50 protein-coding genes, 3 tRNA genes and 6 pseudogenes (2 of these 59 only partly in view) are annotated in these 57,671 nt (G+C 43.6%); 41 read left to right on the top strand and 18 right to left on the bottom strand.

What is annotated here, in order from left to right:
• Nucleotides 1–400: pseudogene (locus GKR74_RS07260) on the top strand (class I adenylate cyclase); it begins 2,222 nt to the left of the window's first position.
• Between the two features lie 36 nt (nucleotides 401–436).
• Here GKR74_RS07260 and cyaY read toward each other — a convergent pair.
• Nucleotides 437–754: an iron donor protein CyaY gene (gene cyaY, locus GKR74_RS07255; RefSeq protein WP_006658190.1), complete on the bottom strand. Its 318-nt coding sequence runs from the start codon at nucleotides 752–754 to the stop codon at nucleotides 437–439.
• Nucleotides 755–971: 217 nt separating this feature from the next.
• Between cyaY and lptM the strand changes: the two genes are divergently transcribed.
• From lptM to GKR74_RS07210, 9 genes are all read left to right on the top strand, one after another.
• Nucleotides 972–1,151: an LPS translocon maturation chaperone LptM gene (gene lptM, locus GKR74_RS07250; RefSeq protein WP_036948849.1), complete on the top strand. Its 180-nt coding sequence runs from the start codon at nucleotides 972–974 to the stop codon at nucleotides 1,149–1,151.
• Between the two features lie 21 nt (nucleotides 1,152–1,172).
• The gene (dapF, locus tag GKR74_RS07245; RefSeq protein WP_181478845.1) at nucleotides 1,173–1,997 is read left to right on the top strand and encodes a diaminopimelate epimerase; all 825 of its coding nucleotides are present in this window, start codon (nucleotides 1,173–1,175) and stop codon (nucleotides 1,995–1,997) included.
• Between the two features lie 27 nt (nucleotides 1,998–2,024).
• Nucleotides 2,025–2,729, top strand: coding sequence for a DUF484 family protein (locus GKR74_RS07240; RefSeq protein WP_154603078.1), 705 nt, complete (start codon nucleotides 2,025–2,027; stop codon nucleotides 2,727–2,729).
• Nucleotides 2,711–3,640, top strand: coding sequence for a tyrosine recombinase XerC (gene xerC, locus GKR74_RS07235; RefSeq protein WP_154603077.1), 930 nt, complete (start codon nucleotides 2,711–2,713; stop codon nucleotides 3,638–3,640). The genes GKR74_RS07240 and xerC overlap by 19 nt, the downstream gene beginning before the upstream one ends.
• Nucleotides 3,640–4,356, top strand: a complete 717-nt coding sequence (gene yigB / locus GKR74_RS07230; RefSeq protein WP_154603076.1) for a 5-amino-6-(5-phospho-D-ribitylamino)uracil phosphatase YigB — start codon at nucleotides 3,640–3,642, stop codon at nucleotides 4,354–4,356. Before xerC ends, yigB begins: the two co-directional genes overlap by 1 nt.
• Nucleotides 4,357–4,420: 64 nt before the next feature.
• Entirely contained in the window at nucleotides 4,421–6,583 is a 2,163-nt protein-coding gene (gene uvrD, locus GKR74_RS07225) for a DNA helicase II (RefSeq protein WP_154603075.1), read from the top strand.
• A 193-nt stretch (nucleotides 6,584–6,776) separates the two neighbouring features.
• On the top strand, nucleotides 6,777–7,541 hold the full coding sequence (locus GKR74_RS07220; RefSeq protein ID WP_230089132.1) for a hypothetical protein: 765 nt from the start codon (nucleotides 6,777–6,779) through the stop codon (nucleotides 7,539–7,541).
• A 254-nt stretch (nucleotides 7,542–7,795) separates the two neighbouring features.
• Nucleotides 7,796–8,380, top strand: coding sequence for a 2OG-Fe(II) oxygenase (locus tag GKR74_RS07215; RefSeq protein WP_154603073.1), 585 nt, complete (start codon nucleotides 7,796–7,798; stop codon nucleotides 8,378–8,380).
• A gap of 192 nt (nucleotides 8,381–8,572) precedes the next feature.
• Entirely contained in the window at nucleotides 8,573–8,827 is a 255-nt protein-coding gene (locus GKR74_RS07210; protein WP_154603072.1) for a hypothetical protein, read from the top strand.
• A 44-nt stretch (nucleotides 8,828–8,871) separates the two neighbouring features.
• Here GKR74_RS07210 and prfH read toward each other — a convergent pair whose 3' ends face one another.
• The 6 genes and pseudogenes from prfH to GKR74_RS07180 all read right to left on the bottom strand — a co-directional run bounded on the left by prfH (nucleotide 8,872) and on the right by GKR74_RS07180 (nucleotide 16,836).
• Nucleotides 8,872–9,483 (bottom strand): peptide chain release factor H, encoded by a 612-nt coding sequence (gene prfH, locus GKR74_RS07205; protein WP_154603071.1) that lies wholly within the window; start codon nucleotides 9,481–9,483, stop codon nucleotides 8,872–8,874.
• Nucleotides 9,483–10,616: an RNA ligase RtcB family protein gene (locus GKR74_RS07200; RefSeq protein WP_154603070.1), complete on the bottom strand. Its 1,134-nt coding sequence runs from the start codon at nucleotides 10,614–10,616 to the stop codon at nucleotides 9,483–9,485. Before GKR74_RS07200 ends, prfH begins: the two co-directional genes overlap by 1 nt.
• 815 nt (nucleotides 10,617–11,431) lie before the next feature.
• Nucleotides 11,432–13,153 carry an amidohydrolase gene (locus GKR74_RS07195; protein WP_154603069.1) on the bottom strand — a complete coding sequence of 574 codons (1,722 nt, stop codon included), beginning with the start codon at nucleotides 13,151–13,153 and terminating at the stop codon, nucleotides 11,432–11,434.
• A gap of 95 nt (nucleotides 13,154–13,248) precedes the next feature.
• On the bottom strand, nucleotides 13,249–14,622 hold the full coding sequence (locus tag GKR74_RS07190) for an APC family permease (protein ID WP_154603068.1): 1,374 nt from the start codon (nucleotides 14,620–14,622) through the stop codon (nucleotides 13,249–13,251).
• Nucleotides 14,623–15,304: 682 nt separating this feature from the next.
• Nucleotides 15,305–16,198 carry an EamA family transporter RarD gene (rarD, locus tag GKR74_RS07185; RefSeq protein WP_154603067.1) on the bottom strand — a complete coding sequence of 298 codons (894 nt, stop codon included), beginning with the start codon at nucleotides 16,196–16,198 and terminating at the stop codon, nucleotides 15,305–15,307.
• 167 nt (nucleotides 16,199–16,365) lie between these two features.
• A pseudogene (locus tag GKR74_RS07180) lies at nucleotides 16,366–16,836 on the bottom strand (thioesterase family protein).
• 150 nt (nucleotides 16,837–16,986) lie between these two features.
• On the opposite strand from GKR74_RS07180, the pseudogene pldA reads away from it, so the two are divergent.
• The 5 genes and pseudogenes from pldA to GKR74_RS07155 all read left to right on the top strand — a co-directional run.
• Nucleotides 16,987–17,877: pseudogene (gene pldA, locus GKR74_RS07175) on the top strand (phospholipase A); the annotation flags it as partial.
• Between the two features lie 95 nt (nucleotides 17,878–17,972).
• A pseudogene (recQ, locus tag GKR74_RS07170) lies at nucleotides 17,973–19,787 on the top strand (ATP-dependent DNA helicase RecQ); the annotation flags it as partial.
• Between the two features lie 21 nt (nucleotides 19,788–19,808).
• Entirely contained in the window at nucleotides 19,809–20,804 is a 996-nt protein-coding gene (gene pldB / locus GKR74_RS07165) for a lysophospholipase L2 (protein WP_154603065.1), read from the top strand.
• 19 nt (nucleotides 20,805–20,823) lie between these two features.
• Nucleotides 20,824–21,636: a sugar/pyridoxal phosphate phosphatase YigL gene (yigL, locus tag GKR74_RS07160; RefSeq protein ID WP_154603064.1), complete on the top strand. Its 813-nt coding sequence runs from the start codon at nucleotides 20,824–20,826 to the stop codon at nucleotides 21,634–21,636.
• Nucleotides 21,637–21,898: 262 nt separating this feature from the next.
• A complete protein-coding gene (locus tag GKR74_RS07155) occupies nucleotides 21,899–22,696 on the top strand; it encodes a tetratricopeptide repeat protein (RefSeq protein WP_154603063.1) in 798 nt (265 codons plus the stop codon).
• A gap of 16 nt (nucleotides 22,697–22,712) precedes the next feature.
• Here GKR74_RS07155 and GKR74_RS07150 read toward each other — a convergent pair whose 3' ends face one another.
• The 4 genes from GKR74_RS07150 to rsgA form a co-directional block, all read right to left on the bottom strand.
• Nucleotides 22,713–23,042, bottom strand: a complete 330-nt coding sequence (locus GKR74_RS07150; RefSeq protein ID WP_154603062.1) for a hypothetical protein — start codon at nucleotides 23,040–23,042, stop codon at nucleotides 22,713–22,715.
• Nucleotides 23,043–23,096: 54 nt separating this feature from the next.
• Nucleotides 23,097–26,438 carry a miniconductance mechanosensitive channel MscM gene (mscM, locus tag GKR74_RS07145; RefSeq protein ID WP_336431313.1) on the bottom strand — a complete coding sequence of 1,114 codons (3,342 nt, stop codon included), beginning with the start codon at nucleotides 26,436–26,438 and terminating at the stop codon, nucleotides 23,097–23,099.
• A 49-nt stretch (nucleotides 26,439–26,487) separates the two neighbouring features.
• Nucleotides 26,488–27,381, bottom strand: a complete 894-nt coding sequence (gene asd / locus GKR74_RS07140; RefSeq protein ID WP_181477681.1) for an archaetidylserine decarboxylase — start codon at nucleotides 27,379–27,381, stop codon at nucleotides 26,488–26,490.
• Between the two features lie 144 nt (nucleotides 27,382–27,525).
• Nucleotides 27,526–28,578 carry a small ribosomal subunit biogenesis GTPase RsgA gene (gene rsgA / locus GKR74_RS07135; RefSeq protein ID WP_181477680.1) on the bottom strand — a complete coding sequence of 351 codons (1,053 nt, stop codon included), beginning with the start codon at nucleotides 28,576–28,578 and terminating at the stop codon, nucleotides 27,526–27,528.
• A gap of 137 nt (nucleotides 28,579–28,715) precedes the next feature.
• On the opposite strand from rsgA, the gene orn reads away from it, so the two are divergent.
• The 6 genes from orn to GKR74_RS07105 all read left to right on the top strand — a co-directional run bounded on the left by orn (nucleotide 28,716) and on the right by GKR74_RS07105 (nucleotide 30,513).
• Nucleotides 28,716–29,258, top strand: a complete 543-nt coding sequence (orn, locus tag GKR74_RS07130) for an oligoribonuclease (RefSeq protein WP_036948917.1) — start codon at nucleotides 28,716–28,718, stop codon at nucleotides 29,256–29,258.
• An 83-nt stretch (nucleotides 29,259–29,341) separates the two neighbouring features.
• Nucleotides 29,342–29,584 (top strand): type II toxin-antitoxin system VapB family antitoxin, encoded by a 243-nt coding sequence (gene vapB / locus GKR74_RS07125; RefSeq protein WP_036948919.1) that lies wholly within the window; start codon nucleotides 29,342–29,344, stop codon nucleotides 29,582–29,584.
• Nucleotides 29,577–29,984, top strand: coding sequence for a type II toxin-antitoxin system tRNA(fMet)-specific endonuclease VapC (gene vapC / locus GKR74_RS07120; RefSeq protein ID WP_154603060.1), 408 nt, complete (start codon nucleotides 29,577–29,579; stop codon nucleotides 29,982–29,984). Before vapB ends, vapC begins: the two co-directional genes overlap by 8 nt.
• Before the next feature lie 221 nt (nucleotides 29,985–30,205).
• A tRNA-Gly gene (locus tag GKR74_RS07115) sits at nucleotides 30,206–30,281 on the top strand.
• 40 nt (nucleotides 30,282–30,321) lie between these two features.
• Nucleotides 30,322–30,397 (top strand) — tRNA-Gly (locus GKR74_RS07110).
• 40 nt (nucleotides 30,398–30,437) lie between these two features.
• Nucleotides 30,438–30,513, top strand: a tRNA-Gly gene (locus tag GKR74_RS07105).
• Nucleotides 30,514–31,213: 700 nt separating this feature from the next.
• Here GKR74_RS07105 and queG read toward each other — a convergent pair.
• Nucleotides 31,214–32,371, bottom strand: a complete 1,158-nt coding sequence (queG, locus tag GKR74_RS07100) for a tRNA epoxyqueuosine(34) reductase QueG (RefSeq protein ID WP_154603059.1) — start codon at nucleotides 32,369–32,371, stop codon at nucleotides 31,214–31,216.
• A gap of 214 nt (nucleotides 32,372–32,585) precedes the next feature.
• Between queG and tsaE the strand changes: the two genes are divergently transcribed.
• The 16 genes and pseudogenes from tsaE to rplI all read left to right on the top strand — a co-directional run bounded on the left by tsaE (nucleotide 32,586) and on the right by rplI (nucleotide 48,719).
• The gene (gene tsaE / locus GKR74_RS07095) at nucleotides 32,586–33,050 is read left to right on the top strand and encodes a tRNA (adenosine(37)-N6)-threonylcarbamoyltransferase complex ATPase subunit type 1 TsaE (RefSeq protein WP_036948926.1); all 465 of its coding nucleotides are present in this window, start codon (nucleotides 32,586–32,588) and stop codon (nucleotides 33,048–33,050) included.
• A gap of 14 nt (nucleotides 33,051–33,064) precedes the next feature.
• A complete protein-coding gene (gene amiB, locus GKR74_RS07090) occupies nucleotides 33,065–34,393 on the top strand; it encodes an N-acetylmuramoyl-L-alanine amidase AmiB (RefSeq protein ID WP_154603058.1) in 1,329 nt (442 codons plus the stop codon).
• A gap of 12 nt (nucleotides 34,394–34,405) precedes the next feature.
• Nucleotides 34,406–36,367: pseudogene (gene mutL / locus GKR74_RS07085) on the top strand (DNA mismatch repair endonuclease MutL); the annotation flags it as partial.
• Complete coding sequence (miaA, locus tag GKR74_RS07080; RefSeq protein WP_154603056.1) at nucleotides 36,363–37,304, top strand: tRNA (adenosine(37)-N6)-dimethylallyltransferase MiaA; 942 nt, start codon at nucleotides 36,363–36,365, stop codon at nucleotides 37,302–37,304. The pseudogene mutL and the gene miaA, both read left to right, overlap by 5 nt.
• A gap of 107 nt (nucleotides 37,305–37,411) precedes the next feature.
• On the top strand, nucleotides 37,412–37,708 hold the full coding sequence (gene hfq, locus GKR74_RS07075; protein WP_006662385.1) for an RNA chaperone Hfq: 297 nt from the start codon (nucleotides 37,412–37,414) through the stop codon (nucleotides 37,706–37,708).
• Between the two features lie 91 nt (nucleotides 37,709–37,799).
• Complete coding sequence (hflX, locus tag GKR74_RS07070) at nucleotides 37,800–39,080, top strand: ribosome rescue GTPase HflX (protein ID WP_154603055.1); 1,281 nt, start codon at nucleotides 37,800–37,802, stop codon at nucleotides 39,078–39,080.
• A gap of 173 nt (nucleotides 39,081–39,253) precedes the next feature.
• Nucleotides 39,254–40,462, top strand: a complete 1,209-nt coding sequence (gene hflK, locus GKR74_RS07065) for an FtsH protease activity modulator HflK (RefSeq protein WP_154603054.1) — start codon at nucleotides 39,254–39,256, stop codon at nucleotides 40,460–40,462.
• A gap of 2 nt (nucleotides 40,463–40,464) precedes the next feature.
• On the top strand, nucleotides 40,465–41,466 hold the full coding sequence (gene hflC, locus GKR74_RS07060) for a protease modulator HflC (RefSeq protein WP_154603053.1): 1,002 nt from the start codon (nucleotides 40,465–40,467) through the stop codon (nucleotides 41,464–41,466).
• Nucleotides 41,467–41,751: 285 nt separating this feature from the next.
• Entirely contained in the window at nucleotides 41,752–43,053 is a 1,302-nt protein-coding gene (locus GKR74_RS07055; protein WP_154603052.1) for an adenylosuccinate synthase, read from the top strand.
• 293 nt (nucleotides 43,054–43,346) lie between these two features.
• Nucleotides 43,347–43,769, top strand: coding sequence for a nitric oxide-sensing transcriptional repressor NsrR (gene nsrR, locus GKR74_RS07050; protein ID WP_181477675.1), 423 nt, complete (start codon nucleotides 43,347–43,349; stop codon nucleotides 43,767–43,769).
• Between the two features lie 41 nt (nucleotides 43,770–43,810).
• The gene (gene rnr / locus GKR74_RS07045; protein ID WP_154603051.1) at nucleotides 43,811–46,291 is read left to right on the top strand and encodes a ribonuclease R; all 2,481 of its coding nucleotides are present in this window, start codon (nucleotides 43,811–43,813) and stop codon (nucleotides 46,289–46,291) included.
• Nucleotides 46,292–46,374: 83 nt separating this feature from the next.
• The gene (gene rlmB / locus GKR74_RS07040) at nucleotides 46,375–47,112 is read left to right on the top strand and encodes a 23S rRNA (guanosine(2251)-2'-O)-methyltransferase RlmB (RefSeq protein ID WP_154603050.1); all 738 of its coding nucleotides are present in this window, start codon (nucleotides 46,375–46,377) and stop codon (nucleotides 47,110–47,112) included.
• A 165-nt stretch (nucleotides 47,113–47,277) separates the two neighbouring features.
• Nucleotides 47,278–47,673: a 30S ribosomal protein S6 gene (gene rpsF, locus GKR74_RS07035; protein ID WP_154603049.1), complete on the top strand. Its 396-nt coding sequence runs from the start codon at nucleotides 47,278–47,280 to the stop codon at nucleotides 47,671–47,673.
• Nucleotides 47,674–47,681: 8 nt separating this feature from the next.
• Nucleotides 47,682–47,999 carry a primosomal replication protein N gene (priB, locus tag GKR74_RS07030; RefSeq protein ID WP_036948958.1) on the top strand — a complete coding sequence of 106 codons (318 nt, stop codon included), beginning with the start codon at nucleotides 47,682–47,684 and terminating at the stop codon, nucleotides 47,997–47,999.
• A gap of 4 nt (nucleotides 48,000–48,003) precedes the next feature.
• Complete coding sequence (rpsR, locus tag GKR74_RS07025; RefSeq protein ID WP_000135199.1) at nucleotides 48,004–48,231, top strand: 30S ribosomal protein S18; 228 nt, start codon at nucleotides 48,004–48,006, stop codon at nucleotides 48,229–48,231.
• A gap of 38 nt (nucleotides 48,232–48,269) precedes the next feature.
• Complete coding sequence (gene rplI, locus GKR74_RS07020) at nucleotides 48,270–48,719, top strand: 50S ribosomal protein L9 (RefSeq protein WP_036948960.1); 450 nt, start codon at nucleotides 48,270–48,272, stop codon at nucleotides 48,717–48,719.
• Between the two features lie 93 nt (nucleotides 48,720–48,812).
• On the opposite strand, the gene GKR74_RS07015 is transcribed toward rplI, so the two are convergent.
• Both GKR74_RS07015 and GKR74_RS07010 read right to left on the bottom strand, forming a co-directional pair.
• Entirely contained in the window at nucleotides 48,813–49,577 is a 765-nt protein-coding gene (locus tag GKR74_RS07015; protein WP_154603048.1) for a CDP-diacylglycerol diphosphatase, read from the bottom strand.
• A 169-nt stretch (nucleotides 49,578–49,746) separates the two neighbouring features.
• Nucleotides 49,747–50,349: a LysM-like peptidoglycan-binding domain-containing protein gene (locus GKR74_RS07010; protein ID WP_154603047.1), complete on the bottom strand. Its 603-nt coding sequence runs from the start codon at nucleotides 50,347–50,349 to the stop codon at nucleotides 49,747–49,749.
• A gap of 208 nt (nucleotides 50,350–50,557) precedes the next feature.
• On the opposite strand from GKR74_RS07010, the gene GKR74_RS07005 reads away from it, so the two are divergent.
• Together GKR74_RS07005 and cysQ are read left to right on the top strand one after the other, a co-directional pair.
• Nucleotides 50,558–51,178, top strand: coding sequence for a peptidylprolyl isomerase (locus GKR74_RS07005; protein ID WP_036949262.1), 621 nt, complete (start codon nucleotides 50,558–50,560; stop codon nucleotides 51,176–51,178).
• A gap of 151 nt (nucleotides 51,179–51,329) precedes the next feature.
• The gene (gene cysQ, locus GKR74_RS07000; protein ID WP_154603046.1) at nucleotides 51,330–52,064 is read left to right on the top strand and encodes a 3'(2'),5'-bisphosphate nucleotidase CysQ; all 735 of its coding nucleotides are present in this window, start codon (nucleotides 51,330–51,332) and stop codon (nucleotides 52,062–52,064) included.
• A gap of 79 nt (nucleotides 52,065–52,143) precedes the next feature.
• On the opposite strand, the gene mqo is transcribed toward cysQ, so the two are convergent.
• The 4 genes from mqo to GKR74_RS06980 form a co-directional block, all read right to left on the bottom strand.
• Nucleotides 52,144–53,637 (bottom strand): malate dehydrogenase (quinone), encoded by a 1,494-nt coding sequence (gene mqo / locus GKR74_RS06995; protein ID WP_154603045.1) that lies wholly within the window; start codon nucleotides 53,635–53,637, stop codon nucleotides 52,144–52,146.
• Nucleotides 53,638–53,645: 8 nt separating this feature from the next.
• Entirely contained in the window at nucleotides 53,646–54,035 is a 390-nt protein-coding gene (locus GKR74_RS06990; protein WP_036948974.1) for a cupin domain-containing protein, read from the bottom strand.
• 490 nt (nucleotides 54,036–54,525) lie between these two features.
• Complete coding sequence (locus tag GKR74_RS06985) at nucleotides 54,526–55,119, bottom strand: NUDIX domain-containing protein (RefSeq protein ID WP_154603044.1); 594 nt, start codon at nucleotides 55,117–55,119, stop codon at nucleotides 54,526–54,528.
• 133 nt (nucleotides 55,120–55,252) lie between these two features.
• Entirely contained in the window at nucleotides 55,253–55,666 is a 414-nt protein-coding gene (locus tag GKR74_RS06980) for a YgiW/YdeI family stress tolerance OB fold protein (RefSeq protein WP_036948980.1), read from the bottom strand.
• Between the two features lie 177 nt (nucleotides 55,667–55,843).
• Between GKR74_RS06980 and qseB the strand changes: the two are divergent.
• Both qseB and qseC read left to right on the top strand, forming a co-directional pair.
• Nucleotides 55,844–56,521 (top strand): annotated as a pseudogene (gene qseB, locus GKR74_RS06975) (quorum sensing response regulator transcription factor QseB).
• Nucleotides 56,503–57,671, top strand: the 5' portion of a protein-coding gene (gene qseC / locus GKR74_RS06970; protein WP_154603043.1) for a quorum sensing histidine kinase QseC. Its footprint extends 184 nt past the window's final position; 1,169 of the gene's 1,353 nt are visible here — the first part of the coding sequence; it begins with the start codon at nucleotides 56,503–56,505; its stop codon lies off the right edge, out of view. Before qseB ends, qseC begins: the two are co-directional and overlap by 19 nt.

Raw genomic sequence — 57,671 nt, 5'->3', positions numbered from 1 at the left:
AGGGATTGTGCAGTTTTTCTTTGAGAATACGTCCGATAATACAGGGTTTAATATCTACGTATTGGATGAAGCGAATCGCGTGGAAATTTACTCTCATTGTGAAGGTTCCAAAGAAGAGCTGGTGCGCGATGTCAGTAAATTCTACTCTTCCTCCCATGACCGTTTTACCTACGGCGCTAACTTTATCAATTTCAATTTGCCGCAGTTTTATCAAATTGTGGAAGAAGACGGTAAAAAACAAGTTATTGTCTTCTCTGATGCGACTTGGCCATTTACTGAAGATGAAGAGGATGACGAATATCCCTCGGCACCACAATTAAACCAGTCTGAACAGCTAGACCATTCTAAACAGCACGCTCAATACTATTGATTTTATTATGATAAAAAACAGACAGAGTAAGTTATAGACTCTGCCTGTGATTTTTGATGCGCGTGTTTAGAACGAGAATGGGAAGTGGCTTTGGAAGGTAATCGCATTGCCCAGCATGGACAAAAATTCTTGACCGGAGCGGTCACAGATCCACTTTCCATCTTTATAATCATAATGATAGCCACCTTGTTTGGTTGCTAACCAGATTTGGTGGAAGGCTTCTTGTTTGTTGATGATGATTTTGCTGCCATCTTCAAAGCTTAAGGTCATGACGCCGCCATTAATTTCACTATCAATATCCGCATCGCCATCGTAATTATCTAAATGCTCTTCAATCGAGCTGAGCAATTGCTCTGCTAACTGATGAAATTCGCTATCGTTCATGATGTATTTCCTGTTTATACTTTTATTTAGGCGAAATTATAGGGTTGAATGTGTTCAAGGGTCAAACGGCGCACATCTTACTTGTGAGATGCCATTTGAATTATTTAACGTATATAATATTAATATGTTTGATAAACAGGCGTGATTTGAAAAGCGACACCTGTTACTGTGTGAAATATCAAATTGCAAAATTTAGTCTTACAGGCGAAACATCATAATGAAAAAAAGTTTATTTGGACTTAGCGCACTTCTCGTTTTATTCACCCTTTCTGGCTGTGGCTTAAAAGGGCCGTTGTATTTTCCGCCTGAAGACAACGCAGCAGCGCCTGCTAAATCTGATGTGCAACCTAAAGCTCCAAGCAGCTCGAACCAAGAGCCTGCAGCGACCAAACAGTAAGCCTCTGTTATGGAACGTGAATTGCAGTTCTCAAAAATGCATGGCTTAGGCAATGATTTTATGGTGGTGGATGGTGTCACTCAGAACGTCTATTTTTCACCTGAACTGATTTGCCGTTTAGCGGATAGGCATACTGGCGTCGGTTTTGACCAGCTTTTACTGGTCGAAGCCCCTTATGATCCTGATCTCGATTTCCATTACCGTATTTTTAACGCAGATGGCAGTGAAGTTGCACAGTGTGGCAATGGAGCACGCTGTTTTGCACGTTTTGTCCGTTTAAAAGGTCTGACAAACAAGCAGAAAATTAAAGTGAGCACCCAATCTGGGCGTATGACTCTCACAATTAATGAAAATGATGATGTTTGTGTGAATATGGGCGAGCCTGATTTTGAACCGCAAAACGTCCCGTTTCGTGCCGTGAAAGCGGAAAAGACCTATATTATTCGAGCACAAGAACGTACAGTGTTTGCGGGTGTTGTTTCCATGGGTAACCCGCATTGTGTGGTACAAGTGGACAGCGTGCAAACCGCTGAAGTGGAGGTTTTAGGCCCTGCGTTAGAAAGCCACGAACGCTTCCCTGAACGTGCCAACATTGGTTTTATGGAAATTGTTAGCGCGGACTATATTCGCTTACGTGTTTATGAACGTGGTGCGGGGGAAACTCAAGCGTGCGGGAGTGGTGCATGTGCCGCGGTTGCCGTGGGAGTAGGACAGGGCTTATTAGCTAACCGTGTTCGTGTTGATTTACCGGGCGGTTCCCTCGATATTAGTTGGGAAGGCCCCGGATCACCGTTGTATATGACAGGGCCCGCGACCCATGTTTATGATGGAGTGATCCAAATTTAATCTTGATTGAGTGTAAAGAGGGGAATAATGGATAAGCGTGAACAAGTGCCAGAGATTGCTCAGTTAATTGATGAGCAAGATGTGGTGCAATATTTAAAACAGAACCCTTATTTCTTTATTCGCAATGTGTCTCTTGCTGAACATATCAAGGTTCCTCATGCCGTGCAGGAGGCTATCTCGCTTCCTGAATTGGTGATGAGTCGTCAACGTCAAAAAATCAAAAATCTCGAACAGGACATCCGCTTTATGGTGGAACAAGCCCACGAAAATGGGCAACTGTTCGATGAGCTTCTTTATCTCGTCATTGAAATGTCTTCCGCAAATAGTTTGCGGGAGATGCTGTTTGTGTTGAATCGCTGGGCTAAAAAGCTCGGGCTATCGGGGGCTTCTGTACGCCTGTTTAGTGATAGCTGGCGATTATCTGCACCATTGGATGCCTACGAATTGGTGCTCCCACGCCGCGTTTTTGAACCCGTACGTATTCAGCGTTTTGGGGATAACCTCAATTATCTTGGTCGACTAAATGGCCCTGAGCTCCAGCTTTTACTTCCAGATGCCCAAAATGTGGGCTCAGTGGCGATTTCGCTGTTTGGGCATCATGGGGAATCCGGTATGGTGATATTTACCAGCCGTGACCGTGAACACTATCAACATGGCATGGGCACAGTAATGCTGGAAAAAGTGGCTCAAATTCTACCGAGGTTATTATGTCAATGGATAGAACGCCTGTAGACATTCAGCCCGAAGGGCTGATGATTCAAGTGGAAGCCTTCTTACGTTATCTCCGCGTTGAGCGCCGGTTAAGTCCGGTCACGATAACGAATTATCGCCGCCAATTAGGTTCGGTTTGCCAAATTTTAGGTGAACTGAAAGTGAGCCAATGGCAGCAGCTGGATATGGCGGTGGGGCGCAATATTGCCGCAAAAAGTCGCCGAACCGGCTTGCAAGCAGCGAGCATGGCATTAAGACTTTCCGCGCTACGTAGTTTCTGCGATTGGATGGTGCAGCAAGGGGAATTACCAGCAAACCCAGTTAAAACTATTCATGCTCCTAAAGCAAAAAAACGTCTGCCTAAAAATATGGATGTGGACGAAGTTTCCCAATTGTTGAATATGGACAGTGGCGACCCGCTCGTGGTGCGAGATAGAACCATGCTGGAAGTGATGTATGGCGCGGGATTACGTCTTTCTGAGCTGGTTGGTTTGGATGTGAAGCACCTTGACCTCAATTTAGGTGAGGTTTGGGTGATGGGGAAAGGCAGCAAAGAACGCAAAATTCCCCTAGGAAAAACGGCAGTGAGCTGGCTAAAACGCTGGCTTGAAATGCGTGAATTGTACGAGCCTGTCGATGGCGCGGTATTTATTTCCACGAAAAGTGGTAAGCGTATCTCGAATCGCAATGTGCAAAAGCGGTTTGAACAGTGGGGCATCAAGCAAGCGGTGAATAGCCATATAAATCCCCATAAATTACGTCACTCTTTTGCAACTCATATTCTCGAATCAAGTGGTAATTTACGTGGGGTTCAAGAGTTATTAGGTCATGCTAATCTCTCTACCACCCAAATCTATACCCATCTTGATTTCCAACATCTCGCTAATGTTTATGATGTGGCACATCCGCGAGCGAAGAGGGAGAAATCTTAATGCACTTTTACCGTCCGTTATCACCCATCAAAGCGATGACGTTTGATTTGGATGATACGTTGTACGACAACCATCCCGTGATTGATAAAACGGAAGAAGAAGTTTTACGGTTTATTCGTGAATATGACCCGCGTTTTCATCATTTTACGAACGATGATATTTATGCATTTCGCTATCTTGTGGAAGAACAAGAGCCGGATATTCGCCATGATATTACCCGCTGGCGCTGGTTATCGTCGAAAATGATGCTGTGCCACTATGGTTATAGTAAAGAGGATGCCCTCAAAGGTGCAGACGATATTATGGCGCACTTTACCTACTGGCGTAATCAAATTCATGTCCCGCAATCCACCCATGAAACGCTAGCAAAATTAGCCGAAAAATTACCGCTGGTGGCGATTACGAATGGAAACGCAGAGCCGCAAGCCTGTGGGTTGGGGCAATATTTTCAGTTTGTATTAAAAGCTGGGCCTGATGGGCGTTCTAAGCCATGCTGCGATATGTACCATCTTGCCTCTACACGCTTGAATATCGAGCCGAGTGCCATTTTACATGTTGGGGATAATCTGCTGACAGACGTAGAAGGGGCGATTAATAGCGGTATGCAAGCTTGCTGGTTCAACGTGGATCATATGACGTTAATGGATGAGAAAGAGGGGCGCATATTGCCTCATGTGGAAATTTGTCGGTTGGATTCTCTCTTGTCATTGGTATAATCCTTTCTCTGTATAAAAATACAGTGGTGGTAATAGCCGCTACTGTCTTGCTTTGATGGTAACTATGGACGTCTCATATCTGCTCGAAGGTCTTAATGACAAACAGCGCGAAGCGGTTGCCGCCCCGCGTACTAATTTACTGGTGCTCGCAGGGGCGGGTAGTGGTAAAACACGCGTATTGGTACATCGCATTGCGTGGCTGATGTCAGTGGAGAATGCTTCTCCGTTTTCAATTATGGCCGTGACGTTTACCAACAAAGCTGCCGCAGAAATGCGTCATCGTATCAATCAGTTGGTGGGTACTAGCGAAGGCGGTATGTGGATCGGTACTTTCCATGGTCTCGCGCACCGTTTACTTCGCCAGCATTATTTGGATGCGAATCTGCCGCAAGATTTCCAAATTCTAGACAGTGATGACCAATACCGCTTGATTCGTCGTCTGCTTAAAGCCATGAATCTTGATGAGAAGCAGTGGCCGCCTCGTCAGGGAATGTGGTACATCAACGGCAAAAAAGATGAAGGGCTACGTCCCCAGCATGTTGAAAGCTATGGTAATCCAGTCGAAGCGACATGGCTGAAAGTCTATCAAGCTTATCAAGAAGCCTGTGATCGCGCTGGGCTGGTGGATTTTGCCGAATTACTGCTACGTGCTCATGAGCTATGGCTGAATAAGCCTCATGTTCTTCAACATTATCGCGAGCGTTTTACCAATATTTTGGTAGATGAGTTCCAAGATACCAACAGCATTCAATATGCGTGGATCCGCGTGTTAGCGGGTGACACTGGCAAAGTGATGATCGTGGGTGATGATGACCAGTCAATCTATGGTTGGCGTGGCGCTCAAGTTGAAAATATTCAGCGTTTCTTGAATGACTTTCCCGGCGCACAAACTATCCGTCTTGAGCAAAACTACCGCTCTACCAATAATATTTTGAAAGCAGCAAATACCCTGATCGCCAATAACAGCGACCGTCTTGGTAAGAATTTATGGACAGAAGGCGGTGATGGTGAGCCTATTTCCCTTTACTGTGCCTTCAATGAGCTTGATGAAGCTCGCTATGTGGTTGGACGAATTAAACAGTGGCATGAAAATGGCGGTGCGCTGCAAGATTGCGCCATCCTTTACCGTAGCAACGCCCAATCCCGTGTGATGGAAGAAGCGTTAATTCAAGGCGCGATGGCATACCGTATTTACGGTGGTCAACGCTTCTTTGAACGCCAAGAAATTAAAGACGCCTTATCCTATTTAAGATTAATTGCTAACCGTAACGACGACGCCTCTTTTGAACGTGTGGTGAATACGCCGACTCGTGGGATTGGTGAGCGCACGTTGGATACCGTTCGCCAGACTGCTCGAGATCAGCAACTGACATTATGGGAAAGTTGTGAGTACTTACTTCGCGAGCAAGTTCTTGGTGGACGTGCGGCAAGCTCTATCGAGCGTTTCCTCGAGTTAATCGATGCGCTAGCTAAAGAAACTCAAGAGATGCCACTGCATGTACAGGCTGACCGAGTGATCAATGATTCTGGTTTGCGTGCCATGTATGAACAAGAAAAAGGCGAAAAAGCTCAAGCGCGAATTGAAAACTTGGAAGAGTTGGTCAACGCAACCCGCGATTTTAGCTATCAAGATGAAGACCAAGATTTGATGCCATTGCAGGCATTTTTATCCCATGCGGCATTGGAATCTGGAGATAGTCAAGCGGATGCCAGCCAAGATGCGGTGCAATTAATGACGCTGCACTCAGCAAAAGGTCTGGAATTTCCTGTCGTATTTATGGTGGGCGTGGAAGAAGGTATGTTCCCAAGCCAAATGTCGATGGATGAAAGTGGGCGCTTAGAAGAGGAGCGCCGTCTTGCCTACGTGGGGATCACCCGCGCTATGGTGAAATTGACAATTACTTATGCAGAAAGCCGCCGTTTATATGGTAAGGAAGTTTACCATCGTCCTTCACGTTTTATTGGAGAACTGCCGACGGAGTGTGTGGAGGAAGTTCGATTAAGAGCCACGGTTTCACGTCCTGTTAGCCATCAACGTCTTGGCACACCGATTAGCCAAAATGATTCTGGTTATGCGCTAGGGCAGCGAGTGATGCACCCTAAATTCGGTGAAGGCACGATTATTAATCTCGAAGGTAGTGGAGAACATTGCCGTCTACAAATTGCCTTCCAAGGGCAAGGGATTAAGTGGCTGGTAGCGTCTTATGCGCGGTTAGAAATGCTGTAGATCTCGATAAAATATAGCACCGCAAAGGATTGTGGTGCTAGTCAAAAATAAATCCTAAAAACATTATATTATATTAAATAATTATTCTTTATATTTATATTCTAAATATATAATTTAAATATTTGTTTTTTATTTTAACCTACTATAATCTCTAATTTCATTTTAATTAAATTAATTAATGGAGATTTATCATATGGAAAATGAAAAATTTACTCGTTTAAATGAAAAGTTATATTTGGCTAAATTAAAGATGGAAAGGGTTAATCATCTATTAGATGAAGCAAATAATAATGCGTATAAAGCAATAGAAAATATGAATTCTACGGGTGATAAATTGTCCATGTCTCGCCGACGTGATGCTGGTTCAATGAAAAAAACCATGAATAAGGTTGGGCATGAAATAAATAAGCGCTCGATTGAGCAAATGGAAAAAGTAAGAATAATTTCGAATATGTTATTAAAGCAAGAATCTATGCTTACTGATTTGAAGGAAGATAATGGCTCTTATAATCAAGTTGAAATTGATTTTTATATTAAAGAAGTCAATCAAGATTTAAAGAATAGTCAAACTTGGAATAAACCAGAATATTCTTTCAAAAAAATAGACTTCACTAATCATGGTGGATTAAGGGGCATGATTTTCACACCTATTGCTAATTTTAATAGAAAAAGCGATGAATTAGCCAAAGAAATTTATGAGCTTAACGTTTTGATAAATGAAATGAATCAGGAACGTTTAAATATTGAATTAGATTTCTTTGAGGGCATGAAGAAATCGATGCCATCAAATACCCAATTTCAGCCAGCAGGTGCACTCACTGAGCAAATTGCAGGATTTAAACCCGCTTATGAGAGTAATGCTTCGTCGAGTATTGATACACCAATATTAGACCAAAAACCTATCAGTCATATTAAAGGTTGCATCGGCAGAACGGCAATGTGTGGAATAACACACTAACGATATCGTCTTGTCGATTGGTTGAGGATGCTCGATGGTTATGTTGAGCATCCTTAATGAATTTCATATAGTGATCTTCATTTTCTTTAGTATCAATACGATAGATTTTACTTGAACTCCTATATTTAGAAACTTCTCCTTTTAGGATTAATCATCGATACGGTTGTTGAATCATCAAGATTTACGTTTTTTATTTTAATTTTTTCCGATAATCAAGTATAAAATCTTACCTAATAACCATTCATAGATTCATCATGTCTATCAATCAACTTATTGATTCACTTTCCACACAGGGCTGGTATGTGTGGGACGATTTTCTGAACCTATCAGAAACTCAGGCTATTAAAAGTTGTATCCCCGATACGCTGCAAGACGCGCGTATTGGCTATCAAAACACGTTACAAGACAACAAAACCATCCGCGGCGATCAAACGGTGTGGCTTGAACCAGAAATGGGGGCGCCTGTCCTTTATTATCTGGATAAGATGGAAAGCTTGCGTCAGGAACTTAACTGTCAGTTATTCCTTGGATTACGAGACTTTGAAACCCATTTTTGTCGTTATCCTAATGGTGGATTCTATAAAAAGCATGTGGATAACTTCCGTGGGCAAGGGCGCCGTCGAGTCACCACTGTGCTGTATATGAATGAGTCATGGCAGCAGGGGGATGGTGGTGAAATTGTGATGTATGACATGCAGGATAACGCGCTATTTACCTTGGAGCCATTAGCGGGCCGCATGGTCTTTTTTATGTCTGAAGATTTTCCCCATGAAGTTCTACCTACCCAAAAAAAGCGTGAAAGTATTGCCGGTTGGTTCCTGACTGAAAAAATACTGTAACCCTTTCTCGTCTATGCCGCCTCTGCAAAGGGGCGGGCTGTGAATTAATCATCTTAATAATAAAACTAAAATTTACATATAAATAATAAGTTTGTTTTTTAAATTATCTGCCTTTATTTTAAATCTATTATCTTGGTTGGCATAAAGATAATGAATTTTTATTAATTTAAATATAAATAAAGGATGAATTATATGATTAATTTAAAATCTGTATTATTAGATCTATTTATTCAGCAAGAAGAAAAGTCACTCCATAATAAACAAGAAATAGATGAACCGCTAATTTCTGACTGTTTTAATGGCTATGAAAATGAATCGATGATGATTGAGCAAATAGCTGTATTAGATTCAACAGATGGTAGCTCGGTTGATAACAATCTGTTGAGTGCATTTGAGACAAAAACTATTAATTGTGAAATTATCCTTGGTGACCTGTATTGCTACTAGGTAGCAAATTGGGGAGCCACAGATTTATTGTGGCTTCCCATAACTTAGTTAACCCGCTTAAATTCTTTCCCAGCAAAAACTAATGCGGCATTTCCTCGTTCAATTTGATAGTGAGAAAGATGGCGCTGCTTATCTAGAGAGCTCAGTTGTTGAGATTGAAATTCACTGAGCTTCCAATGAATTAGCTCTTTTGCCAGCTTCTTATTCGCATGTTGGCTACGTTCCGATTGGACTTTCACGCTAATCCCTGTAGCGACATGTTTGGCACGCACCGCGGAACAGGTTTTATTCACATGTTGGCCACCAGCACCTTGAGATTTTGTGAATTCATATTCGATTTCACTCTCTTCTAAAGGGCGGATAGGTGAAAACGCTATCACGCTAATAAACCAATTTTTGCGTTTATGTCGTGGTCGCAGAGGGCTTTGGCATTGCCACTGAACGGTTCCACTCCACGCCTTGACCAGTTGCTCGCTCTGTTTCCCCTCTAAGGAGACTAATACGGACTTTAGCCCCTGTTTTGAGGGAAAAGATTCTAACACATCCACTTGAACATTCTGCAAAGCTGCCTCTTTTAAAAAACAGGAAAACGCTTTTTCGACAGCAATGCAGCATTCATCAGGCCCTTGAGCTGAGGAAAATTGTAATAATGCCATTAGCAATCTCCGCTCGTTTTATAAGTGATCACTGGCGCTAAGCGAGCAATAACCTGAATGATGCCGACATTTACCATGCTTTCGATAACGGTCTCAATGGATTTATAGGATTGCGGTGCTTCTTCATAAATCAATTGTTTGTTTGCACAAATAACGCGACTGCCCAATGCGGTTCGGGATAGCTGTAATGGCGTATATTTATGTGATAAACGACCTTTGCATTCCGTTCGCATCCATTTTCGCCCAGCGCCATGAGCAAGGGAATTCAAACTCAAATCACTGGCAACCGGTGCCACCAAATAACTGTAATCACCGCGAGAGCCGGGAATAACCACAAAACCTCTATCTGAAGGTGTTGCTCCTTTACGATGTAACCAGCCATCTATCCCGTCGATACGGCATGGCTCAACAAGATTATGGTTGAGGTCTAAACGTTGCTCCCCTGAAGCCTTAGCTTGCTGCATCATCCGCAGTCCAATCAACTGGCGATTGATCTGCGCGAACTGTAGCGCATCTTGGTGTGCATTGAGGTAAATCTCAGCCTCAACAGATTGCTCATCCAGACCATTATGGCTATGTTGCTCAACATGTTGGCGAAGAATGGATTGCCCCAACCCGCGTGAGCCACTGTGCACAAGCAACAACAATTTTTGTTTATCAAGACCGCTTTGCTCAAACAGTTCTTGGTTTATGATTTTATCGACGGATTGAAACTCTGCGAAATGGTTACCACCACCGATGGAGCTGAGTGATGCCATAAAATCATGGGATTTCATGGATTCAGGAACGTGCTCATCTAGCCACTCTTGCGGGGCATGGTCCGTCATTTCAGACAGCTGTTTTTCCAGCTTATCCAAGTTGACTTTGGCGCGCTTAATATCCGTCTGGAACAGGCTCATGCCACAGCCGATATCGTTACCCACCAACGCTGGGTAGAAGCGTTTAGCCGAGAAAAATGCTGCGCCAATTGGATAGCCACGCCCTGGGTGTAAGTCAGGCATGCCGACCACAGACACCATGTCGGGTAAATTAGCGGTTGTTTGTAATTGTTGGATTGCTTTACTTTCAATCCATGTAGATTCTGTCGCGATATAACGAATATGTTCGCCCACAGAATGAAGGGTATTGCCCATAAGCTATTAACTCATTTTTAATGTGAAAAATAAGGTGATTAGCAGGCAAGTTTGAGAGGATAGCTGAACTAACGTTTAAAACGATTTTTAACGTCTAAGACTATTTCTGAGGCTGCCCGCAAAGAGTTTGATTAATTGTTGTCATGATGAACCTCCTTGCAGTGAATTGATTGAATTAATGAAAACGCGGCGGATATTAACGGGAACTTTTTTGTTTTGCAAGAGGGAAAATAAAAAAAGGTGTGAAATTAATCTTTATCCTAAAGGAATTAATAAATGAGGAATTAATTATTTTCATCATAAATAAAAATGAAAAACTCAAATTTATATTTAATTCTAGATTTGAATGTTATAAAAATATTTCATTAAGATAAGCGCAAACAGGTATATTTTCGCTATTTTAACTTTGCTACTCTTTTCCTGGGTGCTTGATCTTACTCAGTTTAAGAATTTATTTTTGGTCTGGGAAAGAAAAAGCCCCGTTAGTGACAATTTGTGATTAAAATCAATGGAATCATGTGTGTGTCGAACAGAGAAATAAGAGGTCAATGAGGGATGGTAAAATATATAACGATGGCAGTCATACTTACTTGCATAGTCATATTGGGAACCACTTTATTCATAAGAGGTAGCTTAATTTCTTTAGAAGGCGGTGGTGGCTGTAAAATTGTTGATGTGAAAGTAATTGAAAAATTGAATTAAACATATCTGTTATTTATTTTGATATTTTTTACAATCAGATGATTTTTTTATTTTAAATAAAAAGTGCCAAAATATAATTGTGGCACTTTTTACTATTTTAACTTATTAAAAAACTACGACGCGATATGAACCGTTTTTCCGCCCACAATGGTACGGAGCACTTTCACATTTTCAATATCATCAGCTGGGATGGTAAATACGTTGCGATCTAGCACGATCATATCCGCGAATTTGCCTGCTTCGAGTGATCCTAAAACCTCTTCACGATGTTGTGCATAAGCAGAATCAATCGTTGCCGAACGTAAAACCTCGATCACGGTCATATCACGGTCGTTATCCAGTCTTGGGGCTGGCTGACCATTAATGTCGCGGCCACGGCGAGTTGCGGCGACTTTCAAGTCATACCACTCGTCAAAGTCGTCGATTGGCCAGTCACTACCAAAGGCCACTACTGCACCTGCATCAATAAACTTAGCGATCGGCTCTAGCTGTTGGAAACGGGTTTCGCCCAGCATATTTTTTTCGAAAGCTGCCAGTTCAGGGGTTGGTGCTGCCCACTGGAATGATAAGCACGCAATGGTTTTTAGGCGTGCAAAGCGAGCATAATCTTTGGCGTCAACCAGCTCATTATGGGCAAGGCCTGGGCGGATATCTTTCTCTGGGTGAGCTGCACGCATTTTTTCAATGGCATCCAGCACGATAGAGACGGCACCTTCACCGACGGTATGCAAGTGAGGATCGTAACCCGCTGCGGCGATTTTTTCGAGCAGCTCATCCAGAATTTCAGCTGTGAAATAGAGGTCGCCGTAATTATCGGTTTCGACCCAATTTGGCGCTGAATCAGTACCTCTGTTCACGCGGTATGGCTGCAATAATGATGCAGTCATGGTTGGGTATTGCAGCACGCCATCCACAAACATTTTGATGTTACGCAGACCGATACCCGGTGTCGGAGTCCACTTCGCTTGGTGCCATTTTTTGGCGAACGCCACGGCTTTATCGACAGCAGCAGCCACGGCAGCCACATTCGGGGTATCATCAGGCGTGATTTCGCGTGCAGCTTGGAAACGCAAAGTGAGTTCGCCACGTTGCTGGAGCTGGTGAAAAGCCTCTAATTGTTGCTCAGAAACGCGGGCATCCATCACCATGGTAACGCCTTGCTGATTCAATACTTTTTGAACTAATTCAGCGACTTCAACTGCTTGTTCATCGCGAATAGACGGGATGCTATCCGCAGCACGCATGGCTGGCGCATCTTCTAAAATGCCATTAAGTTCGCCATTTTCGTATTTACCGATTTTGCCATCGGGTGGTTCAGGGGTTTCTTTGGTGATCCCGAATAATTCAAGGGCGCGGCTATTGGCTAAGAGGGTATGGCAGTCATTAGAAAACAGGACGACTGGGCGCTTCGTATTGAGCTTGTCCATATCTTCACGGTACATATCAATACCTGCTGGTAACATGCCTTGGCGTAACCATGCAGTGACTTTTAGCCAGTCATTTTCACCCGTGCGAGGATCTTTATCGAGGTGATCTTGCACGCGCTGTAAAATTTGGTCGATAGTCAGGGATTCGTAATTAAGATGGCAGCCGAACAGCTGAATGCCGCCCCAAAATGGGTGCATATGTCCATCAATGATCCCTGGCATCATCATCTTGCCTTCAAGGTCGATGCTCTCGGTTTCTGGGCCAACATATTGGTGTAATTCATCTGAAGTCCCTGTTGCAAGAATATAACCTTCTTTCAAGGCGATAGCGTCGACAACACTATCTTGACTGTCTGCGGTATAGATATAACCGTTGAAATAAATCACATCAGCAATTTTATTATTCATCGTAAACCGTCTGTATCAGGGGCTCCTACGGAGCCAGAACCAAAAAACAATGGGGAAGATAAGCTTCCCCATAATCAACGAAAGGTACTGGAGGATTAATTGATAATCATCTCAGTCTCGGCATCAGAGATAGCAGGTGGACGACGAGTAAAACCATGAGTCAGAAGCGTGAGGTAGCCTGCCCCTGCCGCTAGCCAGCATAAGCCGACTGTGAAGGCTTCTGCATCTAAGCTTGTCCATAACCACAAGGTTAAAACAACCCCAATGGATGGCATGATCAGGCAAGTGAGCAACTTGGTATTATCCAAGGAAGCTTTGCGGTCAATGTAGAAATGTTTGATGACTGATAAGTTCACAAAGGTAAAGGCTATCAGCGCACCAAAGCTAATCATCGACGCAACCATGCTGAGTGATAACACCAGCGACATTAATGAAGCCACGGCCACAAAGATAATGGAATATACAGGTGTATTCAGGCGCGGGTGCAAATACGCAAAGATAGAGCGAGGCAGCACACCTTCACGACCCATTGCATAGAAAATACGCACAATACTGGCTTGCGAGGTCATCGCAGAGGCAAATACACCGATAACATAAGCGGTAATAAAGCTCGATGCCATTAAGGAGGCGCCGATCCACTTCATTTTATCGCCTACTTGCTGCATTACCGCGATACTGGCGACATCCGTATTAGGGAGAAAATCTTGCCATACTGGGTACATTAAATGTGCGCCGTAAGAGATGGTAATAAACAAGGCTCCCGCAATAAATACGGTATATAAAATCGCTTTCGGTAAAGCACGACGTGCGTCTTTTGTCTCTTCGGCCATGGTCGAAATAGCATCAAAGCCCAAGAAGGCTAAGCACAGTACCGCAGCACCCGCAAACAGCCCTGACACTTGTGATGACATCACGGTGAGCGGTGCCATCAGCGCTTCAACATCAAGTACCATCGCGTTTTGCAAGCAGATGTACAAGAATATGGCGATGAAGACAAATTGCATCAAAATAATCAGCATATTCATCCAAGATACCAATTTGATACCTAAAATGTTCATGATGCTGACAACAGCGATGGTTGAGCAGATTATCACTGGCATTGGGATGTTCGGGAAAGCTTCGTGGACAAAGATCCCAATCGCAATGTAGTTAATAATCGGCAGAAATAGATAATCCAGCAGTTGTGCCCAACCAACAAGAAATCCAAGAGTGCCACCAAAGGTTTTTTGCACATACGAATAAGCAGACCCAGAAAGTGGGAGTGCACTGGTCATACGGCAATAGCTCATGGCAGTGAAGAAGACAGCAGCGAGCGTAATTAAATAAGCGATAGGCAGATGCCCTTCACTTAATACAGTCACTTGTCCATAGGTGGTAAAAATTCCGAGTGGCACCATATAGGCCAGCCCGAAAAATACTAACGCAGGGGTGGTCAGTACACGTTTCATTTGAACGGTATTCTGTTGCATTTTGAAGCCCTTCCCAAAAGCCCTTAACAACGTTAACTCTTTCTGAATACACAGGCCGAGTGAACCTAAAATGCAGCCATATAACTTGAGCTATAGCACTACATGTTTTGTTTTTTACATACACAAATCATTTAATTAGGTATGTGGATAGACGCCTTGTATTCAATTTCAGAAAACCTCGCACCAGGACAGAATATAAATCACTGTCATCGTGCGCACTTTAATGAAACGTCAGTAATGAATCGGACCATTACCATCCGCTGGGGTGAATACAAGCGGCGTACAATATAATTATCAAGTTCCTATTAAGCAATCATTTATTTCAACAAATAAATATACTGTTTTATTTCAATGGGTTGATATTTGAAAGGTGTATTAATAAGGTGGAATTTAACGTAAGTTAAATATGAATCAAATTTACGATAAAATCAAGGAATAAAACGTATTGTAATGCATTGAAATTTAACAATAAAATGTTTTATTTTGAAATTAACTAAAACAAGAAGAAAATACCCAAAAGGTAAATTATTTTAATAAAAATAAGCTAATTATATTAAATAATTTAACCTTTTTAGTTCCATTAAATGAAACGTGCATTAAATGGGTAATATAATATGCAGGTTAATATTAATTTAAGTCAGATATTATGGGCACGAATGCCCATAATAGGGAAAATTAAATTCTATTTTCTTCTGAGTTTCTGCTGTGTATATAAAGCATCTAAAGTAAATAAAATTAATGCAACCCAGATAAAACCAAATGTAATTAACAATTCTTGGGTCATCACTTCACCATACACAAAGACGGCAAGTAAGAACATGATGCTTGGGCCTAAATACTGGAAGAAACCTAATGTTGATAGCCTTAAATGGTTAGCGGCTTCAGTAAACAGTAACAATGGCACCGTAGTAATAATCCCCGCTGCAATCAGGAGAATGTTTAAATGCCAGCTGTTCATGGTCATGTTGCTTGTCGGGCTATCTGCAAAGAATAGCAGGAAGATAATACCAACAGGGAGTAACCATAAGGTTTCAAATGTCATACCAATTTGTGCATCGACACCCAATTTTTTACGTAATAAACCGTAGGTGGCAAACGTCACAGCAAGGCTTAATCCAATGATTGGCACGGAGCCAAATTGCCAGAGTTGAATTAATACGCCAGTGAGTGCTAATCCGACCGCAACCCATTGCATTCGGCGGAAGCGCTCATGTAAAAATATCATGCCAAACAAGACGTTAACCAGAGGGTTGATAAAATACCCTAAGCTGGCTTGCAGCATATGCCCATTATTCACCGCCCAGATATAAATCAGCCAGTTAGACGCAATTGTCACGGCGGTCACACCTAAAATTAAGATCTTTTTAGGCTGCTTTAATATTTGGCGGAAATAATTCCAATGGCGCGTAACTGTCAGTAATAACAGCATAAAGAAGAATGACCAAATAATACGGTGAGTCAAAATTTCTTCAGCTGGCACTTCTTTGATGGATTTAAAATAAATGGGAGCGACACCCCAAATAAAATAAGCGCCTAAGGCACACAGTACGCCTTTGGTAGTATTTTGTTGGCTCATGAATAGCTCTGAAAGTGATATAAAGTCAAACTGAGAGATCGAAACCAAGAATGTAAGAGGCTCGATTTGTGATGTCGTTAATGTGACATTGCTCAGGTTTTTTTACAAGCTATTAGTTAATGAGGTTATTAATTATTTACCAAATTGTTTCATGCAATTTGTTCACATTATCCAATCAAATAGGTCGCTGTCGCAGTAGCAATATGCTGATTTTTCTCATTATGTAATTCACAGCGGGTCACTGCGATTTTATTACCATCGCGTAGCTAGCTGGCGCTAGCGATAAACATCTCTCCGCGGCCAGGGCGCAAATAGTCAACGCGCAAGTCAATGGTGCCCATTTTTGACATCTTTTCGGCAATGTCTTGATGCACGAGAGGCTCAATGCGTTGCAGGATCCGGTTAATACACACCATGCCGCCCGCCACATCTAATAAGGATGCAATCACGCCGCCATGCAGAATATTTTGGGTGAAATTACCGATCAGCTCAGGGCGATTTTTCACAGATAGCTGGACTAAGTCATCCGTCATTTGTAAAAGCTCAATTCCAAGTAATTGATTAAAAGGCATTCTATAGATAAATGCATCACTCATAAATTTGCTGGCTTCTTCGAAGGTATAGATGCGGTCATTCATTTTAGGATCCTTGTCTATGATGTTAATGATAAGTTAACATTATGTATGTGCTAATATCTAGAAAACAAATGAATAATCTTTCAACGGTTGATCGTTTTTCGGTGTAAAATGAGACAAATTTTTTCACCGCAGTTGAAATAGGAATGGCAAATGCGCGCTTTACAAATGTTGTTGAGTTCTGTGCTCTGTTTCTGGTCTGTTTCACTTTTTGCATCTGACAATACCAACGAACCGGCACAGCAGGATACTGAAAATCATACACCCGTTCGCGGAAGTATTATTTCGGGGTTACTGCAAAATTATGATAACCCATTCGTTCTGTATCCTTATGAACCCAATTACATCATTTATACCTATACGTCTTCGATAAATAAGAAAGCCATCGCGAGTTATGATTGGGGTAATGATGCACTGAAAGATGAAGTGAAATTCCAATTGAGCTTGGCATTTCCTATTTGGCGCGGTATCGCGGGGGAAAACTCCGTTCTCGCGGCATCTTATACTCAGCGTTCTTGGTGGCAATTAAGTAACAAGAAAGAATCTTCGCCATTTCGTGAAACCAACTATGAGCCACAGATTTTTGTTGGTTGGGCGCTAGATAACCAATTTGCGGGCTGGACGTTACGTGAATTCGAAACTGGCTTTAACCATGAATCAAATGGTCGATCCGATCCGACATCCCGTAGTTGGAACCGTGTTTATGCCCGAGCAATGGCGCAAAAGGGTGACTGGCAAGTTGAATTAAAACCGTGGTACCGCATTCCTGAAAGTGAAAGCAGCGATGACAACCCAGATATTAATAAATATCTCGGTTATTACCGCGTAAAAGTGGGGTATGCACTTGGGGATAGCGTTATTTCAGCTGCCGGACACTATAACTGGAATTCAGGGTATGGTAATGCCGAATTGGGTTGGAGCTACCCAATGACAAAGCACGTGCGCTTGTATACCCAACTTTTTAGCGGTTATGGTGAGTCGATGATAGACTATGACTATCGCCAAACGCGTTTTGGTATCGGTGTGATGCTTAACGATATCATGTGATCTGGGCAGACATCCCAGTCATTTCAGGGTAATATCTTGCCAATAGCTGCTCTTTTCGGGCAGCTATTTGTTTCAACCTCTAGAGGGAATTCGTGTCTACCGCTTGCGTTATCAATCAACTTTCACTGGCTGAAAATGTGCTCAATAGCACGTTCGGTTACCAATCCTTTCGTCCGGGGCAAGATGCTGTCATTGGCGGTATTCTCGATGGTCGTGACTGCTTAGTATTGATGCCAACAGGGGGCGGAAAATCGCTCTGCTACCAAGTGCCTGCGCTGGTTAAACAAGGCATTACGCTGGTGGTGTCACCTTTAATCTCCTTAATGAAGGATCAAGTTGATCAACTCAAGTTACACGGTGTTGAAGCGGCTTGTTTGAATTCCTCACAAACCCCTCTAGAGCAGCGCCAAATTATGGAATTATGCGCTCAAGGGAAAATCAAACTTCTGTATGTGGCACCAGAGCGTTTACTGACTGACTATTTCATTCAGCAAATTGGTAGCTGGGATATCGCCTTATTAGCGGTAGATGAAGCGCACTGTATTTCCCAATGGGGCCATGATTTCCGTCCTGAATATCGTTCATTAGGTCAATTACGCCATTCCTTACCGAATGTGCCCGTGATGGCGCTGACTGCTACAGCAGATGAAACCACGCGCGCTGATATTATTCGCTTACTCGAGCTTAATGACCCATTAGTTCATGTGAGCAGCTTTGACCGCCCAAACATCCGCTATACCTTAGTCGAGAAATATAAACCGTTAGATCAATTATGGTTTTTTATTAAGGCTCAGAAAGGTAAGTCAGGGATTGTTTACTGTAATAGCCGTAGTAAAGTTGAAGAAACCGCGGAAAGATTACAAAAACGTGGCTTGAGTGTCGCTGCTTACCATGCTGGTTTGGAGAGTGCCCAGCGCGACTGGGTGCAAGATGCATTCCAGAAAGATAACCTGCAAATTGTGGTTGCGACCGTGGCATTTGGAATGGGAATTAACAAGTCCAACGTCCGTTTTGTGGCGCACTTTGATATTCCTCGTAACATTGAAGCGTATTACCAAGAAACGGGACGAGCAGGGCGTGATGGCGTCGAAGCCGAAGCCATTCTATTTTACGATCCTGCTGATATGGCGTGGCTCCGTCGATGTTTAGAAGAAAAACCAGCGGGAATGCAGCAGGATATTGAACGTCATAAATTAAATGCCATTGCTGCCTTTGCCGAAGCGCAAACCTGTCGTCGCCTGGTTTTACTGAACTATTTCGGCGAAAATCGCCAAAAACCTTGTGGTAACTGTGATATCTGCCTTGATCCGCCAAAACGTTATGATGGGCTGATGGATGCGCAAAAAGCACTCTCTTGTATTTATCGCGTTGGGCAGCGGTTTGGTATTGGCTATATTGTTGAGGTGCTACGAGGCGCTAACAATCAGCGAATTCGCGACTTAGGGCACGATAAACTACCGGTGTATGGTATTGGTAAAGAGCAGACTAATGAACATTGGGTGAGCGTTTTACGTCAATTAATTCATTTAGGCATGATCACTCAAAATATCGCGCATTTCTCCGCATTACAGTTAACGGAAGCGGCTAGGCCCATTCTGCGTGGTGAAATGCCATTACAGTTAGCGGTTCCACGTGTTTTAGTCACCAAAAGCCGGAATCAACAAAACAAAATTTATCATGGCAATTATGATAAGAAGCTGTTTGCCAAATTGCGTAAATTACGTAAATCCATTGCGGATGAAGAAAATATCCCGCCTTTTGTGGTTTTCAACGATGCAACGTTGATTGAAATGGCTGAACATTGCCCGACTAAACCCGTTGAATTATTACTGATAAATGGGGTTGGTGAGAAAAAATTAGAGCGTTTTGGTGAGGCGTTTATGACACTCATCCAAGATCATCTAGAAGGTTATGAATGAGGAAACCCCATGTCGCCAGATAGTCTAAAAGCCAGTTGGTTAAATCGAGAAACTGAGTTTTCGGCCTTTACCAACGGTCCGCTTTTAGATTTTTGGCAATTACGTGAAGAAGCTGAGTTTCTTGGCGTTGATGACATTCCTATTCGTTATGTGCGTTTTATTCATGCAAAGCACCATAAAGCCGTGGTTATATCACCGGGTCGCAGTGAAAGTTACGTTAAATACCCTGAAGTCGCCTACGATTTTTATCATTTAGGGTTCGATGTTTTTATTATTGATCATCGTGGGCAAGGGAGATCTGGCCGTATGCTGGCGGATCCCCAAAAAGGGCATGTTGAAAAATTCACAGATTACATCGATGATTTTGAAAAATTCATTGATTTAGAAGTGAGAGATCGTCACTATCCTAAATGCTATGCGCTGGCTCATTCGATGGGGGGCGCGATCCTCGCAGGGTATTTACTCCGAGATAGCGTGACATTTGACGCTGCCGCATTGTGTGCTCCCATGATTGGCGTTAATTTACCGATGCCTCATTGGCTCGCGAGCTTTATTGTTGAGCGTGCAGAACCGCGCCGCAGTGTGCGAAATGATTATGCAGTTTCTACGGGGAAATGGCAGCCATTACCTTATTTAATCAATGTGTTAACCCATAGCCAAGAGCGTTATCGACGCTACTTACGCTACTATGCGGATTATCCTGAATTACGTCTCGGTGGTCCAACTTACCACTGGTTACGAGAAAGTTTTGCGATTGGCAAAGAGCTGGTTGCGAAAGCGGGAGAGATTGAAACCCCTCTGATGCTCCTTGAAGCGAGCGAAGAGAAGGTAGTCAGTAATCGAGAGCTACAAGCTTTTTGTCAAAGTCGGCAAAAAGCGCAAACAGGACGAGAAGAAAAATTACCCCTCATTATCGAAGGGGCTCACCACGAAATCCTGTTTGAAATAGATGCATTGAGAGCCATGGCCCTCAATGCAATTTGTGATTTTTTTGAGCAGCATTAGCCATAATTAGGGATCTTGTATGAAATATCCGGTTGTTGCTTCCGATTTGGACGGAACACTTTTATCTCCCAATCATGATTTAACCCTGTATACCAAAGACACTCTTAAGCAGCTTGTAGCGACCGAAGAAGTACGATTTGTATTCGCGACGGGACGCCATCATATTGATGTTGCACAGATCCGTGATGGTCTGGGTATTGATGCTTATATGATCACCTCGAATGGGGCGCGTATTCATAACACCAATGGCGACCTTATTTTTGCGAACAACGTTGACTCGCAGATAGCGAAAGAACTGTGCTTAATGGAGTTTGATCACCCAGAAATTCTCACCAATTACTACCATGGCGATGATTGGTTTATTAACCGTGAAAGCCCTGAGCAGAAAGAGTTTTTCAAAGAGTCTGTGTTTAATTACCAACTGTTTGATCCCCGTAATTTCCCAACATCGGAAGTCTGTAAAGTGTATTACACCAGTGAAGATCACGATTTACTGGTAGATCTGCAACAGCGTATTCAACGTCGTTGGCAGGACAAGGTTCATGTTACTTTCTCCTTGCATAGTTGCCTTGAAGTGATGGCTGGCTCCGTTTCTAAAGGGGAAGCATTGAAACAAGTCACAGCATTGCATGGTTATGGAACCCATGATTGCATCGCGTTTGGTGATGGCATGAATGACAAAGAGATGCTGAAGTTAGCAGGCAAGGGCTGCATTATGCAAAATGCTCATCAGCTGCTGAAAGATGCTTTACCTCAGATGGAAGTTATCGGGTCTAACCAAGATGATGCGGTTGCTCGTTATTTGAGAAGTAAATATTTAGACAACAAATAACCATTTTTTCTATGTGTATAAACAGAAAGCCAGATAGAATAAAAAACTATCTGGCTTTTTATTTGCCTTTTGCCATGAATGATAACGAAAAGTGCTATTCATCAAAATTAAGGTGTTTATCCTATTTTGTCTTCTGACGAGTAAATTTAAACTAGTTCAGATGAAAAGCGAGTTTAGGCTGTATAATCTGCCAAATCAGCCGATAATAACGGGTATTACTGTGTCGCCAGTTGCCATACTGCACTGTTGAGGGTTACTTAGGATGAAAAAAATTGCGTTAGCGCTGTTGTTAGGATCTGTTTGTTATAGTTCATTATTATTGGCTACACCGGCGAAACCAACGACCGCCAGTGAACAGACGACGATAGAGCAAATTACGCAGTTAGCTGAAAAAGGTGATCCCGCGTCTCAATTCCTGTTAGGTGAGCGTTATTTTAAAGGTCAGGGCGTTTCCCAAGACTCCAAAGTGGCTGCAGAATGGTTTATCAAAGCCGGGGATCAAGGTAATTCAGATGCCCAGTTCCGCCTTGGTACTATGTATGTCAATGGTTTTGGTGTTCGCCGAGATTATGATAAAGCGATGCTGTGGTACGAAGAAGCCGCTAAAAATGGTGATACTCGCGCAGAAACCAACATGGCCACCATGTATGCACAGGGCTTAGGGGTTAAACAGGATCTGGAAAAAGCCGCATACTGGTTTAGAAAGGCAGCGCAAGGTGGCAATGTGATTGCACAGTTCAAAATCGGGCAAATGTATTCGATTGGTAGTGGCGTCGCATTAGATAATGAAAAAGCCGTGTTTTGGTTCAGAAAAGCCGCAAAACAGCGTGATGCAAATTCCCAAGACCGTTTAGGGGTGATGTACTCTGAAGGGAAAGGGGTGAAAAAGAACCTACAGCAAGCGTATGCATGGCTGTCTACCGCGGTTTATAGTGGCAATAAAGAGAGCCAACGTTTACAGAAAAAAATCGCAGAGCAGTTGAACGCAGAAGAGCTGAAACAAGCGCAAAAACTGGCTGATAACTACATTAAAACCTACGGTAATAGCGAAGAAAGCTAATTCGTCCAATATTAATTTAGCGGGATATCAGCAGGTATCCCGTTAATCCAATCACAGACAGAATCAAATATCCCCAGCAAAAGCGGTAAAATCGATTATATCCCCATCCTCGGCGTACACTCAGTTGCAGCGTTTTTGTCGACAATTGATGAACTTTCAAACGGTAAACCACCAAATACAGCAGGCTGAATCCTTGCCACAGATAGAGCGTATTAAAGGCAAAATCCTTTCCGACAATCAGCAAAATCACCAACGGGATCAGAAAAAACAGAATGGAGCCTATTCGCTCATACTGTGCAATTTTCAATTTGATAGATTCGTCTTGGATTTCTACTGCTTGGGTCATTATTCTGCCTTTTCTATGATGAAAAACGAGGGAGCAAAAGCTCCCTCGATAAACTTATAGCTCACCAGTACCACGAGGTGGATTGCGACCAGAAAGGTTATTTGTGGCGCTTTGAATCGAATTACTGCGCACATCTACACGGGCTTGGAACGGTGGGAATGGCAATGTAATTCCTTGTTCTGCAAAGGCTTCTAAAATATGCTGATGGATTTCGTGGCGAGCCGGTAAACGATGCCCCATTTCACCTGCATACACCCGCAGCTCGAAAATTTGGATCCCTTGCTGTAAGTCCACGAGATAAACTTCTGGATTCGGGTTATCCAAAATCATGGACGAGCGTTTTGCCGCCCGCAGGATAATCTCTGTCACTTTTTCGCTATCGGCATCCGCTGGAGCAGGGATGGTCATCACGATACGGGTAATGGTGTCGGTCAGAGACCAGTTAATAAACTGTTCAGTAATAAATGCCTTGTTCGGCACAATAATCTCTTTTCTGTCCCAGTCCGTTAAGGTAGTGGCGCGGGTATTAATCTTAGTGATGCTACCGGTTAAGTTACGGATAGTGACCGTATCGCCGATACGGATCGGTTTTTCAAATAGGATCATTAAACCAGAGATAATATTGGCGAAAATTTCTTGTAAACCAAACCCTAGCCCGACCCCCATTGCCGCGATAAGCCACTGCAGTTTTGACCAGTCGATCCCCAGCATGGAGAACCCGACAATGGTTCCGATGATGGTGATGCTGTACTTGGTCAAGGTACTGATGGCATAGCCGGTGCCCGGTGTTAAGTCGAGATGCTGAAGGACGGCGAGTTCTAATAGTGCAGGTAAGTTTCTAACGAGCTGCGCAGTCACGATAATCACCAGTATGGCGATAAAAATCGAGCCCATAGTGATGGCTTGCACGGTTTCCACACCATTGATGGATGAGGTCACATCCCACAGGCGAATATTTTCAAGGAATGAAAATGCGGTATGCAATTCAGACCACAGCCAAATTAACGAGACCAGCGCTATCATCGTCAGAATGGAGCGCACCAATCCAACCGATTGGGTACTGATAGTATCAAGGTCAAGAACCTGCTCTTCAATATCAATATTCCCTTCACCGCTGGCATTGGGGAGTTGAGAATCTTCTTCCCCTTTAGCTCGCTGGGCTAAGATTTCCGCACGGCGCTGTTTTGCTCGCTCGAAGGCAAGTTTTCGACGCTGCATTGACATCCAGCGCTGGATAGTGTGATAAATAATTAAAATCACAAACCAAATCGCCACTGAGGTCTCGAGTCGCGCCAACAGTGCCTGAGAAGTGGAGAAATAACCCAATACCGAGAAAAATGCGGCAATCACCGGCGCAATGAAAATGAGCCACCATAATGCGGTGTTCACTAAGTTTTCACCGGAGCCATGTCTGTCCAAATATAATGGGATTTTAGAACGGCGTAAGTTATTGGTAATTAAGCTTAGTGCGACACATAGCACTAAGAAGCAGAGGCGGCCTAAGGTCGCAGAGAACTCTCTCTCGCTGTAATGTTCAAAAGTGATGATCGCCATCACTAACGGCACAATCACAAAAATGGCTAATCGGTAATGGCGCATTGCGCGTTTTACCGCGTCTTTATCCCAACCAAAGTGGGAAATGAACAACCCGGTAGGTCGTGAGAATGTTTCACTGATCATAAACAGCCAGAGCAGCGGGGTCGTTGCGCTAACGCCGTAGCCGATGGCTGCTGCCATCGGATATTGCCATGCACTTTGTAAGCCATAGCCAATGGCAGACCACATCATCGGCAGAGGAAGCGCCACGATAATCGACCAGAAAATAGTGCGGATGGTTAAATAGAAACGGTCTTGTGTCACTTTACCAATGCGCAGGCTTGAACGGTCTAAGAACGCTTGATAATGGCGGCGTGTGCTGACACTGAAAATGACTAAGATAATGGAACCCAGCAGGTATAAGAACGTGTCTTGGCTAGTGACCATCACTTGCAGGGCACCTGCGAGCTGGGAGAGAGTATCCAGTGAAAGCAACTGGGTCATGTCAGTAACCACAAGCACCGGATAATTAATGCTAATCGGCGGGACATCAGCGACCCAGAACAGATAACGGTTTGAGGCGTCTTTTACCTCTTTCAGCGCATCCGTTAATTGCCCCGTTGCAACATTGAGCTTAGTCAGTTCTAACATTTCGCCATCAAATCCCGAAATGAGCGAAGTTAATAGCTCTTTGCGGGTCTTCATCAGTGACTGATAAACCTGTGACTGCGAAGGGTTTAAATCATTGGCGCTTTCTTGTACTGATACGTCAAGCTTGGACAAGCGCTCAAGCATATCTTCATAATTTAAGCGCTGAACACGTAAATCCGCCATTTCACGGTCAAGTTGCTGGCTTTTAGGGATATCTGGAAGGCGAGAAAGCTGGGTACGAAGCGCTTCTCCTAAAGTACTTGAACTGCTGATCCACTGGGCTTGTTCACGAATAGTCGAGAGTGCTTGTCGTGCATTTCGAATGCTGGTGGAGATTTCGGCTTGGTTGGTGGTGATTTCGCTCATACGCTGAGCTTGCTCGGTCAACTCTTGGGACATTTTGCGGTTGATATCAAGCTGCTCTTTTAAGAACGGGGTCAATTCACCCTGTTCTGCCAACATTTCGGTATGCTCTAACGCCAATATTGCTTTTTGTTGGCGCTGGGTATTTTGGAAATCACGGAGCTGTTGAAGCTCTAATTCTAGGCGCTGATAACGCTTTTTCTCAAGCTCCAGCGCCATTCGGGAAATTTCTTGACGGTTATTGGCCGATAATTGCGCCATTTCTAGCTCGTTCACAATGGACTTGCGAGCACTTACTTCGGCTTGAGCTAAGGTGTATTGGGCTTCAGCTAACGGAGTCGTTGGCGTATTGAGCGATTGGAATCGCGTTGAGGCATCCGTTAATTGACGTCGTGCCTCAGATAACTGCTGTGGCAAGAGATTCAGGGATTCGCTGATTTCGCGCCCTTTGTCTTGCTCTTGCTGCATCAAGCGCCCTTGATCAAGTAGCTGGCTGCTGACTTGGGTAATACGCTGCTCTAGTTCACTTAAGCTAATGCTGGTAGGGATCGCGGGCGGTGTATCGGTTTCATTGAGTAAGGCTTGACGTATTGTTTTGATAATTCTAGGGAAATTATCGATAGCATCTTGGTAAGACTTTGCCTTATTGTCTGAATCACGGGCTTCGTTAATCCAGCTTAATGCCCCTTGCAACGCTTGAGCGGTCTCTGCGTCCTTGGGGTTTTTGCTTGGATCAAGCTGTTTGAGCTCCTGTGTAATCTGTGCTTCATCTTGTGCGGAAGCTGGCGCCGCGTGGGATGAAAAAACGATTAACAGGCTAAGTAAAAAACTGATAATCAAACGCACAGTGAGGAGCTCCTTCAGAGATAGAATAATTTAATTATAGTTTAAATGATTAGCTAACAGTTTCAGTGCGTTGCTGCTCATCGATTGATTCTGCTAATAGCTCACCCATGCGGGTTGCATAGCCGGGGATCAATGAGGCATTAAAGCGAATTTTGTTAGGTTCAAACAGGTTAATGACAGTGGAACCGAGTTTGAATAGACCCATTTCTTCCCCTTTTTGTAGGAAGATAGCGCCTTCTTCACCTTGTGCAGGATATGTCCACCGTTTAATCACGCCTTCACGCTGTGGGTTAACACAACCGCTCCAAACGGTATCAATGCTGCCGACAATGGTTGCACCAACTAAAATCTGCACCATTGTGCCAAATGGTGTATCAAACACGCAGATTAAACGTTCATTACGTGCAAATAAATTCGGTACATTTGCTGCGGTTAATGGATTAACGGAGAACAGATCGCCAGGGACGTAAATCATCTCTGTTAATAAGCCGTCACATGGCATATGTACACGATGGTAGTCACTTGGGGATAAATAGGTTGTGATAAAATCACCATCACGAAATTTATCGGCTAACTGATATTGCCCAGCAAGTAGGGCTTCAACGGTATAATTATGGCCTTTTGCCTGAAAAATCAGGTCATTATCGATAGGGCCTAATTGGCTAACGGCACCGTCTGCAGGCTGTGCAAGTTGATGTTCGGCTTCAACAATTGGGCGCGCGCCATCTTTTAATGTACGGATGAAAAAGTCGTTAAAAGTTGAATACGCGGTAAGCTCACTTTTTTGAGCTTCATTCATATTCACTTTGTAGGCTTTTGCGAACAGCTTTATTGCCCATTGGGTTACAAAACCTACATTGCGACTAGCAAACCATCCTGCAAGTTGAGTAAGCCCTTGTTTAGGAAGCATAAATTGCAGGCGAATTTTGATTTTATCTAGCACGTTAACCTCTGAATTTTAAAGGTAAGTTAGTGAAAGGGCGCTATTGTAACTGAAACTCATCCGCTTTCGAATTATTTCAGAAAGCGGATAAAATGAACGATAAACGTGAGCGCTCACTAACTTATTTTAGACTGATTTCGGGGATTATTTATCTTTAGCGGTAAAGTTACCACGCAGTTTAACTTGTTCCATACTTTCTAAAATACGGTGATAGTTTTCAAAGCGTGATTCGGCAATTTTGCCGTCTTCCATTGCGTCTCGCAGTAAACAACCGGGGTCATCTAAGTGTTTACAATCGCGGAATTTACAGCCACCAAGGTAATCTTTAAATTCGACAAATCCTTTGGTCACTTGTTCCTTTGTCAGATGCCAAAGACCAAATTCACGTACGCCCGGTGAATCGATGACATCACCACCCTGTGGGAAGTGGTACAGTCTGGATGCGGTCGTCGTGTGTTGCCCTAAGCCCGAGGTATCAGAAACATCATTGACTAAGATCGCGGCCTCATTTTGAGGTAACAGCGTATTCAACAAACTGGATTTACCGACACCAGATTGGCCAACAAAGACTGACACTTTGCCTGATAGCGTGTTAGTGAGCGCTTCCATTCCTTCACCGGTATGACTGGAAACTTCGAGCACTTGGTAGCCAATGTCGCTATAAATTGTCATTAAATCACTGACCCACTCGCGATTTTCTTCATCGAGTAGGTCAACTTTGTTTAAGACAATAATCGGCTGGATCCCTGTCGTTTCACAGGCGACTAAGTAGCGGTCGATAATATTGAGCGATAATTCAGGTAAAATCGCAGAAACCACGACGATTTGGTCGATATTGGCGGCGATAGGTTTTAACCCATCATAATAATCAGGACGAGTTAAGACGGAGTGGCGCTCATGAACGGCTTCGACAATGCCGTTCACTTTGATATCACTCTGTGTGTTTAGTGCAGGGCGCCAGACAACTTTGTCCCCGGTCACTAAAGATGAGATGGTTCGACGCAGGTTACAACGCTGTATAGTGCCGTCTGCGGCTTCAATATCCGCATGTTGACCAAAGCGGCTAATCACTAAGCCCTCTTGAGCCTCACCTAATTGGCTATCATCAATCTCAATGGTTTTCTGTTTTTTGAGTCTTTTTTGATGATTTTCTTGCACGCGGCGCTGTTGGCCTTTCGAAAGTTTCTGCTTAGCCACCTGACCTCTCTCACTTAAATAATTTAGTGTCTATATTATAACCGATAGGGATATTATTGAAAAACTACATACCTATAACGGATAGCACGAAGGGTGTTATCATACCTTAACTCCACCGTATTCAGTTAGGGCATATCATGCAAAAGAATGAGAATAATTTAATTTGGATCGATTTAGAAATGACCGGACTCGATCCTATTCGTGATCGTATTATTGAAATCGCTACGATTGTGACTGACAGTAACCTGAATATCTTGGCCGAAGGCCCTGTTATCGCGGTACACCAAACCGAAGAGCAGTTGGCATTAATGGATGAGTGGAATGTAAACACCCATACTAATAGCGGCTTAGTCGAGCGTATTCGTAAAAGTTCTATTGGTGAGCGTGAAGCAGAGCTGGCGACCATTGAATTTTTAGAAAAATGGGTACCAAAAGGTGCATCGCCTATCTGTGGAAATAGCGTAGGACAAGACCGCCGCTTCTTATTTAATTATATGCCAGAGTTAGAAAGCTATTTTCATTACCGCTATCTTGATGTGAGTACATTAAAAGAGTTAGCTCGCCGCTGGAAGCCTGAGATCCTCGCTGGATTCTCAAAGAAAAACACCCACCAAGCGCTGGATGATATCCGCGAATCAATTGCTGAGCTGGTATATTACCGAGAAACGTTTATTAAATAACTTGCTCTAAAGTGCTCAATATTGCAGCAACTCTAATGGTGCTATATACTCAAGCTATATGGCACTATTTGGGAGGAATCATCATGATCCTACACAGTAAGGTTTTTATGAGTAATCGGACTCAAAATGTTCGTTTACCCGCAGAGTTACGGTTTCCTGATGATGTGAAAGAAGTCACCGTTAGAATGAAAGGTAAAGAGCGTATTATTACACCACTGCAAAATACGTGGGATAGCTTCTTTTTAACGGAAACTTCGGCCACGGATGATTTTTTAGTTTCGAGAGCAGAGCAAGTTCCTACCCCAAGAGAATCTTTCGATGATTAAATACTTGCTTGATACTAATATTATTATTTTCACCATCAAACGACGACCTGCAGCATTATTACCAAAGTTTAACCAGCATGCTGACCAATTGGCAATTTCAACAATTACGTTAGCAGAGCTGGTTTTTGGCGCAGAAAAAAGCATGAATCCAGAACGAAATTTAGCTGTTGTTAATGATTTCGTTTCTCGGCTTTGCGTGTTGCCTTATGATGAAGCGGCCGCTTGTCATTACGGTGATATTCGAGCAAATCTCGAAAAACAAGGTAAAAAAATCGGGGAAAATGATCTACACATAGCGGCTCACGCTAGAAGCAAAGGGCTTATCGTCGTTACAAATAATACTCGCGAGTTTGAAAGGGTTGATGGTTTAAGATTAGAGGATTGGGTCACTTCATCATAAAAAGGGCTAAGGTTAACAAACTTAACACCTTGAAATGCTTATTTAACAAACGGCGACGACAAAATCATCACTATGATTGTTTTATCATCAAACGAACAAAAAAATAAAAAATTTGAGTTCAAACGCTTGCTAGTATCTTAATTTCTCGTATAATGCGCTCCCCGTACCGATGAAGTTTTTATGATTTTATTGGCACGATTAAGGCACCAAGAATTGGTTATGCGGGAATAGCTCAGTTGGTAGAGCACGACCTTGCCAAGGTCGGGGTCGCGAGTTCGAGTCTCGTTTCCCGCTCCAAACTTTCTTAGTGTTTTAGCAGAAGCAGTACCCACCAAATGCGGGAATAGCTCAGTTGGTAGAGCACGACCTTGCCAAGGTCGGGGTCGCGAGTTCGAGTCTCGTTTCCCGCTCCAAACTTTCTTAGTGTTTTAGCAGAAGCAGTACCCACCAAATGCGGGAATAGCTCAGTTGGTAGAGCACGACCTTGCCAAGGTCGGGGTCGCGAGTTCGAGTCTCGTTTCCCGCTCCAAATTTTACCTCTCAATTTTCTCTATTTTTCTTTCTGTATGACCCCTTAATAAACATTCTATTAAATGCTAGTTCTATGCTTATGCATTAATACTTATTAGCCGTTTAATGTTCATTATTTACACAAAAGCAATTTTTATCTTCCTTGTTCACGATCCTTTTATTATTTATGATCTTTTTAGGATCTAAGTGAGTTTTTTGCTTGCATTCATAGGCGGAGAGCCATAGAATAGCCACCCCTTAGCAATAGGGCATCCTATAAGAACTTCAGCCAAAATGGCGAACGTTCGAGTGAAAGGTAAAAAATCCTATTTTTACCGGTTCAGTTAAAATTTCTTATTAACCTGACTTTTTGATAACTTTACTTTAGTTAGTTAACTAAAATTCAGCGTTTTTTTATTACTTCTCTCCATGAGAAAGTTATCCACAACCTGAGTGGGTCTAGGTTCATTTTATCCTAGATAGAAATACTTTGCTGCACAGAGTTATCCACAGGTTAGTTATTGGTTAATTTTTGATTATCACAAAATGAATATTATTAATTTTAATTTTAATTCATTGAAATTAAAGTAAAAAACTATTTATTCAAAATGTGCTTAGCACAACTTGCAAATCCTTTACCTATTGTCGGGTAAGCACTTTTTTATTTTATTCACATCAGTTTGACAATTGATAGGTTAGGATATAAGGCTGGACTTTTTTTAGGCGTCTCTAGGTAAACCTTTAGTAATTGCCCGAACAAGACGTTTTTGTTGCGAAGTTTGAATTGTGACTTGGTTTTCTTCTCGACGCTTGAGTTGTTGGCCAATCGACCATTGGAAGTGCTCGTCTAACATAGAGTTGATCCCAAGACGGCTCTGTAATGCGAGAACAATATTATCTTGATAGGGCGCATTACCCAAAGCAACGCTGATATTACGTAGCCATTTTATATAGCCGATACGGCGAATCGCCGAGCCTTCCGTAATACGGAGAAATTTCTCTTCGTCCCATGAAAAAAGATCCAATAGTTCCGGCGTATGCAATGCGGCTCTAGGGCTAAAATCTTCTTCATCCGTCAATTGAGAAAAGCGATTCCACGGGCAGATAAGTTGGCAGTCATCACAGCCATAAATCCGGTTACCCATTAGAGGGCGAAACTCTTCGGGGATCGCGCTATCGAGTTCAATGGTTAGATAGGAAATACAGCGCCTTGCATCAACAGTATAAGGCTCGACAATTGCGCCTGTTGGGCAAGTTGTCATACAAGCAACGCAGCGCCCGCACTGCTCTTCAACGGGTTGATCAACGGGTAGAGGAAGATTGACAAGCAATTCGCCAAGGAAAAACCATGAGCCTGAATGTTGGTTGAGCACCAGTGAGTGCTTACCCGTCCAGCCTAAACCCGCTTTGACAGCAAGTGGGCGTTCTAGGATAGGTGCCGAGTCAACAAAAGGGCGAAAATTCAAATCATCGGAACATTCAAACTGACGGCAATACTCGAGGATCCGATCACTAAGCACTTTTAAGCGTTTTTTTAATAGCTTATGATAATCGCGGCCAAGGGCGTAGCGGCTGACATAGCCTAGTTCTGGATTATTTAGCGTGCTGGCAAAAGCGGCCTTAGCAGGAAGATAGTTCATTCGAACACTAATGACGCGCAGTGTGCCGGGGTGTAATTCATGGGGTCTCGCCCGCATCATGCCGTGGCGCTTCATCCACTCCATTTCGCCATGATATTGTTTATCCAACCATGCTTGGAGCTTGGGTTCTTCAAGGGTAAGATCCGTATCGCAAATACCGACTTGTTGAAAGCCAGCATCGATGCCCCATTGTTTAATATTTTGGGCAAGAAGGTCGAGGTCGAGGCGTGTGGACATGGGAAATATCTAGGTAAAAGTGGATTCGCAGGCACTCTAACACGATCATTGGATTTCTCAAAATCCACAGATCGCGTTGGCACGATCTTGCTCGGAAATTTCCGATCTCGATGTTCCAACAATGTTAAATAACACAAATAGATCTGCTTGAGTTAAAATAGGCGTTAATATCATTATTGAATAAATTTTATCATTATAATTGGCTTCGCTAACTATGAAAGAACGCACAGTACAACTTGCTAATGAAGAGCAAACAGTCGCGCTTGGGCGCACGATCGCTATGGCCTGTAAACAAGGCGCGGTCATTAACCTGTATGGCGATTTAGGTGCAGGGAAAACGACATTTAGTCGTGGATTTTTACAAGCATTGGGCCATCAAGGCCATGTAAAAAGCCCAACCTATACACTTGTTGAGCCTTATGAATTAGCAGATAGACACGTTTTTCACTTTGATCTGTATCGTTTAGCCGATCCTGAAGAACTTGAGTTTATGGGGATCCGCGACTATTTTTCAGACAACTCAGTCTGTTTAGTGGAATGGCCACAGCAGGGCAAAGGCTTCTTACCTGAAGCGGATCTGGAGATCCATTTAACCTATCAAGATGAAGGGCGTCAGGCTCGGGTTGTCGCTTTTTCGACAACCGGAGAGTCGTTATTGGAAGCGTTAACGGTATTCTAAGGAACATATAGCTCATGATGAATGCATCGATGAACAGAATAACTACCAAGGGTATTTTTTCTCTTTTCTTATTATTGATGATGTTTGCTCTGGCTCTGGTGACATCAACCGCCAAAGCGGCATCTCTCTCTAATATTCAAGTTAGTAATAGCCCTTCACAGGCGCAAGTGACATTAACATTTGTTGATGGAAAGCCTGATTATTCCTACTTCCCGCTGCACTCACCAGAACGCTTAGTGATTGATGTTCAGCAACGTGGTGAAATTATTGGCTTGCCACTTAAGCTTCCGAAAGGGGACTTGGTGAAGCAAGTTCGCGCTAGCCAAGCGCCTGATAGCCAGCACAAGCGTATTGTGTTGGAGCTTTCTCAAGCTGCGAAGACTAAAGCGGTTGTTCAGCAGGTTTCTGGTCAATACCAAGTTGTCTTTACGGTATCAACAGGCAAAGGACAGACATCAAATTCATATAATAATACCGTGATGCCAGCCCAGCCAACGGCAACGCCATCCACACGTAATTCGCAGCCTGTTCAGCCGGTACAAGAAAAACCATTAAAAATGAATGCACCAGCGGTGGCTTCATCGACTACGCCATCAACCCCAGCAACGCCAACCAAAACCTTGCCAAAAGGCACCAAGCAGGTGGTGATTGCGATTGATGCGGGTCATGGTGGAAAAGACCCAGGGGCGATTGGTAAAAACGGTTATAAAGAAAAAGACGTGACACTTAGTGTGGCGCGTAAACTGTATCAAAAATTGGATGCCGATCCGATGTTTAAGCCTGTAATGACAAGGGACGGAGACTATTTTATTTCTGTCAGTGGTCGTTCAGACGTTGCGCGTAAGAAAGGCGCCAACATGCTGGTTTCTATTCATGCTGACTCAGCACCAAACAGTAGCGCTCGTGGGGCATCCGTTTGGGTGCTATCTAACCGCCGAGCAAACAGCGAATTAGGTAGCTGGTTGGAACAGCGTGAAAAGCAATCTGAACTTCTTGGTGGGGCGGGTGACGCGCTCAGTGGTGCAGACCCATATTTAAGCCAAGCGGTATTGGATTTACAGTTTGGGCATTCACAACGTGTGGGTTACGATGTTGCGGTTCATGTCATTCAGCAGCTTAGAAAAATTGGTAATATTCATAAGAAAACCCCAGAACACGCGAGCCTTGGCGTACTGCGTTCTCCCGATATTCCATCTATTTTAGTGGAAACTGGGTTTATCAGTAATACATCCGAAGAACAGCTATTGAAATCCAATGATTATCAAGAAAAAGTGGCTGATGGTATTCACCAAGGGTTACGTCAGTACTTTTTAGCGAATCCGCTGCAAGCAGCGCCAAAATAAGTGAATTAGGTTATGGCAATCCAGATCCTTTCTCCTCAATTAGCGAACCAAATAGCGGCGGGTGAAGTGGTCGAAAGACCCGCCTCCGTGGTTAAAGAGTTAGTCGAAAATAGCCTTGACTCAGGGGCAACTCGCATCGATATCGAGATTGAGCGAGGGGGAGAAAAGCTGATCCGTATTCGGGATAATGGCTGTGGGATCAACAAAGATGAGTTGATCCTCGCTCTAGCGCGCCATGCCACCAGTAAAATTGCCACATTAGATGACCTTGAAGCGATTATGAGCATGGGTTTCCGCGGTGAAGCCCTTGCCAGTATTAGCTCTGTTTCCCGCCTGACATTAACCTCCAAACCCGCTGAGCAAACTGAAGCATGGCAATCCTATGCAGAAGGTCGTGACATGCAGGTGACGGTAAAACCTGCAGCACATCCCAATGGCACAACGGTCGAAGTGCTGGATCTCTTTTACAATACGCCCGCTCGTCGCAAATTTATGCGTACAGAAAAAACCGAGTTTGGACATATTGATGAAATCGTGCGCCGAATTGCGCTTTCTCGCCCTGATGTGGCGATTAATTTGTCGCACAATGGCAAATTAGTTAAGCAGTATCGTGCCGCGCAGGATGCCAATCAGCAAGAGCGCCGTTTAGGTACAATTTGCGGAACAGGTTTTATGCAAGGCGCGTTAGCGCTTTCATGGGAGCACAGTGATTTAGGGATCAAAGGCTGGGTGGTTGCACCATCAACGACATCGAGCGGAGTCAGTGATATTCAGTATTGCTATGTGAATGGTCGTATGATGCGCGATAAGCTGATCAACCATGCGATCCGCCAAGCGTATGAAGGCCATCTGGATGAGAATCAACAACCCGCTTATGTGCTGTATTTGACCATCGACCCTAAGCAAGTGGATGTGAACGTCCATCCCGCCAAACATGAAGTGCGTTTTCATCAAGCCAGATTAGTGCATGATTTTATCTATCAAGCGGTACGCACTGTATTGCTTAATGCGCTAACTGAAAGTGAACTTCCGGGAATAGAACCGGTATCCAACGAAGTTGAAAATCGGGCATCCGCAGGGGATAACTACTTTGCTTCTCTTACTGTACAGGAAACAGGGAAACCACAAGGCACTCAACGGAGTCATGCTCAAGAGCCTCCTCTTTCGTATGGTGAGCCACGAAATGCGTCAGTAGCAGGTAAAAACAACACTTTTACTTCAGACCACGCAGGCAAGTCTAGTCCAATATCAAGCTATAACCGCTCAGAGCCAAGCTATGAGCGCAAAGCGGGAGAGCTGTATCAACGTTTGATGTCGATTCCCGTTGCGCCTGAAGATAAAAAACCGTTATTCCCAGAAAGAAAGCCGTTGAGTGTCAATCCTGTAGATAGCCAATCTGTAGCGAAAAGTGCGGATAACTACCAATTCGGTAAAGTATTGACAATTTACGCAAAAAACTTTGCATTAATTGAGTCTTCATTAGGGATAATCCTGTTATCCTTGAATGAAGCGAATTACTTACTCAAGCTGGCTCAATTAACGCCAGAAAATGGTGGATTAAAACCTCAACCGTTGTTAATTCCCTTAAAATTGTCACTAAAAAGTGACGAAATAGAGGTTTTGCAACGTTATAAGGAACAATTGACACTATTTGGTATCGATGCCTCGATATTTCATGGAAAAGTAACAATTCATACGGTATCGTTACCGCTAAGAACGCAAAATTTATCGCAGCTTTTTTCTGATTTAATCGTGTTTTTGTCAGCAAAAGAGAGTGTCTCGAATGAAAATATCGCGCAATGGCTAGCAAATGCGATTTCTCAGACAAAAAACGAGGAAAGTTGGAGTTTGGCGCAGGCAGTTCAATTACTGGCTGATGTTGAGCGGATCTGTCCGCAGTGGGTGGCAAATCCACCGCCAACATTATTACAATTAATTAATTTACAACCCGTGGTAGCTACACTGACAAATGAGTGATTTAGTAACTCAACAAAAACCAAATGCCATCTTCTTAATGGGGCCAACGGCTTCGGGCAAAACGGCATTGGCCATCGAATTACGCAAGCATTTGCCTGTGGAGATCATTAGTGTCGATTCGGCATTAATTTATCGAGGAATGGATATTGGTACCGCGAAGCCTAATCAAGAAGAGCTGAGCCAAGCCCCGCATCGTTTGATAGATATCCTCGATCCATCTCAGCCTTATTCTGCGGCCGATTTTCGTCGTGACGCATTAAATGTAATGGATGAAATTTCGTCTCAAGGTAAGATTCCATTACTGGTTGGCGGTACCATGCTTTATTTTAAAGCCTTATTAGAAGGGTTGTCACCGCTGCCATCGGCCTCTCCAGAAGTGCGTGAGGCAATTGAGAACATAGCACAAGAACAAGGTTGGGCTGAGGTACATCGTCGTTTAGCTGAGGTCGATCCCATCTCTGCGGCGCGTATTCATCCTAATGATCCGCAAAGATTATCCCGAGCTTTAGAGGTATATCTCATTTCGGGACAAACTTTGACTGAAATGACTCAAACAGCAGGCACAGAATTGCCTTATAATGTGTTTCAGTTTGCTATTGAGCCACAAGATCGTAAAATTTTACATGAGCGTATCGAACGACGTTTTCGTTTAATGCTAGAAGCAGGGTTTGAAGACGAAGTGAAAGCGCTATACCAACGAGGCGATCTCCATGTTGATTTACCTTCCATTCGTTGCGTAGGTTATCGGCAAATGTGGTCTTATCTCGATGGTGAAATAGATTATGATGAAATGGTTTATCGAGGGATTTGCGCGACGCGCCAATTGGCTAAACGGCAGATCACTTGGTTGAGAAGCTGGGACAATGTTCATCGGTTAGATAGTGAACAACCTCAGCAAGCGCTTGACACCGTTATACAGGTTATTAGTGCATAGGGCTATTCTTTGTGTACAATTAAAGCGTTAAGCGTAATTTTTGAGTAGTAATTTTTAGGAATCGTAAGATTCTCATTTAAAAAACAACAAAATAAGGAAAACATAGAATGGCTAAGGGGCAATCTTTGCAAGATCCGTTCCTGAACGCATTACGTCGTGAAAGGGTTCCGGTCTCTATTTATTTAGTTAATGGTATTAAATTGCAGGGTCAAATCGAATCTTTTGACCAATTTGTTATTTTGCTGAAAAACACAGTTAGCCAGATGGTTTATAAACACGCTATCTCTACTGTGGTTCCAGCACGCCCTGTTTCTCATCATAGCGGTACTGGTACTGCTGGCGCTGGCAATGGCAACTACCATGGTGGTGCTTCTGCTGGGCAAGATGGCGAATCAGCTGAGTAAGACTGTACGCTAAAAACAAGGAAAGCATGGGTAGGGAGACTATACCTGTGTCTTTCCTTTGCAATTATTGTTTAGCCTAAGAGGTTACACCTTGTTTGATAGGTATGAAGGCGGTGAACTAGCTGTACTGGTCCATGTCTTTTTTGATCAAGAAAAAGACGTTGATAATTTAGCAGAATTTGAGTCCCTAGTGACGTCTGCTGGCGTTAAACCTGTACAAATAGTGACTGGCAGCCGTAAGGCGCCCCACCCAAAATTTTTCGTTGGGGAAGGGAAAGCTGAAGAAATCGCTGAAGCCGTCGAAGCTAGTGGTGCGGATGTGGTGCTATTTAACCACACACTTAGCCCTGCTCAAGAACGTAATCTCGAACGGGTTTGCCAATGTAAGGTCGTTGATCGTACAGGGGTAATTTTAGATATATTTGCACAACGTGCGCGTACGCATGAAGGTAAACTTCAAGTTGAATTAGCTCAATTACGGCATTTATCCACTCGCTTAGTGAGAGGATGGACGCACCTTGAGCGCCAAAAAGGCGGGATTGGTTTACGTGGTCCCGGCGAGACACAGCTTGAAACTGACCGTCGATTACTCAGAGATAAAATCAAACAGATTTTATCTCGTCTTGGACGAGTCGAAAAACAGCGTGAGCAAGGTCGTCAATCAAGAAGTAAAGCAGATATTCCAACTGTTTCCTTGGTGGGCTACACCAACGCCGGAAAATCCAGTTTATTTAACCGGATGACGTCGGCAGATGTTTACGCAGCAGACCAACTGTTTGCTACGTTAGATCCTACTTTACGTCGTATCGATGTTGATGATGTAGGCACTGTCGTTTTAGCGGACACCGTGGGTTTTATTCGCCACCTTCCACATGATCTGGTTGCTGCATTTAAAGCAACTCTGCAAGAAACGCGTGAAGCCACTTTACTGCTCCATGTGATTGATGCAGTTGATGTCCGACTGGATGAAAATATCCAAGCGGTTGACAGTGTGCTGGAAGAAATCGAAGCAAATGAAATCCCAACACTTTTAGTGATGAACAAAGTTGATATGCTCGACGATTTTGTCCCGCGTATTGACAGAGATGAGGATAACAAGCCAGTTCGTGTCTGGGTTTCAGCGCAAACAGGTGAAGGTATCCCTTTGTTGCTTCAAGCATTAACGGAACGCCTTTCAGGTGAGATCGCACATTTTGAATTGCGTTTACCACCGAATGAAGGTCGCTTACGGAGTCGTTTTTATCAACTTCAATCCATCGAACGTGAATGGCAAGAAGAAGACGGCACCATTGGACTTGAGGTGCGTATGCCAATGGTGGATTGGCGACGTTTATGCAAGCAGGAGCAACAATTACCTAACTATGTTGTTTAAAAATGATGTTAAAACAGTCAGTTGGCTGAGTTAACCGCAACACAGTTAGGCAATGGAATTGATATTAAGAGCCCAATATCCTCGACTTGATTCAAGACACCCATGGGTGAAATGAATGATGAGAAATATCGCTCTTAGCCCTAAAAATCAATCATAAAGAATGGAGCTAAAACATGGCGTGGAATCAGCCCGGTAATGACGGACAAGACCGCGATCCGTGGGGAAGCGGCAATAAAGGCAGCAACTCTGGCGGGAACAAAGGTGGTCGGAAACCTGGGGCTTATGATCTCGACGATCTCTTTCGTAAAATAGGCAGCAAGCTTGGCGGCGGCGGTAATAAAGGCGGTAGTGAAGGCAATAATAAACAGCCATCACAACTGAGTGGCCGTTTAGGTATGTTAGCACTTGCTGCGGTTGTCGTAGTTTGGGCGGGCTCAGGCTTCTATACCATTAAAGAAAGTGACCGTGGCGTAGTCTTACGTTTTGGTGAATATAGTGGTGTTGTCGGACCTGGTCTGAACTGGAAACCAACGTTTATTGATCAAGTTGTTCCTGTGAACGTTGAAACTGTTCGCGAACAAGCGACTAACGGTATGATGTTGACATCAGATGAAAACGTTATCCGCGTTGAAATGAACGTTCAGTACCGTGTTACTGATCCTGCTCAATACCTGTTTAGCGTGACTAATCCTGATAATAGTCTGCGTCAAGCGCTGGATAGTGCGGTGCGTGGTGTTATTGGTCAATCTGCCATGGAGCAAGTGTTGACTACGAATCGCGCCTTTATCCGTGATGTTACGCAAAAAGAGCTAGAAGCAACGATTGCACCATACAAAATGGGTATTACCCTGCTGGACGTCAACTTCCAAGCGGCTCGTCCGCCTGAAGATGTTAAAGCAGCGTTTGATGATGTAATTTCCGCAAGGGAAGAAGAACAAAAAACGATTCGTGAAGCGCACGCTTATCGAAACGAAGTTCTGCCTCTCGCGAAAGGTAACGCGCAACGTATGATCGAAGAAGCTGAAGCTTACAAGGCGAGTGTCGTCTTCAAAGCAGAGGGTGAGGTCGCAAGCTTTGCGAAAATGCTACCTGAATATCGTGCTGCACCAGAAATTACTCGCGAACGTTTATACATCGAAACGATGGAGCGCGTATTAGCAAATACACGTAAAGTGATTGCTAATGATAAGAGCAACAGCATGTTAGTACTGCCGTTGGATCAAATCATGCGTGGTGCGACGGGCAATACGACTGCGGCACCAAAAGTGAATCAGTCAGCAAGAATGACGAACTCAACGAACAATTCATCTTCTACGAGTTCAGCACCTGCACAGCCAAACAATCCTGTGCGTGGTGATGCAGTTAGAGTAGGGAGACAATAATCATGCGTAAGTCATTTATTTTTGTAGTGATTGCTGTTTTAGCCGTTGCCTACGCATCAATCTTTATTGTTCCTCAAACTGAGCGCGGTATTGTATTACGCTTTGGTAAGGTTTTACGTGATTCTGAGAATAAACCTATCGTTTATGAACCAGGTCTACATTTCAAAGTTCCATTTATTGAAACTGTGAAAATGCTAGATGCACGTATTCAGACGTTAGAAATTCAAGCTGACCGTTACCTGACTAGCGAAAACAAAGACTTAATGGTGGATTCATACCTGAAATGGCGTGTCACTGACTTCAGCCGTTACTATGTAGCGACTGGCGGCGGTAACCCATTCCAAGCGGAAACCCTGTTAAAACGTAAGTTCAGTGACCGTTTACGTTCTGAGTTTGGTCGTTTAAGTGTTAAAGACATCATCACTGACTCTCGTGGTCGCTTAACTGTTGATGTTCGTGATGCACTGAACAAAGGTACCGCAACCGACGAAGCAACTAAAGACGCTGATGCTGCAATTGCAGATGCGGCGGCTCGCGTTGAAAAAGAAACCAACCTGAAGCCACTGGTTGTAAATGCAAACAGTATGGCGGCGTTAGGTATCGAAGTTGTCGACGTGCGTATCAAACGTATTGAATTACCAAACGAAGTTTCTGAAGCCATCTATGCACGTATGCGTGCAGAGCGTGAAGCGGTAGCGCGTCAGCACCGTTCACAAGGTCAAGAAGAAGCAACCAAGATTCGTGCGGTAGCGGATAAGACGGTAACAGAAACACTGGCAGAATCAGAGCGTACAGCACTGACCCTGCGAGGTGAAGGTGATGCAATGGCAACGAAACTGTTTGCTGATGCATTCAACCAAGACCCAGAGTTCTATGCCTTTATTCGTAGCCTGCGTGCTTATGAGCAAAGCTTCAAAAGTGGTGATGACGTAATGGTGCTTAGCCCAGATACAGATTTCTTCCGCTTTATGAAGGCACCAACTCAGCTGCGTTCAACGGATTAAATGATAAACAGCTTAAGTTACGTGCAACGAGCTTAAATTACTGTTAATCTAATAAAGAAAAGCCCGCTTCGGTGGGCTTTTTTTCGCCTGTCGTTTTAAGTGATGGATTTTTCAGGGAAAATTTGAGCTGCTCAGGTTGAGAAAATTCACTTTGAGTCTACGACAGAAATAAAACTACCATTTTACTTGCTTTCTAGAAAAAAATTTTTGTAATGCCAAAATATCACTGGAACAGTTCATTTTTGATGGTAGAATTCATTTTTAAGCAACCGAGTGTATTTCGAAATGGGTAAGAACGTTGTCGTACTGGGCACCCAATGGGGTGACGAAGGGAAGGGCAAGATCGTTGACTTGCTGACAGAACGAGCTAAATATGTAGTTCGCTATCAGGGCGGCCATAATGCTGGCCATACTCTTGTTGTAAACGGTGAAAAAACCGTTCTCCACTTAATTCCATCCGGTATTCTTCGTGAAAATGTCATCAGCATCATTGCTAATGGTGTTGTTCTTGCGCCTGATGCTTTAATGAAAGAGATGAAAGAACTGGAAGATCGCGGTGTTCCTGTTCGTGAGCGTTTACGTATCTCTGAAGCATGCCCACTGATCCTGCCTTACCACATCGCATTAGACAATGCGCGTGAAAAAGCGCGTGGAGCAAAAGCTATCGGTACAACTGGTCGTGGTATCGGTCCTGCATACGAAGATAAAGTTGCACGTCGTGGTCTGCGTGTTGGTGACTTATTCGATAAAGCAACTTTCGCTGAAAAATTAAAAGAAATCATCGAATACCATAACTTCCAACTGGTTAACTATTACAAAGAGCCTGCGGTTGATTACCAAGAAACATTAGATTACATCATGTCTGTTGCAGATCTTCTGACTAGCATGGTAATTGATGTTTCTGATTTGCTCTATAAAGCACATCAGAAGAATGAATTAGTCATGTTTGAAGGTGCGCAAGGTACTCTGCTGGATATCGACCACGGTACTTATCCGTATGTAACCTCTTCAAACACAACAGCGGGTGGTGTTGCAACAGGTTCTGGCTTAGGTCCACGTTACGTGAACTACGTACTGGGGATCATCAAGGCTTATTCAACACGTGTTGGTGCGGGTCCATTCCCAACTGAATTGTTCGATGAAACGGGTGAATTCCTGCGTGAGAAAGGCCAAGAATTCGGTGCAACCACGGGTCGTAAACGTCGTACTGGTTGGTTAGACATCGTAGCTATTAATCGCGCTGTACAAATTAACTCTCTGTCAGGTTTCTGCTTAACTAAGCTGGACGTTTTAGATGGCTTAAAAGAAGTAAAAATCTGTGTAGGTTATCGTCGTAAAGATGGCACAGTGTTAGAAACTACACCTTTAGCCGCTGATGAGTGGGAAGGCTTAGAGCCAGTGTATGAAGTCATGCCTGGTTGGAGCGAAACGACTTTCGGCGTTAAAGAAAGAGCGTTACTGCCACAAGCAGCTTTAGATTACATCCAACGTATTGAAGAACTGACTGGTATCCCTGTTGATATTATTTCAACTGGCCCAGACCGTTCAGAAACGATGATCCTGCGTGATCCGTTTGACGTTGAGTAATAGACAGAACAGCGCTCACTGAGCGCTGTTTTTTTATCTCTCCCATTTTCCTTCCGATGAATTCCTTTTTGATAAAACGCTAAAATTTTCAGATAATATCCATCAAGTTGAACATTATGTGCCATTACAAGCATCTTTACGTGCAAGGATGGGCTAGACTAAAACTAAGGCGATATACTGTAGAAAATCGTTCAAAATGTACTTTAGATGGTAGCCAGAAAACAAATATAACGAAAATGGCAGATAAGTATTTCATGGCATATTTGTAGCGCCAAAAAATTTTTGAGGTGATTGTGCAGCTGACAAGTTTTACTGACTATGGGTTACGAGCCCTAATCTACTTAGCCGCCCTAGAAAAAGGGCAGATGACGAGCATTACACAAGTTACTGAGGTGTATGGTGTTTCTCGTAATCACATGGTTAAAATTATCAATCAGCTAAGTCACCTTGGCTATGTAAAAGCCACTCGTGGTAAAAATGGCGGGATCGCACTGGGTCAACCGGCGGAATCAATCCTGATCGGTGATGTCGTTCGCGCATTAGAACCACTCACTCTAGTCAATTGTAGTGGCGAATTTTGCCATATTACGCCAGCCTGCCGCCTAAAAGGTGTGCTACAAAAGGCGATACAACAATTTTTACAAGAACTAGACCAATATACGCTAGCGGACATGGTCAAAGATAATAGTCCGCTGTATCAATTACTGCTCGATTAATGTCTCAGTAATTTATCACTCTGATGACAATGGAGGTAACAATGTCAAACGATCCTTTTCAGGAAAGAGAAGCAGAAAAATACGAATCCCCAATTCCGAGTAGAGAGTTTATTTTAGATCTCTTATCTAAGCGCACAGCCCCTGCAAACCGTGAAGAAATTGCACAGCTACTCAACCTCTCTACGGAAGATGAATTGGAAGCATTGCGTCGTCGCTTACGTGCGATGGAACGTGATGGACAGTTAGTTTTCACTCGCCGCAAATGTTATGCACTACCAGAACGTATTGACCTATTAAAAGGTAAAGTTATTGGCCACCGTGATGGCTATGGTTTCTTGCGTGTCGAAGGTAAAAAAGAAGATTACTACTTATCTCAAGATGAGATGAAGCGCGCTTTACATGGTGATGTGATTTTGGCTCAACCTTATGGTCAAGACCGTAAAGGACGCACCGAAGTGCGTGTTGTACGTGTATTAGAGCCGCGCAATAACCAAATTGTTGGGCGCTATTTTATTGAAGCGGGAATGGGGTTTGTCGTTCCTGATGATAGTCGTTTAAGTTTCGATATTTTAATTCCGAAAGACAAACAGTGTGGCGCCCGTATGGGTAACGTGGTGGTGGTTGAATTAGAAACTCGCCCACAACGCCGCTCTCAAGCTGTTGGGAATATTGTTGAAGTACTCGGGGAAACCATGGGTACGGGTATGGCGGTAGAAATCGCATTACGTACTCATGAAATTCCACACTCTTGGCCACCACAAGTGACAAAGCAAGTAGCTGATTATAGTGAAACAGTCCCTGAAGCTGCGAAGAAAGGGCGTGTGGATCTTCGCGATCTTCCACTCGTTACCATCGATGGCGAAGATGCTCGTGACTTCGATGACGCCGTTTACTGTGCACCGAAAAAAGGTGGCGGCTGGCGTTTATGGGTTGCGATTGCCGATGTGAGCTATTATGTTCGCCCACAAACTGCACTGGATACAGAAGCCCATAGCCGTGGTAACTCGGTCTATTTCCCATCCCAAGTTGTACCCATGCTACCGGAAGTACTGTCTAACGGATTATGTTCACTAAACCCAGGCGTAGACCGTCTGTGTATGGTGTGTGAAATGACGGTTTCGGCATCCGGAAAACTCTCTTCATATAAATTCTATGAAGCGGTGATGAGCTCCCACGCGCGTTTAACTTACACCAAAGTGTGGAAAATGCTGCAAGGGGATGAAGAGCTACGCGAGCACTACAAAGCGTTAGTGCCTCATATCGAGCATTTACACCAATTATACAAAGCGTTAGATGCAGCGCGTATTGAGCGTGGCGCTATCTCGTTTGAATCTGAAGAAGCCAAATTTATCTTCAATGCGGAACGCCGTATTGAGCGTATTGAGCCTGTAGAACGTAATGATGCACACAAATTAATTGAAGAGTGCATGATTTTAGCTAATATTGCGGCGGCGCGATTTGTTGAGAAAAACGAAGAGCCTGCCCTATACCGCGTGCATGACCGTCCGAAAGAAGAGAGCGTTATGAACTTACGCTCAGTATTCAGCGAGTTAGGTTTGACGCTGCCGGGTGGCATGAAGCCAGAGCCAAAAGATTACGCCCAAGTAATGAACGAAGTGGCTGAGCGCCCAGACCATGAGCTGTTACAGACCATGATTTTACGCTCTATGAAGCAAGCAATTTATGATCCAGAAAACCGCGGTCACTTTGGTTTAGGTCTGAAATCATATGCCCACTTTACCTCGCCAATTCGTCGTTATCCTGACTTAACTTTGCATCGTGGTATTAAATACTTACTGGCAAAAGAGCATGGTCATGGAGATAAGCGCTGGACGGAAACGGGTGGATGGCACTCCGATATGGACAGCATGCTGCAATTGGGCGAGCACTGCTCACTGACTGAGCGCCGTGCAGATGAAGCTACCCGTGACGTCGCAGATTGGTTAAAATGTGACTTCATGCAAGACCAAGTGGGCCAAGTGTTTACTGGACTTATCACTAGCGTGACAGGTTTTGGTTTCTTTGTTCGCTTAAATGACCTGTTTATTGATGGCTTAGTGCATATTTCGACTCTTGATAACGACTATTATCGTTATGATGCGGTTGGACAGCGCTTAATTGGTGAATCTTCCGGTACAACTTATCGTCTTGGCGATGAAGTGGAAATCCGTGTAGAAGCGGTACATATGGATGAGCGCACCATTGATTTTGCTTTAATTTCAACGACACGAAAAGCGAAAAACCCGGGTAAAACCACACGGGATAAGATGAAGAAAGAAGTTAAAAATGCGACACGTTCAGCCCGTCGAAAAGGCGATGTGAGCAAAGAGAAAAACTTCGAACCTGATTCTGCATTTCGTCGTTCAGAGAAAAAAGGCAAGAAAGACAGCAAGGACGCAAAACCTGAAGGTAAAGGAAACGGTAAAGCGAAAAGCAAAAAGCCATCCGATAAAACCAAAAAAATCAGTGCCAAGTTAAAAGCAAAACGCGTGGCGAAAAAATCCCAAAAACAAGAGGGATAAGCGCGTTTCATGATACAAGGTGGCGGGAAATCGCCACCTTTTGATTTTCCACCTATTTAATGTTCTCAACCTAAAAGATATTTATGAGCGAAATTATTTACGGCATTCACGCAGTGAAAGCCCTGCTTGAGCGTTCACCGCAACGTATTAAAGAAGTCTATATTTTAAAAGGTCGTGAAGACCGCCGCCTGATGCCTATCGTTCATGAAATCGAAGCGTTAGGCATTGTGGTACAAGTGGCAAATCGCCAATGGATGGACGCACAAACTGAAGGTGCAGTACACCAAGGGATTATCGCCAACGTGCTAGCCGGCAAGCAGTATCAAGAAGGGGATCTCCCAGATTTACTGGAAAGCACCGAATCGCCATTTTTACTGATCCTCGATGGCGTGACTGACCCACACAACTTAGGCGCGTGTTTACGTAGCGCAGACGCAGCTGGTGTTCATGCGGTGATTGTCCCGAAAGACAAATCTGCACAGTTGAATGCAACCGCGAAGAAAGTCGCCTGTGGCGCAGCGGAAAACGTTCCGCTGATCCGTGTGACTAACTTGGCAAGAACCTTACGTTTACTGCAAGAATACAATGTGTGGATTGTTGGCACCGCCGGTGAAGCTGACCATAACTTGTATCAAAGTAAGCTGACTGGCTCTATCGCATTAGTGATGGGCGCGGAAGGTGAAGGTATGCGTCGTTTGACTCGCGAACATTGCGACGAGTTGATCAGCATCCCAATGGCGGGCTCAGTTTCATCACTGAACGTCTCTGTAGCAACGGGCGTGTGCCTGTTTGAAGCAGTTCGCCAACGCATTGCCAAATAAATCATAAAATAATTTTTGCTTAATTTGTCCCCATCTCTTGAGTTTTTTATCTGGGATGGGTATAGTTACGCGTCAATTTTTTAGCCGCACTCAACAAGTTCCTTGCCTCCGCGGGCCGCGGTTAACCCAGACAGGAGGCTAATAATCCGTAAGGAGCAACTACTAATGCGTCATTACGAAATCGTTTTTATGGTCCATCCTGACCAAAGCGAACAGGTTCCGGGCATGATCGAGCGTTACAGTGCTGTTATCACTAACGCACAAGGTCAGATTCACCGTCTGGAAGACTGGGGCCGTCGTCAACTGGCTTACCCAATCAACAAACTGCACAAAGCTCACTATGTTCTGCTGAACGTAGAAGCTCCACAGGAAGCGATTGATGAGCTGGAAACTAACTTCCGCTTCAACGATGCCGTTATCCGCAGCATGGTTATGCGCTTAAAACACGCAGTAACAGAAGCTTCTCCAATGGTCAAAGCCAAAGACGAACGTCGCGGCCGTGACATGTCTGATGAATATCAAGACGAAGAAGCAGAAGAAACTGGGGATTCTGAAGAGTAATTGCTCAGGTGATCACTAATCGTCTAGTGTTGACAGGCACAGTCTGTAAAGCATTGATTCGAAAAGTGAGTCCGTCCGGCATTCCACATTGCCAGTTTGTTTTAGAACATCGTTCTGGACAACAGGAAGCTGGAATGTCACGGCAAGCATGGTGCAGAATGCCCGTCATTGCCAGCGGACAAGCCTTACAAACCCATACTCACAGTATAACGGTCGGCAGTCTGATTACTGTTACAGGTTTCATTAGCACCCATCAGGGACGTAATGGAATCAGTAAATTAGTCTTACATGCCGAGCAGATTGATTTGATAGATTCTGGAGACTAGCCATATGGCACGTTATTTCCGTCGTCGCAAGTTCTGCCGTTTCACAGCGGAAGGCGTTCAAGAGATCGACTATAAAGATATCGCAACGCTGAAAAACTATATCACTGAAAGTGGTAAAATTGTACCAAGCCGTATCACCGGTACTCGTGCAAAATATCAACGCCAGCTCGCTCGTGCTATCAAGCGCGCTCGCTACCTGTCTCTGTTACCATACACTGATCGTCATCAGTAATTGGTACAGTCCATTAACGACTAATAGAGGATAAGGTAATGCAAGTTATTCTGCTTGATAAAGTAGCTAACCTAGGTAGCCTGGGTGACCAAGTTAACGTTAAATCGGGCTACGCTCGTAACTTCTTAGTACCACAGGGCAAAGCTGTTCCTGCAACTAAGAAAAACGTTGAATTCTTCGAAGCTCGCCGCGCTGAACTGGAAGCTAAATTAGCTGACGTTCTGGCAGCAGCACAGGCTCGTGCAGCAGCTGTTACTGCGCTGGGTTCTGTTACTCTGGCTTCTAAAGCTGGTGACGAAGGTAAACTGTTCGGTTCAATCGGTACTCGTGACATCGCTGACGCAATCACTGCGGCTGGCGTTAAAGTTGCGAAAAGCGAAGTTCGCCTGCCAAACGGCGTTCTGCGTACTACTGGTGACCACGAAGTTCACTTCCAGTTACACAGCGATGTTTTCGCAGAGCTGAACGTTATCATCGTTGCTGAGTAATCAATAATGATGATAGTTGCCACTGTTAACGCGGTGGCACAATAAAAAAACACCGGGGATCCGGTGTTTTTTTATTTCTAGAGTATGGAAAACTTACTGATTAACTGAACATTGGTAATCCAGCAATTCTCCCGCACTACCTAAATTAAACTGCCAAACATCCGTACGATTCGCTAATAATACCATCGAACCATCTTTCAGCTCCGTCACAGCCAGTCCATAGTTCCCCATGCTGTCATTATGTGCTTGAACATACTCATTTAACTGCTTGAAAGGACTCTGTTGGCTATCTAGCTTTTTCACCCAATATTCATGACCTTCTAACGGCACAGGAAAAACATGCCATTCAGATTTAATCGCATCCGCATGTTGGTTAACTAGCTCAATAACTTGTGGTTTTAGGCAAGCAATATGGATATGAAGTTGATCTTGTGAACGCCCATATTGTGAATTAATCGCTAAGGCGAGTTTATCATCGCTAATAGCGGGTTGGCCCGCGGGGCTAACACTCTCTCGCTCATTCCAGGCAAGCGTAAAGTAATCAGGGCTATTATCTTCAAGTAATAAAGGGGATTCGATACCGCTGACTTTATCGGTCGGTAGTACCAAATTATGAACCGGGCCTTTTTTATCTTTAAATAGTACATAGCGATTGTCTAAATCCACTTTCAAGCAAGATGGATTACGCTGGTCGGGATCATTGATAGCAATGCACTGCTGGCTAATGATATTCCACAGCCCATCCGCATGGTATTTAATCCATGAAATATAGCCAATAACACTGAGCAGTAGGAGTAAAACTACGGCGGCAATAATTTTAATGAGCTTCTTTTTGCAGGTATTGTTGTTTTTCTGCATAGATTTTCCTGTTCTTTTCCCTGTTTAACCATTAAGTGTAATAAAGAACAGTGATTATACGTAGTTTATGGTGAGAGACGTCATCAAATAACGTCTCCATTGAATTTTTATTCTGAAAATAAAAGAAAAGTCGGGTTATTGTATGAAATGCCCGACGTTAAAAGACAAACTAAGGTGTTCGATAATAGCTACCATCGCTTAAGCGCGTAAAGCCATAGGTTTGACCGTTGGTTGCTGTGATTTCCAGCTGTTGAACTTCACCTTTACCATTGGCTTTTAATCGGATTTTCTGCCCTTGTTGCAAGTTGCTAAGGGGTTTTTCTGAGCCTTCAACTTTTGCCATGATAAATGCATCATTCGCCTGCAAGTTATTATCACGAAATAGCTGCGCCAATGTTTTCCCTTTTTGAACGCGATAATTCTGCCATTCATTAGCTGAAGGGGGAGTGGTTGACGGCTGTGATGGCGCACTAGTACTTGGCTGCTGTGTCGGCTGAGACGTTTGTGGTTCTTGAATAACTTCAGGCTCACTTGGTAATGACGTTGATGTATCTGGGATGTTGGTTGTCGGTTGTTCTGGCTGCGATAATACCGTATCAGGGATTGGATTTGGCTGTGCAGTTGGTGGGATAACTATTGGCTGGTTCGGTATATTGCCCGTATTATTCTGCACGGTATTCGGCTTATCGCTAGATGGCCAAAATAAGGCAGCAATAACGATCAGCGCTAGAATAGCAATTCCATAGCGATGAAAAGTGGATAGTCTCAACATGACCCCTCCTATATTTGAGGAATAATTAATCACAGACGTTTTAACGCATACTAGCACTATTTACGCGTAAATTAACAAGTTGAAGGCTAATTTAGGAGAACACTGAATAATTTAGACAGTTTTATTCTTCCGTGATCGGGTTTAGGTTTACCCATAGGAAAGGGGCTGCTATCCTTGGTTTTTCTCAAAAAATGAAATGGGTATTTTCATGGCAAACCAAAACTTTGATTCAGTAGAAGCTCAAGCGAGCTATGGCATTGGTCTACAAATTGGACAGCAATTATTAGAATCAGGACTAGAAGGCTTAGTTCCAGACGCAATTTTAGCGGGTCTGACTGATTCTTTAGAAGGCAACATGCCATCAGTTCCAGTTGAAGCGCTGCATAAAGCACTGCGTGAAATGCACGAACGTGCAGATGCAGTTCGCCAAGAGCGTCAAAAAGAACTGGCTGCAGAAGGTCAAAAATTCTTAGATGAGAACCAGAAGAAAGACGGCGTATCGACTACTGAGTCTGGTTTGCAGTTCTCTGTGATCAACCAAGGTGAAGGCGCAATCCCAGCGCGTTCTGATCGCGTTCGCGTTCATTATACAGGCCGTTTAATTGACGGTACTGTGTTCGACAGCTCCGTACAGCGCGGTCAACCAGCAGAATTCCCAGTGAGTGGCGTGATCCCAGGTTGGATTGAAGCGCTGACATTAATGCCTGTGGGTTCAAAATGGGAATTATACATTCCTCATGAATTAGCTTACGGTGAGCGCGGTGCCGGTGCATCTATCCCTCCATTCAGCACTCTTGTTTTCGAAGTTGAGTTACTGGAAATTTTGTAATTTCTGACTGACTTACAGAAAAGAATAATAGCCTTATTAGCTTGTCATTTTGGTCATTTGCCATTTCGATATAGCTAATGAGGCTTTTTTATTAGCGTAAATATTCTGCTCTTGTTACTCTTAAAGGCTTCGTGTCATTAGGGGAAATAAAATGCGCCAACAACTTTGTACACTTGCCAGAGAGGCGGGTGATGCCATCATGAAAATCTACAATGGGCATGCGCCATTGCAGGTTGAACATAAGCAAGATGATTCCCCTGTCACGGCTGCGGATATTGCAGCCCATCAAATCATCAAAGAGGGGCTTTCACGTTTATCACCTGATATCCCTCAACTTTCGGAAGAAGATCCTCCAGAATGGCCTGTACGTCGTGACTGGCAACGTTACTGGCTTATTGACCCGTTGGATGGAACTAAAGAATTTATTAATCGTAATGGTGATTTCACCGTCAATATTGCGTTAATTGAAAATGGCATTCCAGTCATGGGAGTGGTTTTTGCGCCAGCTAAAGGGTTGATGTATTACGCCGAAGGCTCTCAAGCGTGGAAAGAAGAGCACGGGGAAATTCAGCGCATTCACGTCAAAGCTGAGACGCCGCCTGTGGTGGTGATCAGCCGTTCTCATCAAGACCCCCAATTGATGGCGTATCTCGCGAAGCTTCCAGAGCATCGCACAGCGGAGATAGGTTCATCGCTAAAATTCTGTTTAGTAGCGGAAGGCAGCGCGCAGTTATACCCTCGTTTTGGACCGACTAATATCTGGGATACAGCAGCGGGACATGCAGTGGCATTAGGGGCAGGGGCGAGCGTGGTGGATTGGCAGGGAAATACACTGGATTATTCACCGAGAGAGTCTTTTTTGAACCCCGGTTTTGAATGTCGCTAAGACAGCGAAAATAGCAAGATAATAAAAAGTCGGGTAGCTAATGATTCACTTACCCGACTTGAACAACATGACTTAATGTTTAGTTATCTAATTGCAGCACTTTAGCCGTTGCAGTACGAATATCTAAACACGCTTTTGCATCCTGTTTTAAATCAATTCCATAAGTTGGAATGATAGTCTTCAGGCGAGCTTCCCAACCATCCGCAGAGAGTTGATCTGCAAAGCAGGTTTTCAGTACGTTGAGGGCGATAAACGCAGCCGTCGATGCACCCGGTGATGCGCCCATTAATACGGTGAACGATTTATCTGCACTTGTAATCAGCTCTGTACCGAACTCCAATACGCCTTTTTTCACCGGATCCGGTTTAATGATCTGAACGCGTTGACCTGCGACCACTTCTTTCCAATCTTCACGCTGCGCATCAGGATAGAATTTTTGCAGCATAGAGAATTGATGTGCAGACGTTTGCAGCACTTGTCCCACAAGATATTCAGCCAATGACCAATCATCTTTCGCGATGGCAAGCATCGGTTCAATATTGTTCAGTCTGATGGAATCAAACAGATCCAGATAAGATCCATGTTTTAGGAACTTACTCGAGAAACCAGCATACGGTCCAAACAGTAAAGAGCGTTTTCCGCCGATGATGCGGGTATCTAAATGCGGTACAGACATCGGTGGTGAGCCCTTATCGGCTTTTCCGTAAACTTTGGCGTGGTGGCGAGCCGCCACTTTTTCATCGTCACAGCGTAGCCAAATTCCACTCACAGGGAATCCGCCATAGCCTTTACCTTCAGGAATACCGGATTTTTGCAGTAACTCAATGGCGCGACCACCGGCTCCTACAAATACAAATTTTGCGGACGTGATGGTTTTTTCGTGAGTCAGAAGGTTCTTCACTTCCACATTCCAGCGCCCATCAGGCGTCTGTGTCACATCAATCACTTCATGTTTATAGTGAAGAGAAAATCCACTCTGCTCGCTCAGTTGTGCCATCAGTAAGTGGGTTAAGGCACCGTAATCCACATCAGCCCCAGTCACAACACGGGTAACCGCAATTTTTTCATTAGGATCTCGGCCTTCAACCACTAATGGCGCCCACTCATCAATCTGTTTTAGGTCATCGCTGTATTCCATATTGTGGTAACAGTGATGGGCAGACATTTGGCGGAAACGTTGTTGTAAAAACTTGATGTTGTCTGCACCAGAAACAAAGCTCATGTGCGGGCAAGGGTGGATAAAGTCCCGTGGATTTTTGATTTTGCCTTTGGTGACCAAGTAAGACCATAGCTGACGAGACAGGTCAAATTCAGTGTTTACTTCAAGAGCTTTGCTGATATCTACCGTGCCATCAGGGTTTGGCGGGGTATAGTTCATTTCACAGTTTGCCGCGTGACCTGTTCCCGCGTTATTCCATGGATGGGAACTTTCTTGGGCACAATCATTTAATCTTTCGAATATCGCGATAGTGAGATTTGGCTCCAGCTCTTTAAGAAATGTGCCGAGCGTGGCGCTCATGATCCCCGCACCGATCAGCGCGATATCAACATTTTCTGCAATGGGTTTAGTCATGGAAATCCCTATTTTTTATTCGGAGTGAAACACAAGTCTGTACCGTCTTGATACACCACATAAGCGCGTCTCCAAGGTTCATCACCAATCAAACGCCATTTATGTCCTGTTCCTGTATTGTCTTGAGCAAGCAGAATGTCACCTGGCTTGATAATAAATGTGGAGCCATCTTTGGTTTCGAACTCTAAGGTACCGGTGAGGGTGATAACATAGCGTGGAACGGGATCTTTGTGCCAATCCCAAGAGCCACCTGAAACGGTTTCGCGAAAGGTGAGTTCACTGACGGCAATGACAGGGCTTTGGTCATCTCCACGAGCAACACCATTCAGTTCAATGGTGCCTTCTTCAAACAGAGAGTTACCGTCTTCACCTGTCCACATACGAATACAACGGATCATCTTATTTAGCTCCTTAACTTAAGAATAATATTGCTTAATAACTAAGATAATATTCAGTGTTTCGATTTTTACCTTAACGAAAAAATAGTGAAATTCAGAAAGTAGGTTATCTTTAAATCTAAAGTTTTTTAGTGACAAGGTCAAAGTTAATATTTTTAAATGAAAGTATTTCATTGAAAAAAATAGGCTTTTTAATTTTATTGATGATTGTTTTTAGATGGGTTTATTTGTTGGTTTTTTAATTTAAATCAAAGCGATAAAAGATAATTCTTTTTTGACGGAATAAACTCTATTTTATTCTTTTTATTATCGAGTTTAGATGCTCGGTAATGGAAAGTGTAATAAAATGTAATTTATCAAATATGATTAAATAAAATATGAAAAATAAAAGAGAGTAGAAAAAATAAAGAGCAAAGAAATCGTTTAATGATGATTATATAGAACGGATTAAGAGTGGAAGGGCAAAAATGCTATTTTCACCCTTTAAAAATTAACTATTTTTGGGGTTTAGAATTCCGTTTAAGGCAAGATGTTGAATAAGCATAATGGTTTTACCATCCATGATCTCCCCGTTTTTGATAGCAGCAAGCGCATCAGGGAATGACCATTCCATAACCTCAATATCTTCACCTTCATCAGCGAGCCCACCACCATCACTTTGGCGGTCCTTATCACTGTATTGGGCAATGTAAAAATGCAGCTTTTCAGTGACGGAGCCTGGGCTCATAAAGGCTTCAAACACCTTTTCAATATTATCGATTTTATAGCCAGTTTCTTCTTCGGCTTCAGCAATAATTCTCGCTTCAGGGGAAGAACCTTCAAGTAGTCCAGCTGCGGCTTCAATCAGCAACTGTTTATATCCAGAAACGTACATTGGCATCCGGAATTGACGGATCAAGATAATGCTATTTTTGGATGTGTTATACAGCAAAATGACAGCGCCATCGCCACGGTCATACACTTCTCGCTCTTGTTTTTGCCAAGAGCCGTCGTGTCGCTGTAATTCATAGGTATATTTTTTGAGAATGTACCAGTTATCGGACAGTAATTTTTCGCTGATATTCCTAACTTGAGGCTGTTTCATAAATAAGTACGAGAAGAAATAAGGTAAGCATAATCTAGCACTATAAATTGAGAGGGGAAATAGGGGGCAGGGAACAGACTTAAATAGCCAAAGGCCAGCAATGGGCAATCTGCTGGCCTTTGGTCGAAATTAATTATTTGATGATTTGCAGTTGTTTAACGTCGATCTCTTTAGAGTTCCAGTCTTTATCAACTTCACCACGAATTTCGATTTTATCTTTTGGCGTGACGTTCACTCCATTGAAACGTTTTTGGCTAATTTCAACGGTGATGGTGCCTGTGCCATCGGTGAATTCGTAATGTTTTTTGTCCAGTTGTTTAACGAGATTACCGCGTAAAACAACCCAGCTGTTGTCAGATAATTCAAGGGCTTTCGCAACCGTTGTTTCACTTGCATTTGGACCGTTAAAGCCACCTTCTTGGGTTTTCATGGTTTCAGTGTTAGTGGTGTTGGCGACTTCACCTGGACCTGAAAAACCACCAGTAGCAGCAAAAACAGGGGCGGTAGCAAGGGCAGCGATTAAGGTGATTAAAGGTAATTTTTTCATTTTTGTTTCTCCACAAGTAACCAGAAATTTGGTCTATGGGATGTATTTAACCAAGTAAATCTTAACAGGATCTTAAGAACTCAAATTAATTAAATATATTTTTAATTTGGACAATCACCACTGGTCATCATGAATTTAATAAGATAAATATAACAATATTCGATGTGGAGGTTGAATATGCGTATTTTATTAATAGAAGATGACAGGTTAATTGGCGATGGCTTAAAAGTAGGGCTAACACAATTGGGGTTTACCCTTGATTGGTTTATGGATGGTAAACAAGGTCAACAGGCTTTGTTTGATGCCCCTTATGATGCTGTCGTGCTGGATTTATCACTTCCGCATATTGATGGTATGGATATTTTGAAGTTCTGGCGTAAGCAAGGGCGAGATGAGCCTGTTTTGATTTTGACGGCGCGAGATGCCCTTGAACAACGGGTAAATGGGCTACAGCAAGGGGCTGATGATTATCTGTGTAAGCCGTTTGCGCTTGCGGAGGTTGCGGCGCGTTTGCAAGCATTGATCCGTCGGCGCAGTGGGCAGCTATCACCCACGTTGGTACATGGTGACGTGGAGATGGATCCTTTAGCGATGACGGTCACTTACCAAGGAAATCCTGTGCAGTTAAAGGGTAAAGAGCTGGCACTATTATCATTATTTTTGCACAACCCGAAAAAAGTGCTGTCTCGTAGTGCGATAGAAGAAAAGTTGTATAACTGGGATGAAGAGGTCTCCAGTAATTCGGTTGAAGTTCACATTCACCATTTACGCCGCAAATTAGGCAGTAAGTTTATTCAAACTGTTCATGGTGTTGGTTATCGACTGGGTGATGAAGCATGAAAACGTTCAGCTTAAGGCTCAAACTGACTTTGATGTTATTGCTCCTCGCTGTAATGACGTGGGGAATTGCTAGCTCATTGGCATGGTATCAAACCTATAAAACCATTAACGAATTGTTTGATACTCAACAAATGGTATTTGCAAAGCGCTTATCGGTGTTACCAACGGATATCGACTTGCCTCAAGCATCATTGAGTAAAACCAAAAAGTTATTGCGGAAAAATCGGGGAAGCCAAGACGATGACGCATTGGCGTTTGCGATTTTTACGCCGAGTGGCGAAATGGTGCTAAATGATGGTGATAACGGGCGCAAAATTGAATTTCAATTTGATCGTGAAGGATTCAGTGAAGGCAAGTTGAAAGGTAGTGATGATGAGTGGCGCTTTGTTTGGCTAAAATCTATTGATAATCAATATATTATTGCAGTAGGGCAAGAGTGGGAATACCGCCAAAGTATGGCTAACAGCATTATGTTTTCTCAGCTCATACCGTGGCTGGTGGCGCTGCCGATAATGTTAATCGTATTTTTATGGTTACTCACTCGAGCATTAAAACCCCTGCGGGATGTAGCTAAGCAGTTGCGAGAGAGGAAGCCGGAGGAACTGAGCCCAGTGGTGGTGCCCACGATCCCTAGTGAGGCTAAGCCAATCCTAGATTCTCTGAACGGATTATTCGACAAAATAAACCACATGTTTGTGCGTGAACGGCAATTTACCTCTGATGCTGCCCATGAACTGCGTAGTCCACTTGCCGCACTGAAAGTCCAAACTGAAGTGGTGCAGATTGCTGGAAGTGACGAGGCAATTCGCCAACATGCAGTGGCTAATCTTTCAGAGGGAATTGATCGTGCAACTCGGCTGGTGGATCAGTTATTAACGTTATCCCGCTTGGAGTCTTCTAATCAGTTAGATGATGTGAGTGAAGTGAGTTGGCAGGAATTAATTGAGCAAGCCGTTAAAGAGAGCGAGCTGGAAGCTCGGCAAAATCAGGTAACGTTGAAAATATCGATTGTTGAAACGCCGCCGTCTTTTAAGGGGCAAAAACTTTTATTGTCCGTACTCTTAAGAAACCTTCTTCACAATGCTATCCGCTATGGTAAGGCCGCCGGTAAGGTTGAAGTCAATTTGTATCGCCACTATCTGGAGGTGAAAGATGATGGTGATGG

Source organism: Providencia sp. wls1914, from assembly GCF_009706645.1.
GTDB classification, from domain to species: domain Bacteria; phylum Pseudomonadota; class Gammaproteobacteria; order Enterobacterales; family Enterobacteriaceae; genus Providencia; species Providencia zhijiangensis.
Note: the sequence above shows the minus strand (reverse complement) of the source record. Positions and strands in the feature narration are given on the sequence as shown.

Excerpts from the sequence above, each read along its gene's own strand:
- rnr (WP_154603051.1), top strand. The coding sequence starts at position 43,811 with ATGTCAAACGATCCTTTTCAGGAAAGAGAAGCAGAAAAATACGAATCC.
- mqo (WP_154603045.1), bottom strand. The coding sequence starts at position 53,637 with ATGACTAAACCCATTGCAGAAAATGTTGATATCGCGCTGATCGGTGCG.
- cysQ (WP_154603046.1), top strand. The coding sequence starts at position 51,330 with ATGCGCCAACAACTTTGTACACTTGCCAGAGAGGCGGGTGATGCCATC.
- GKR74_RS07010 (WP_154603047.1), bottom strand. The coding sequence starts at position 50,349 with ATGTTGAGACTATCCACTTTTCATCGCTATGGAATTGCTATTCTAGCG.
- tsaE (WP_036948926.1), top strand. The coding sequence starts at position 32,586 with ATGAAAGAACGCACAGTACAACTTGCTAATGAAGAGCAAACAGTCGCG.
- GKR74_RS07200 (WP_154603070.1), bottom strand. The coding sequence starts at position 10,616 with ATGGGCAATACCCTTCATTCTGTGGGCGAACATATTCGTTATATCGCG.
- vapB (WP_036948919.1), top strand. The coding sequence starts at position 29,342 with ATGATCCTACACAGTAAGGTTTTTATGAGTAATCGGACTCAAAATGTT.
- yigL (WP_154603064.1), top strand. The coding sequence starts at position 20,824 with ATGAAATATCCGGTTGTTGCTTCCGATTTGGACGGAACACTTTTATCT.
- GKR74_RS07210 (WP_154603072.1), top strand. The coding sequence starts at position 8,573 with ATGATTAATTTAAAATCTGTATTATTAGATCTATTTATTCAGCAAGAA.
- miaA (WP_154603056.1), top strand. The coding sequence starts at position 36,363 with ATGAGTGATTTAGTAACTCAACAAAAACCAAATGCCATCTTCTTAATG.
- GKR74_RS07055 (WP_154603052.1), top strand. The coding sequence starts at position 41,752 with ATGGGTAAGAACGTTGTCGTACTGGGCACCCAATGGGGTGACGAAGGG.
- amiB (WP_154603058.1), top strand. The coding sequence starts at position 33,065 with ATGATGAATGCATCGATGAACAGAATAACTACCAAGGGTATTTTTTCT.
- GKR74_RS07150 (WP_154603062.1), bottom strand. The coding sequence starts at position 23,042 with ATGACCCAAGCAGTAGAAATCCAAGACGAATCTATCAAATTGAAAATT.
- rplI (WP_036948960.1), top strand. The coding sequence starts at position 48,270 with ATGCAAGTTATTCTGCTTGATAAAGTAGCTAACCTAGGTAGCCTGGGT.
- GKR74_RS07215 (WP_154603073.1), top strand. The coding sequence starts at position 7,796 with ATGTCTATCAATCAACTTATTGATTCACTTTCCACACAGGGCTGGTAT.
- prfH (WP_154603071.1), bottom strand. The coding sequence starts at position 9,483 with ATGGCATTATTACAATTTTCCTCAGCTCAAGGGCCTGATGAATGCTGC.
- GKR74_RS07195 (WP_154603069.1), bottom strand. The coding sequence starts at position 13,153 with ATGAATAATAAAATTGCTGATGTGATTTATTTCAACGGTTATATCTAT.
- GKR74_RS06980 (WP_036948980.1), bottom strand. The coding sequence starts at position 55,666 with ATGAAAAAATTACCTTTAATCACCTTAATCGCTGCCCTTGCTACCGCC.
- hflK (WP_154603054.1), top strand. The coding sequence starts at position 39,254 with ATGGCGTGGAATCAGCCCGGTAATGACGGACAAGACCGCGATCCGTGG.
- GKR74_RS07155 (WP_154603063.1), top strand. The coding sequence starts at position 21,899 with ATGAAAAAAATTGCGTTAGCGCTGTTGTTAGGATCTGTTTGTTATAGT.
- queG (WP_154603059.1), bottom strand. The coding sequence starts at position 32,371 with ATGTCCACACGCCTCGACCTCGACCTTCTTGCCCAAAATATTAAACAA.
- yigB (WP_154603076.1), top strand. The coding sequence starts at position 3,640 with ATGCACTTTTACCGTCCGTTATCACCCATCAAAGCGATGACGTTTGAT.
- GKR74_RS07005 (WP_036949262.1), top strand. The coding sequence starts at position 50,558 with ATGGCAAACCAAAACTTTGATTCAGTAGAAGCTCAAGCGAGCTATGGC.
- vapC (WP_154603060.1), top strand. The coding sequence starts at position 29,577 with ATGATTAAATACTTGCTTGATACTAATATTATTATTTTCACCATCAAA.
- GKR74_RS06990 (WP_036948974.1), bottom strand. The coding sequence starts at position 54,035 with ATGATCCGTTGTATTCGTATGTGGACAGGTGAAGACGGTAACTCTCTG.
- xerC (WP_154603077.1), top strand. The coding sequence starts at position 2,711 with ATGGATAGAACGCCTGTAGACATTCAGCCCGAAGGGCTGATGATTCAA.
- GKR74_RS07015 (WP_154603048.1), bottom strand. The coding sequence starts at position 49,577 with ATGCAGAAAAACAACAATACCTGCAAAAAGAAGCTCATTAAAATTATT.
- rpsF (WP_154603049.1), top strand. The coding sequence starts at position 47,278 with ATGCGTCATTACGAAATCGTTTTTATGGTCCATCCTGACCAAAGCGAA.
- GKR74_RS07220 (WP_230089132.1), top strand. The coding sequence starts at position 6,777 with ATGGAAAATGAAAAATTTACTCGTTTAAATGAAAAGTTATATTTGGCT.
- lptM (WP_036948849.1), top strand. The coding sequence starts at position 972 with ATGAAAAAAAGTTTATTTGGACTTAGCGCACTTCTCGTTTTATTCACC.
- uvrD (WP_154603075.1), top strand. The coding sequence starts at position 4,421 with ATGGACGTCTCATATCTGCTCGAAGGTCTTAATGACAAACAGCGCGAA.
- rpsR (WP_000135199.1), top strand. The coding sequence starts at position 48,004 with ATGGCACGTTATTTCCGTCGTCGCAAGTTCTGCCGTTTCACAGCGGAA.
- rlmB (WP_154603050.1), top strand. The coding sequence starts at position 46,375 with ATGAGCGAAATTATTTACGGCATTCACGCAGTGAAAGCCCTGCTTGAG.
- GKR74_RS07240 (WP_154603078.1), top strand. The coding sequence starts at position 2,025 with ATGGATAAGCGTGAACAAGTGCCAGAGATTGCTCAGTTAATTGATGAG.
- hflC (WP_154603053.1), top strand. The coding sequence starts at position 40,465 with ATGCGTAAGTCATTTATTTTTGTAGTGATTGCTGTTTTAGCCGTTGCC.
- orn (WP_036948917.1), top strand. The coding sequence starts at position 28,716 with ATGCAAAAGAATGAGAATAATTTAATTTGGATCGATTTAGAAATGACC.
- GKR74_RS07190 (WP_154603068.1), bottom strand. The coding sequence starts at position 14,622 with ATGCAACAGAATACCGTTCAAATGAAACGTGTACTGACCACCCCTGCG.
- pldB (WP_154603065.1), top strand. The coding sequence starts at position 19,809 with ATGTCGCCAGATAGTCTAAAAGCCAGTTGGTTAAATCGAGAAACTGAG.
- rarD (WP_154603067.1), bottom strand. The coding sequence starts at position 16,198 with ATGAGCCAACAAAATACTACCAAAGGCGTACTGTGTGCCTTAGGCGCT.
- cyaY (WP_006658190.1), bottom strand. The coding sequence starts at position 754 with ATGAACGATAGCGAATTTCATCAGTTAGCAGAGCAATTGCTCAGCTCG.
- GKR74_RS06985 (WP_154603044.1), bottom strand. The coding sequence starts at position 55,119 with ATGAAACAGCCTCAAGTTAGGAATATCAGCGAAAAATTACTGTCCGAT.
- hfq (WP_006662385.1), top strand. The coding sequence starts at position 37,412 with ATGGCTAAGGGGCAATCTTTGCAAGATCCGTTCCTGAACGCATTACGT.